Here is a 53629-nt window from a genome sequence, read left to right as displayed (position 1 = left end):
CGCCACCATGACGAAGCAGCGCAGCAGGTCGAGGTCGAGGTCGGGAAGGCGCATGGCCGGGCAGAGGTGAACCGGCCTGGCCCGCGGATCAACCGCGCTGCGGCGGCGCGGCCAAGAAAAACCCCGGCGCCTTCGCGCCGGGGCCGTATGCTTCTTCGTGCCCTCAAGTGCCGGGCGGCCGCATCCGCAGCCTTGGCTCGCCGCACTTGCGGCGGCCGCCATTCGGCGGCTCGGCGGGCTTCGCACGCCGCCAGCGGATCACCTTCGATTCTGGCCGGGATCAGACCTCCTCGTCGTAGCCGCCATCCTCATAGGCGCCGGCGTCGTCGCCATAGGCCTGCGCGTCGTCGGCCATCGGCTGTGCGTCGTTCTGCGCGGCCGCGCCCGGGTCGGTCCAGGGGGAGGAGGTCGGCACGGCATCCTGCCCGAAGGCGCCCGCCCCCGCCGCTTCCGCCGCCTGCGCGGCGCCGCCGCCCGCGAAGGCGCCCATCAGCGCGTTGCCCAGCATCATGCCGCCGGCCACGCCGACCGCCGTCATCATCGCGGTGCCGAGGAAGCCGCGGCCGCCGCCCTGCTGCATCGCGGCCGGGTTGTAGCCCGGCGGATACTGGGGCTGCGGGCGGGGCGGCATCGGCGCGGGGCGGGACCCGCCGCCGCCGAACAGCCCGCCGAGCATGCCGCGGTTCTGCGTCGCCTGGCCCTGGCGGCGGGCATTCTCCACCTCCCATTCCAGCTGCTGGATGCGGTTCTGCATCTCGACCAGCGCGTGCTCCTGCACGAAGGCGGTCTGGGTGATGCGGTAGCGCGCTTCCGGGTAGCGGGCGAACAGGTCGGCGATCAGCCGGTCGGCCTCCGGGTCCACCGGCGGCAGGGGCTGCGCGGCCGGCTGCTGCTGCTGGCCGCCGAGCGCGCCCCAGGGCGAGGCCGGACGGGCCGGCGCCTGCTGCGCCGCGCCGCTCACCCGCTCCACATAGCCGGTGATGATGCGGCGTTCCTCGTCGGTCATGGGCGTGTGTCCCTCTCTCTCCTGGCGTCCGGGCCGGGCCCGGCCGGGCCGATGCGATCGCCGGCGGGGATCCCGTGAATCCTTACCGGCTTGTCATGCAGATTGGCCGGTTCCGCCAGGGTTTCAAGCGGGGGAGGGCGACCGTTCCGATCCGGTCACCCTTCGTCACCCCGCGATGCGGGCGGGCAGGCCGAGCCGCCGCCATTCGATCACCGGGCAGCGGTCCATCACCACCCGCAGCCCCGCCGCCCGCGCACGCTCCGCCGCGGCCCCGTCCACCACGCCGAGCTGCAGCCAGACCGACCGCGCGCCGAGCCGGATCGCCTCGTCCACCACCGCCCCGGCCTCCGTGCTGCGGCGGAAGACATCCACCATGTCGAGCGGGGCCGCGGCATCGAGCCCGGCGGCGACGGCGCGGCCATGGATCTCCCGCCCCGCCAGCACCGGGTTCACCGGGGTCGCGTCGTAGCCGCGGGCGAGGAGGAAGCCGAACACGCCATGGCTCGGCCGGCCGGGCCGGTCGGAGGCGCCGACCACGGCGATGCGGCGGGTGGAGAGCAGCAGGTCGCGGATCTCGGCATCGGTCATGGGCTGGTCCCTCAGCTTCGTGCGCAGCGTTGCGATGGCGGGCGGGCCCGGAACCGCGCGGGCGGGCGCCCCGTTGCCGGCGGGCACAAGCCGGAGACCCCGCCATGACCGACACGCCGCAGCCCCCGCAATCCCAGTCCCACCAGCCGGGACGTGAATCCGAGATGACGCCGCGCCCGGCTTCCGCCATGGAGAACTGGCGCGGAAGCGGCAAGTTCACCGGCAAGGTCGCGCTGGTGACGGGGGGCGATTCCGGCATCGGCCGCGCCGTTGCCATCGGCTTCGCGAAGGAAGGCGCGGATGTCGCGATCCTCTACCTCGACGAGGCGGAGGACGCGCGGGACACGCAGCGCCTGATCGAGGCCGAGGGCCGGCGCTGCATCGCCATCGCGGGCGACATCGGCGACCCTCAATTCTGCCAGGACGCGGCGAAGCAGGCGGTCGAACGCCTCGGCCGGCTCGACATCCTGGTGAACAACGCGGCCGAGCAGCATGTGTGCGAGGACTTCTCCGAGATTTCCGTGGCGCAGGTGGAGCGGACCTTCCGCACCAACATCCTCGGCATGATGTGGATGACCAAGGCCGCCCTGCCGCACCTGAAGGAGGGCAGCGCCATCGTCAACACCACCAGCATCACCGCCTACCAGGGCAACCCGACGCTGATCGACTATTCCAGCACCAAGGGCGCCATCGTCGCCTTCACGCGGGCGCTGGCGAAGTCGCTGCAGGAGAAGGGCATCCGCGTGAACGCGGTGGCGCCCGGCCCGATCTGGACGCCGCTGATCCCGGCGAGCTTCAGCGAGGAACGCACCGCCGAGCACGGCAAGAGCGCGCCGATGGGCCGCGCGGGCCAGCCCGACGAGGTGGCGCCGAGCTACCTGTTCCTCGCGAGCAACCTCGACAGCAGCTACATCAGCGGCCAGGTGCTGCACCCGAATGGCGGGACGGTGGTGAACGGATAGGCTGCCCCCCGGACCCCTCCCCCGCCAGGGCGGGGGAGGGAAGCAGGGCCTACACCTCGCCCCAGACCTCGCGCGCGACCTCGACGCAGCGGGACAGCTTCGCCCACTGCTCCTCCACCGTCAGGGTGTTGCCTTCCTCGGTGGAGGCGAAGCCGCATTGCGGGCTGATCGCGAGCTGGTCGAGCGGCGCGTGCCTCGCCGCCTCCTCGATCCGGCGCTTCAGCAGGTCCTTGCTCTCCAGCTCGCCCCGCTTCGAGGTGACGAGGCCGAGCACCACCGTCTTGCCCTTCGGCAGGAAGCGCAGCGGCGCGAAGCTGCCCGACCGTTCGTCGTCGTATTCCATGAAGTAGGCGTCGACGTTGATGCGGTTGAACAGCACTTCCGCCACCGGGTCGTAGCCGCCGGACGCGATGTGCATCGAGCGGAAGTTGCCGCGGCAGAGATGCATGGACACCACCATGTCGGCCGGCCGCGCATCGATGGCGCGGTTGATCATGGTGGCGTATTTCTCCAGCAGCCCCTCCACCTCCTCGCCGCGGGCCTTCAGGCCGGCGATCTGCTCGGGGTCGCAGAGATAGGCGATGTTCACCTCGTCGAGCTGGAGGTAGCGGCAGCCCGCCTGCGCGAAATCCGCCACCGCATCGGCATAGGCCTGGCCGAGATCGGCGAAGAAGCCGTCCATGTCCGGATAGGTGTGCGTGTCCACCGCGCGGCGCCCGCCGCGGAAATGCAGCACGGAAGGCGAGGGGATGGTGATCTTCGGCGTGGCCCCACCGGCATTGGCGTGCACGAAGCGGTAGTCCGGCACGAAGGGGTGCGGGACGTAGCGGATGCGGTCCTTCACCTTCAGCCCGTACGCCTTGGTCTGGCCGCCCTTGAACTGGATGCCCTGGTCGCTCTCGTACATCTCGACGCCGCCGAGCTTCGCGAGGAAGTCGAAATGCCAGAAGGCGCGGCGGAACTCGCCATCCGTCACGGCCTTCAGGCCGATCTCCTTCTGCTTCGCGATGGCGTCGCGGATGCAGCGGTCCTCGACGGCGCGCAGCGCCTCGGCGGTCATCGTGCCGGCGGCCTGCGCGGCGCGGGCCTCGCGCAGTTCCATCGGGCGCAGCAGGCTGCCGACATGGTCGGCGCGGAAGGGTGGCTTGCCGTCGGGCATGGGTGCGTGTCCCTAGTGAGTGGCGAGGCCGAGATGCGTCTCGAGCAGCGCCGGGTTGTGAAGCAGGTCGCGCGAGGATGCGGCCGCGGCGACGCGGCCGCGTTCCAGGATCACCGCGCGGTCGGTGACGGGCAGGATCTGCCGCGCATGCTGCTCGATCAGGATCGCCGCCGTGCCGTCGTCGCGCACGATGCGGCGGATGGCGGCGAGCAGCGCCTGGACGATGACGGGTGCGAGGCCTTCCAGCGGCTCGTCCAGCAGCAGCAGGCGGGGGTTCAGCATCAGCGCGCGGCCGATCGCCAGCATCTGCTGCTCGCCGCCCGAAAGCTGGCTGCCGAGGTTGCGGCGGCGCTCGGCAAGGCGCGGGAACAGCGCGAAGACGCTGCGCAGGTCGTGGCGGCCGGGGCGCGCCACGGCGGTCAGGTTCTCCTCGACGGTGAGGGAGCGGAAGACGTTCCGCTCCTGCGGGACCCAGCCCAGGCCGAGCGCCGCGCGGCGTTCCGGCGGCAGCCGGTCGAGCGGCACGCCGCCGAGCCGGATCGTGCCGCCGCGCTGCCGCGCCACCCCCATCAGCGCCGAGACCAGCGTCGTCTTGCCCGCGCCGTTCCGGCCGAGCAGCGCCACCGCCTCGCCCTCCGCCACCGCCAGCGACACGCCGTCCAGCACGATGCCCCCGCCCCAGCCCGCGGACAGCGCCTCGACCGAGAGCAGGTCAGCCATCCGCGGCCTCCCCCAGATAGGCCTCGCGCACGCGGGGGTCGCGGGCGACGGCGTCGGGCGCGCCCTCGGCCAGGACCGTGCCGAAGGCGAGCACGGTGATGCGCTCGGCGAAGCGGAAGACCAGGTCCATGTCGTGCTCGATCAGCAGCACCGCGACGTCGGACGGCAGGGCGGCGACGGCGTCCATCACCTCCCGGCTCTCGGCGGGCGGGACGCCGGCGGCGGGCTCGTCCAGCAGCAGCACGCGCGGGCGGCAGGCCAGGGCAAGGGCGATCTCCAGCAGGCGCTGCCTTCCATAGGGCAGGTCGGAGGCGGGGCGCGCGCTGTCGGCCTCCGGGAAATGCAGCCCGGCCAGCAGGCGCGCGGCCTCGTCCCGCAGCCGCGCCATGCCGCGCAGCGGCCGCCACCAGGTCGCGCCCGCGCCCTCGCGCTCGGCGATGGCGAGCGTGACGGAATCGAGCGGCGTGAGGTCGGGGAAAAGCTGGTTCACCTGGTACGTGCGCGCCAGGCCACGTCTTGCGCGGAGGTGCTGCGGCAGGCCGGTGACATCCTCCCCCAGCAGCGAAACCCGGCCCGAGGACGGCGCGAGCGCCCCGGCCAGCAGGTTGACGAAGGTGGTCTTGCCCGCGCCGTTCGGCCCGATCAGCGCATGGCGCGCGCCGGGCGCGAGGGTGAAGTCCACGCGGTCCACCGCCGTGAAGCCGCCGAAGCGGCGCGTCAGCCCGCGGGTCTGGAGCGCGCTCACCGCCGCCGCCCCGCGATGCGCCGCAGCAGCCCGACCAGGCCGCCGCGCCCGGCCAGCGCCAGCGCCACCAGCGCGATGCCCAGCCAGAACTGCCAGAACAGCGGGCTCGCCTCCGACAGGGCGTGGTGCGCCACCGTGAAGGCCGCGGCGCCGAGCAGCGCGCCGTAGAGGCTGCCGAGCCCGCCCAGCACCAGCATCAGCAGCCCTTCCGCCGAACGCTGGAAGGACAGCGCGTCGAGCGAGACGAATTGCGTGGTCTGCGCCAGCAGCGCGCCCGCCACCCCGGCATAGGCGGCCGAGATGGCGTAGGCCGCCGCCAGCCGCGCCTTCACCGGCACGCCGAGCGCGGCGGCGCGCCGCGCATTGCCGCGGATGCCGCGCAGCGACAGGCCGAAGGGGGAGGCGACCAGCAGCCGCGCCAGCAGGAACAGCAGGAACAGCACCGCCAGGCTGTAGAGATAGGCGGTGCGGCCGTAGAGGTCGAAGCGGAACAGGCCGAGCAGCGGCCAGACCTCCACCCCTTGCAGCCCATCCGCGCCGCCAGTCAGGAAGGCCGCCTTGTTCGCCGCCTCGTAGAGCATCAGCGACAGGCCGAGCGTCACCATCAGCCCCGCCAGCTCCCCCGCGCGCAGCACCAGCGGGGCCGTCAGCAGCCCGCCCAGCCCGGCGAGGAGCGCGGCGAGCAGCAGGCCGCTGACCGGCTCCCCCCAGCCCTGCTGCGCCAGGATGCCGGCCGCATAGGCGCCGAGGCCGAAGAAGGCCGCATGGCCCAGCGTGACCACCCCCGCATAGCCCACGATGAGGTCGAGCGAGAGCGCGAAGAGCGCCGCGATGGCGATGCCCGACAGCAGCGGCAACTGGTCGGGGAAGGCGAAATACGCGCCGGCGGCCGCGGCCCAGGGCAGCGCATGGAGCAGCACGCGCATCACGCCGCCTTCTTCAGCAGGCCCTGCGGGCGCAGCAGCAGCAGCACGACCATCGCCGTGTAGATCACGAAGGCGCCGACCTCCGGCACGTAGTACTTGCCCAGCACGTCGACGACGCCGAGCAGGATGGCCGCGACGAATGGCCCGATCACCGTGTTGGTGCCGCCTACCGCCACGACGATCAGGAAGTAGACCATGTATTTCAGCGGGAAGGTCGGATCGAGGCCCAGCACCTCCACCCCCAGCGCGCCGCCGAGCCCGGCCAGCCCGGAGCCGAGCGCGAAGGTCAGGGAGAAGATGCGCGGCACCGGCAGGCCCATGCCGCGCGCCACCACGCCGTCATCCACCGCCGCGCGCAGCCGCGCGCCGAAGCGCGTGCGGACCAGCCCGAAATGCAGCGCCGCCACGATCGCCCCGCAGACGGCGATGAGGAAGATGCGGTAGCGGCCGAGGCCGATCCCCGCGAATTCCACGCGCCCCGACAGCCAGGGCGGCAGCTGGATCAACTGCTGCCGGGCGCCCATGAACCAGTCCACCGCCGCGCCGAGGATGAAGACGAGGCCGATGGAGAACAGCACCTGTTCCAGGTGGTCGCTGCGGTAGATGCGGACATAGAGCGTGCGTTCCAGCAGCAGCCCCAGCGCCGCCGCGGCCGCCGTCGCGCCCAGCAGCGCCAGCGGGAAGGGCACGCCCAGCCGGTTCAGCAGCACCACGCAGACATAGCCGCCCACCATGCCGAAGGCGCCATGGGCCAGGTTGACCACGTTCATCAGCCCGAGCGTGACCGACAGCCCGACGGCGAGGACGAACAGGAGCATCCCGCTCGCCACGCCATCGAGGAAGACGCTGGCGAAGGCGGCCACGCGCCCTCAGCCCTCGTCGCGCACCTGCGCGACCTTGTCGAACTCGATGTTCCAGATCTGCCCGTCGCGGCGTTCCGCGCGGCGGATGTAGATGTCCTGCACCACGTCGCGGCTGTTGGCGTCGATGGTCATCGGACCGCGCGGGCTGGTCCAGGACAGGCCCTTCGCGGCCGCCACCAGCCTCTCGCCGTCGTCGCTGCCGCCGGTGCGCGCCAGCATCTCCGCGACCAGGTGCATCCCGTCGCGTCCGCCGACGGACATGAAGTTCGGCCGCAGGTTCGGCGCGACGCCGCGGAAGGCCTCGACATAGGCGCGGTTCTCGGCGCTGTCATGGGCGGCGGAGTAGTGGTGCGAGGTGACGGCGCCGATCACCGCGTCGCCCATGTCGTTCAGGATGTCGTCGTCCAGCACGTCGCCGGTGCCGATCAGCCGCACGCCGGCGGCGGGCAGGCCGCGTTCGGCGAACTGCTTGGTCAGCGCCGCGCCCTCGCCCGAGGGGACGAAGATGAACAGCGCCTCCGGCGCCGCGTCGCGCACGCGCTGGAGGAAGGGGGCGTAGTCCGGGTTGCGCAGCGGCGTGCGCAGTTCGAGCGTGACGCGCCCGCCCGCGCGGGTGAAGCGGTCCTTGAAGACGCGCTCCGCGTCCAGGCCCGGGGCGAAGTCCGTCACCAGCGTTGCGACGTTGCGGATGCCGTTGCGCGCCGCCCATTCGGCCATCGGCGCGGTCGCCTGCGGCAGGGTGAAGGAGGTCCGCAGGATGAAGGGGGACCGCTGCACGATCACGCTGGTGGCGGCCGCCATCACCACCATCGGCAGCTTCGCCTCGGTGGCGATCGGGGCGGCGGCCAGCGCCAGCGGCGTCAGCCCGAAGCCGGCCAGCGCGCGGACGCGTTCGCGCACCGCCAGTTCCTGCGCGTGGCGGCGCGTCACGTCAGGCGCGGTGCCGGTGTCGTCCCGCAGCAGGATCTCGACGCGGCGGCCGCCGAAGCTGTCGCCGTGCTGGCGCAGATAGGTGCGGATGCCGGCTTCCACCTGCCGCCCGGTGCTGGCGAAGGGGCCGGTCATCGGCAGGATCAGGCCGATGCGGAAGACAGCGCCCTGGGCGCGGACCGCGGGGGCCGCCAGCAGCGTGGCACCGGTGCCGAGCGCGAGGCCGCGGCGCGTGATCCTGGTCATGCTGTTCCTCCATCCGCCCTGGCGGTTCCGCCGGGCACCTTCACCGTGTCCATGGCAGCCCGGCGCCGCGGCGCCAAGTCACGACCGCTCACATGGGCTGGATGCCGCGGGCGCGCACCACCTCGCGCCAGCGGGGGATCTCGGTCTCGACCAGGCGGGCGAATTCCGCGGGGGTGGAGGCGACGGGCTCCACCCCCATCTCGCCCATGCGCGATGCCGTCTCGGGCTGGAAGACCACCGCGTGCACGTCCTGCTGCACCTGCTCCACGATCGCGCGCGGCGTGCCGGCCGGCGCCACCAGGCCGATGACGGAATAGGCGGCGACCCCCGGATAGTCCTGGTTCATGCGGGGAATCGCCTCGAAGCCCGGGATCGGGTCGGCGGAGGAGGTGGCGACGACGCGCAGCCGCCCGGCTTCCACCTGCGGGCGGGAGGAGTGCCAGGGGTCGAGCTGCAGCGCCACGCGCCCGCTGGTCACGTCTGCCACCGCCGGCGCGCCGCCCTGGTAGGGCACATGCACCAGGTTGGCGCCGGATTCGGCGGCCAGCATCTCCATGATCATGTGCATCACCGTGCCGACGCCGGGCGTCGCGACGCTGAGCCCGCCGGGCGTGCGCTTCGACAGCTCCACCACCTCCCGCAGGGTGCGGGCGGGCAGGTCGTTGTTGGCCAGCAGCGCCACATGGGCGCGCGCCACCTGGGTGATGTGGGCGAAGTCGCGCAGCGTGTCGTAGGGCAGGTCGCGCCGCAGCGACGGGTTGACGGTGTGCGCGCTGATGACGAAGCCGAGCGTCGTGCCATCCGGCGCCGCGCGCGCCACCGCCTGGGTGCCGACGATGGTGCCCGCGCCGCCCCGGTTCTCGATCACCACGGATTGCCGCCAGCGCGCCTGCAGCCTCTCGGCCACGAAGCGCGCGACGATGTCGGTGGCGCCACCGGGCGGGAAGGGCACGATCACCCGCACCGGCCGGTCGGGGAAGGCGGCCTGCGCCCGCGCGATGCCGGGGGCCGCGAGCGCCCCGATGCCAGCCGCCAAGATGCCGCGACGCTTCATCCAACCCTCCCGGAAGGTGCTTTGCCGGCCTTCTTATCCGGCGCGATTCGTGCAAGTAAACCGTCGAACCGCGCGGCCAGCCTTGCCGCCGCGCGAAAGATGGGCGCGGCGCGGCCTTTGGACACCCTGCTCAACATCCGGGCCTTCCTGGCCACCGCCCGCGCCGGGTCCTTCAGCGCCGCGGCGCGGGACCTCGGCGTCGCGCCCTCGGTCGTCATCAAGCGCATCAACCGGCTCGAGGACCAGATGCGGGCGCGGCTGTTCCACCGCTCCACCCGCCGCCTGGCCCTGACGGAAGCGGGGGAACGCGCCCGCCCGCGCTACCACGCCATCCTCGCCGAGATCGAGGAGGCGCTGTCCGGCGGCGCCGGCGCGGCGGGCGGCATCGAGGGGCACCTGCGGGTCAAGGCGCCGACCACCTTCGGCATCCTCCACCTCGGCGCCATCCTGTCCGACTTCCAGATCGCGCATCCCCGCGTGACGGTGGAGATCGTGCTGGTGGACCGCAGCGTGAACCCGGTGGAGGAGGGGTTCGACCTCGCGCTCGGCGCGCTGCCCGTCTCCTACGCGCATGTGGTGGACGAACCGCTCTGCCCCTTCCCGCGGCTGCTCTGCGCCGCGCCCGGCTACCTCGCCCGGCGGGGGGAGCCGCGGCATCCCTCCGACCTGCCGGACCATGACTGCCTGACCTACCTCGCCACCGGCACCACCTGGTCCTTCGCCAGCCCGCGCGGGCCGGTCAGCGTGGATGTGCGGCCGCGCTTCAGCGCCAATGACAGCCAGGTGCTGCTGGGCGCGGTGCGCCGCGGCATCGGCATCGCCGTGCTGTCGCGCGACGTGGTGGCGCCGGCGCTGGCGGAAGGCGCGGCCGTGCCGCTGCTGCCGGATTTCCCGGTGGCACCGCTGTGGCTGAAGGCGCTGGTACCGGAAGGGCGGATCGGCCGCGCGCCGGTGCGGGCGCTGCTCGCCTGGCTGAAGCAGCGGCTGGAGGGCTTCGGCGCCTGATGTGGTTGGCGTCAGGCGCCGGTCCCGCGCCGGGCGGGGCGGGTCGCGCCTCATACCGGCCGGCGTTGAAGGTGATCCGATGGCGGCGGGCGAAGCTCGCCGAGCCGCCGGATGGCGGCCGCCGCATCTGCGGCGAAGCCAAGGGCGGCGGATGCGGCCCGCCCGGCGTCTGAGGGGCGTGAATGTGTCAGCATTCACGCCGGTCAGTATCAGACGCGGCGCTTCGTCACCTCCACCAGCCCCGCATCCGCATCCACCACCAGGTGGTCGCCCGTCTCGATCACCGAAAGCGGGTCCTGGTCCAGCTCCGTCATTGCCGGCACCCGCAGCACCACGGCGCCGAGCGCGACCTTGGTGGTCATGCGGTTGAACAGCAGCGCCCGCGGCGCCTTGCCGGCCAGCCGGGCCAGGTGGAAGTAGTGCGACCAGGCGGAACTGCCCTTGGCGCCGGGGAAGACCAGGATCTTCCCCGCGAAGCTCTGCCCAGCCAGCTCGTGCCGGCGTTCGATGATCCGGCCCTCCCGCGGGTCCATCCCGCCCCAGCCGGAGATGGTGTCCCGCGTCACCAGCGCCTCGCCCTCCGCGCGGCCGGGCGTGACCTTGCGGCCGCGCAGGATCAGCATGGCGCGCGCCCGTTCCAGTGGCCGGTCACGGCGGCGTCCACGCACTCCTCCACGCTGCCGAACCAGCACTGCACGCCGGCGATGGCGGGCAGGTAGTGCGCCTGCTTGGCGCTGTCGGTCGCGACCACCTTCGCCCCCTTCGGCAGGATGCGGGAGATGGCGGGGCAGGTGTCGGACATCAGCTGCCCGCCGGCCGCGCGGATGGCATCCCCGTGGCCGCTCGCCTCCGCCACCTCGGCCAGCGCGCGCGGCGCGAAGACCCAGAGCGCGGAGGAGGCGGAGATGCGCCGCCCCTCCAGCGCGCGCACGACGCGCAGAACCTGCTCCACCGAGTTGTGGGGGCAGCCGAGCATGACGAAATCCACCGCCCGGTCGCGCGCCGAGCCGTTCAGCGCCGCATGGGCCCAGGCGCGTTCGGCCGCGCCGTAGCGCAGCGTCGCGACGGGGGGCCTGCCGCGCAGGGCCGCGTCGCGGTCCGGCGCCTCGGGCGTGGTGCCGGGGATGTGGTACATCTCGACCCCGCCGGAGGAAGCCGCGGCGGCGCCGAAATGCTTGAGGTGGATCAGCGAGGGGCGGCCCGCGACGCGCCCCTCCACCACCGGGATTGCATCCTGCACCGCTTCACCGACCCAGTAGCCCAGCAGGCCCCAGTCCAGCATCTCGGGCGGGACATCGACCTCGACCTGCACCAGATGCGTGCCCGCGCGGTTCTCCGGCAGGTGCAGGCCCCAATAGGGGATGCGGCGGGTCAGCGCGGCGGCGCCGGTGCTCTCCCGCCCCTCCGTGTTGGTGCGCGCGCCGCAGACGGCGTTGGCGTAGACGACGGCGGAGGATTCCATCCAGGCCAGGTGCTCCCCCAGCACCGGCACGACGCCGACCTGGTAGGGCGTGCAGGTCGCGTGCATGGCGACGCCGCGCGCGCCGAAATGCCGCTCCCCCGCCTCGTTCAGGGCCGCGATCCCGGGCGCGATGCCCATGACGTCGGGGCGCCTGCGGTCGAGCCCGCCGATCAGCTGGCAGGCCAGCGTCTCCATCGGCGGCACCTCCACCACCTCGTCGCTGTCGAGGTTGAATTCGGAGAAGACGGCGTCCATGCCGCGCGCGGCGTAGTCCCGCACGATGGGGTTGGCGACGCTCCAGGTGCCGGCGACGCTGCCGGTCTCCACCAGGCGCTCGGCGCCCAGCGCCTCGCCGTAGCGGACCAGCAGTTCCATCGCCTTGCGATGCGCGGGGCCCTTCGCGCCGTCCAGCATCGCCTTCTCGGCATCGGTGAGGTGCATCAGGCGTATCTCGGGCCTTCGCCCTCGACGTTGTCGCGCACCCGCGCGACCAGCGCGGCGGTGTCGATCTGCTGCACGCTGCCCGCCCCGGCGAGGTCCAGCGCATGGGCGGCCGCGATGCCCATCGCCATGCCCGGCCCCATCACGCGGACCGAGGAGAGCGCGGCGGCGTCGCCGTCGATGCAGCGGCCGGCGGCGACCACGTTCTCGGCCTCGGCGGGCACCAGTGCGCCGAAGGGGACGTAGTGCATGTGCTCGGGCGGGAAGGGCTGCCAGATGTAGCCTTCCGCATGGCTGTGCAGCTCGATCGGCCAGGCGGTGCGGGCGATGGCGTCGTCGAAGCGCGTGCCGTCGCGCACCTGCTGCACGGTCAGCTGCTGCCGGCCGACGATCCAGCGCGTCTGGCGGATGCCGGGCTGGCCATAGGTGCGGATGCGCGCGCGCCCGAAGGCGTCGGGATATTCGCCCTTGAGGAAGGCGACCGCCTTATCCGCATGGTGCCGCCCTTCGAGCGAGGTGGCGGAGAAGGCCAGCGGCTCCAGCGGCGTCTCGATATGCGTCATGTTGACCAGGGCGATGCCGCGCCCGACGAAGGGGAAGGCGAAGCCGTCGCGGCGCAGCATGCCGTATCTCGGCGCCATCGCGTGCTGGTGGGCGGCCAGTTCCTCCCGCGTCGGCAGCGCGGCCTCGTTGACGTGTTCCAGCACCACCATCTGCGTGCCGTAGATCGGGCCGTCGCCGAATTCGCGGCAGGCGAAGCCCGCCTGCCAGCACAGCGCGGCATCGCCCGAGGCATCGACGAAGCCCTGCGCGCGCACGCGCACGTCGCCGCAGCGATGGGCGAAGCGGATCTCCCGGATGCGGCCCTGGCCTTCCACATCCACCTCCCGCATCACCGCGCCGAGCAGCACGGTGATGCCGGCGTTGCGCACCGCCTCTTCGATCCAGCGGGCCAGCGCGATCTCGTCGTACAGAACCACCTTGTGCGGCGGGCCGCGGCGCCAGTGCAGCGCGCCCTGCGCGTCGAGGTCGCGGAGGATGTCGTCGGCGATGCCGCGGGTCAGCTGGTAGCCGTCGAAGCCGTTGGAGAACAGGCCGGCGAACAGCCCGATGACGGAATTCACCGCCTGCCCGCCCAGCGTCGGCAGGCTGTCCGCCAGCACCACGCGCCGGCCGAGCCGCGCCGCGGTCAGCGCCGCCGCCACGCCTGCGATGCCGGCGCCCACCACGCAGAGATCGGCCTCCACCAGCGTCGGCGCGGCCGCCGGGGGCCGCCGCACGGTCCGGGTCGCCGTCGAGGGCTCCGCCTGCACCGCCATGACCTCTCCTCCCCCATTTCGTCGCGCTGGGGTATTCCCTCCGCTGGCGAGGAAGCAAGCCCCCAGGTGGCGGCGCAGCTTTCGCGAAACGCGAAAGATGGCCGCGCCGCCTGATGGGTGCCTTCCCCTCCCGGCAGGCGTTACAAGGGACCATGGAGGAACGACGCGTGACGCATGACCTGGCCGGCGCCGTGGATTGCGACCTGCACCCGGACCTGCCGCCGGTGGCCGCCCTGCTGCCCCATCTCGACGGCCACTGGGCCGATGCGATGGTCGAGCGCGGGATCGAGAGCCTGGAGACGGCGAGCTACCCGCCGAATGTCCCGCTGACCGCCCGGCCCGACCGGCGCCCCCTGCTGGGGACCGGGGTGGAGGGGCTGCGGGGCGCGACGCTGGACGCCTGGGGTCTCTCGGCCGGCATCCTGAACCCGCTGTTCGGCGCGCATCTCGTCTTCAACGCCGACATGGCGGTGGCGCTGTGCCGGGCCTTGAACGACTGGGTGGCGTCGAACTGGCTGGACCGCGATGCGCGGCTGCGGGCCTCCATCGTTATCCCCCTGCAATCCGTGCCCGACGCGGTGGCGGAGATCGAGCGCCTTGCCGCCGATCCGCGCTTCGTGCAGGTGCTCGTGCCGGCGATGGGGGAGGTGCCCTATGGCCGCCGCTCGCTCTGGCCGGTGTGGGAGGCCTGCGCCCGGCACGGGTTGCCCCTCGGCATCCATGCCGGCAGCGCCTACCGCCATCCGCCGACCTCGCTCGGCTGGCCGTCCTACTTCGCCGAGGACTACGCGGCGCAGTCGCTCGGCTTCCAGGCGCAGCTCGGCAGCCTCATCACCGAAGGGGTGTTCCAGCACCTGCCGGAGCTGAAGGTCGTGCTGATCGAGAGCGGCGTGACCTGGCTGCCGTCCTACCTGTGGCGGCTGGCCAAGTTCTGGCGCGGGGTGCGGAGCGAGGTGCCCTGGCTGCGGGAGAGCCCGGCCGAGGTGGCGCGCCGCCATGTCCGCCTGACCATCGCGCCCTTCGACGCGCCGGAGGATGCGGCGGTGGTGGCGCGGCTGATGGACCAGCTGGGCGGCGAGGAGATGCTGCTCTTCGCCTCCGACTGGCCGCACTGGCAGTGGGACGGCGCGGCGCCGCCGCTGCCGGCGGGCATCCCCGCCGACGTGGCGCGGCGGCTGATGCAGGACAACCCACGCGCCACCTATCCACGCCTGTCCCAGATGGTGCCGGCATGAACGAGCAGCTTCCCACCACCCGCGCCGAGACGGTGAGGGCCAGCCGCACGCCGCTGGTGGATTGCGACATCCACCCGCGGCTGCGCCAGCCTTCCGACCTGAAGCCCTACATGTCCGCGCGCTGGTGGGACCACCACGTCACCTACGGGCGGCGCGTGCGGCACGGCTTCGCCAAGGGCCATCCCTATCCGAAGGCGCATCCGGTGGACGGGATGCGGCGCGACAGCTTCCCCCCCGACGGATCGATGCCGGGCAGCAGCCTCGACTTCATGCGGTCGCAGTATCTCGACCCCTGCGGGGTCACGCATGGGGTGATGAACGTGCTGTCCCCGACCGGCGCGGGGGAGAGCAACCTCGACTATTCGGCTGCGCTGGCGAGCGCGGCGAATGACTGGCAGCTGGACGCCTTCGCCCACCGCGACCCGCGGCTGCACGCCTCCATCTGCGTCCCCTACGAGGATGCGGAGGCGAGCGTGCGGGAGATCCGCAGGCGCGCCGCGGACCCGCATTTCTGCCAGGTGCTGCTGCTGTCCCGCACCGCGGAAGCCCTGGGCCGGCGCCGCTACTGGCCGATCTACGCCGCGGCCGAGGAGGCGGGGCTGCCGGTCGGCATCCATGTCTTCGGCTATTCGGGCCACGCCGCGACCAGCACGGGCTGGCCGAGCTTCTACATCGAGGAGATGGCGGAGCACGGCTCCTCCTGCTCCGCGCTGCTGACCTCCTTCCTGTTCGAGGGCGTGTTCGAGCGCTTCCCGCGGCTGAAGCTGGTGCTGGTGGAGGCGGGCTTCGCCTGGCTGCCCTCGCTCGCCTGGCGGCTCGACCGCGCCTGGGCGCGCAACCGGGCCGAGGTGCCGCACATGACCCGCCCGCCCTCCGAGGTGCTGAAGGCGCATGTCTGGGTGACGACGCAGCCGATGGAGGAGCCGGACCCGCCGAAGCCGGCGCATCTGCTGGACACGATGGGCTGGATCGGCTGGGACCGCATCATGTTCGCCTCCGACTACCCGCACTGGGACTTCGACGACCCGGACCGCGCCCTGCCGCACATGCTGGACCCGGCGGCGAAGGCGGCGATCCGGCACGGCAACGCGGAAGCCGTCTACCGCTTCGCGCGGGGGCGGTGATGGCGAAGCACGTCGTGGCCCGCGCGGCCGAGATCCCGCCCGGCCAGCGCAGGCTGGTCCGCATCGGCGAACGCGCGATCGTGGTGTTCAATGTCGGCGGCGAGTTCTTCGCGCTGAACGACCGCTGCCCGCATGGCGGCGGCAGCCTGGCCTGCGGCGTGCTGACCGGCCTGGTCGAGAGCGACGCGCCCGGCCGCTACAGCTATTCCCGCAGGGGCGAGATCCTGCGCTGCCCCTGGCATGCCTGGGAGTTCGACATCCGCACCGGACGGTCCGTCTGCGACCCGCGCCGGATGAAGGTGCGGCAGTGGCCGGCGCAGGTGGAGACCGGCGCGGCGCTGGCGCAGGAGGGATATGTGGCGGAGACCTTCCCCGTCTCGGTCGAGGACGAGTACGTCGTGGTCGAAGCTTGAAGCCCGCCCCGCGGCGGGGATAGATGGCGGCAAGGTGCAATCGATTGCGCCGCCATGAGGGAACGGGGTCCAGCCATGACCGACACGCCGCCGGGCCGACGCGCCCTGCTCTCCGCCACCGCGCTCGCCACCCTCGCCGTGGCGCTGCCCGCGGGGCGCAGCGCCATCGCGCAGCAGGCGGCCGCCGCGCCCGCGCGCCCCATCCTGGTCCGCGGCGCGCGCATCCTGTCGATGGACGCCGCGACCGGCGACCTGCCGCGGGGCGACATCCTGGTGGAAGGGGGCGTGATCCGCGCCGTCGCGCCCTCCATCGACGCCGCGGATGCGCTGGTGGTGGACGGCGCCGGCCGCATCGCCATGCCTGGCCTGGTGAACGGCCACATCCACCTGGCGCAGACGATGCAGCGCGGCCTGTCGACCGAGCATTCCTTCGTCACCTATTTCCAGCAGATCGTGCTGCGCCATTCCAACCGGATGACGCCGGATGACGTGAAGCTGGCCGACCATGCCGGCGGGCTGGAGCAGATCGCCGCCGGCACCACCACCGTGATGGACTGGTCGCGGGAGACGGTGTCGCCCGACCACGCCGATGCGGCGGTGGAGGGCATCGCCGCGGCCGGCATCCGCGCCATCCTCGCCTACACCACGCCGCCGGTGCCGCAGGGCGGGGATGCGGCCGCGCTCAACGCGCGGATGATGGCGCATGCGCGCGCGCTGATGGGCGGACGGCTGCCCTCCCTCATCGGCCTCTGGACCTGCCTGCAGGGGCCGGACTTCCTGCCGCTGGAACCTGCGGTCGCCGACATGCGCCGCCTGGCGGAGCTTGGCGTGCCGGTCGCCATCCACACCGGCGCCGCGCACTACGCCAACCGCAAGCCGCGGCTGCTGGCCCAGCTCGACGCCGCCGGGCTGCTGAACGAACGGCTGCAGGTCGTCCACGCCAACCTGCACGAGGAGGACGAGTACCGCCTGGCCGGCGGCAAGGGCGTGATGATGTGCGCGACGCCGGAGGTGGAGATGCGGATGGGCCACGGCCAGCCCGCGATGTTCAGGGCGGCGGCGGCGGGGATGCGCGTCTCGGTCGGGACCGACATCCCCTCGATGGTCGGCGGCGGGGTGCTGCCGCAGCTTCGCATCGCGCAGGCGGCGGAACTGCACCGCATCAACCTCGCGGCCGTGGCGGAGACGCGGCAGGTGCCGACCACCCCCGCCGTCACCGCGCGGCGGATGCTGGAATTCGGCACCATCGGCGGCGCGGCGGGGCTCGGCCTGGACCGCGTCACCGGCAGCCTCGCGCCCGGCAAGCGCGCCGACCTCATCCTCGTCCGCACCGACACCGCGCTGGCCGCCCCGGTCAGCGACCCCGCGGGCGCTGTGCTGCTGCAGGCCGGCGCGGGCGAGATCGACACCGTCATCGTCGATGGCCGCATCCGCAAGCATGAGGGCCGGCTGGCCGACCCCGACGCGGCGGCGGTCTTCACGCGGCTGCAGGCGCGGGCGGAGGAGATGGCGGAGGCCGCGCGGCGCGGGTGACATGCCCGCGCCCCGGCTTGCCCGGGGCGCGGCGCTGCGGCACGGTCGCGCCGGCGTGAAGGGGGTTCTTGCGATGCGCGTTCGGAACGGGCTGGCGTGCCTGCTGGTGGCCGGTGGCCTCGCCGGTCCTGCCCTGGCGCAGCAGCGTGGCCAGCCCGCGCCCCCGGCGCCCCCGCCCGCGGCCCTGCCTTCCGAGGCGGAGCGCAGCACCGCGAGCTTCGGCGACTGGACCGTCCGCTGCGAACGCCTGCCCGGCCCGCCGCCGCGCCGGCAATGCGAGATGACGCAGACCGTGCAGACGCAGGGCCAGCAGGGGACGCAGCCGCAGCCCGTGGCGCAATGGGCGGTCGGCCGCACCGCGCCGGGCGAGCCCTTCCGCTTCGTCGTGCAGCTGCCGGTGAACCTCGCCTTCGCCACGCCCGCGCGCGTGGTGGCGGATGGCGACCCGGCGGTGGGGCTGAACTTCGCGCGCTGCCTGCCCATCGGCTGCTTCGCCGAGGCGACGCTGGGCGAGGAGGCGCTGCGCCGGCTGCGGGCCCGCAACCCCGACCAGCCCGGCCGGGTGGAGTTCCGCGACGCGGCGGACCGGGAGATGCAGTTCCCGCTTTCCTTCCGCGGCTTCGCCCAGGCGCTCGCGGCGCTGAACGCGCCCTGACGCCGCCGCGCCGGCGTAACCTTCGGCGCGGCGCCGCGTTCACCCCGGCATGACCCGCGCCGCCGATCCCGACCCGCCGCCCCAGCTTCCGGGCCTGCCGCCGCTGACGCCGGAGCAGGTGCCGACCGAGGCGCCCGCGGCGCCGCCGCCGGGCGAGTTGCCCGGCCTGCCGCCGCTGCCGCCCGAAGCGCCGCCGCCCGCGCCGCCCGGGCCCAACCCGGAACTGCCCGGCCTGCCGCCGACGCCCCCCGAGGGTCCGCCCGCCGCCCCGCCCGGGCCGGGGCCCGAGCTTCCCGGCCTGCCGCCCACGGCGCCGCAGCCCGCCGGGCCGGGCCCGGAACTGCCGCCGGCGGTGACGCCGACGGAAATGCCCTCCATCTCGCCGCCGGGGCCGGAGATGCCGGCCCCGATGGCGTGACGGATCACGCCGTCCGCGGCAGCCGGCCTTCCAGCGGGTAGGCCGGGTCGTTGTAGCCCGGCGTGCTGGGATGGCCGGGCGGCACCAGGCTGTCCACCAGCGCCTCGTCCTCCGCGGTGAAGCGGTAGTCGAGCGCGGCGACATAGCCCATCCACTGCGCCTCGGTCCGCGGGCCGGCGATGGGGGCGGTGACCAGGCGGTTGTTCATCACCCAGGCGACCGCGAACTGCACCGGCGTGATGCCGCGCGATTCGGCATGCGCCTTCAGGGTCTGCGCGATCCGCAGGCTTTCCGGCCGCCATTCCGTCTCCATCATCCGCTTGTCGGCGCGGCCGGCCCGCGTCTCGGGGTCCGGCTTCGCGTCGGGGGCGTATTTCGCGGTCAGCACGCCGCGGGCCAACGGCGAATAGGGCACGACGCCCAGGCCGTAATGGGCGCAGGCGGGCAGGTGCTCCACCTCCGGCATGCGGTTCAGCGCGTTGTAGTAGGGCTGGCTGACCACCGGGCGGTCGATGCCGAGCGAATCGCAGATCCGGCAGATCTCCGCCACCCGCCAGGCGCGGTAGTTGGAGACGCCGAAATAGCGCAGCTTGCCGGCGCGGATCAGGTCGCCAAGCGCGTGCACCGTCTCCGCCAGCGGGGTGTCGTGGTCCTCCTTGTGGAGGTAGAGGATGTCGATGGCGTCGAGGCCGAGCCGCCGCAGGCTGCCCTCCACCGCATCCACGCAGTGCCGCCGCGACAGGCCGCGGTCGTTCGGGCCGCGGCCCATCGGGTTGGCCAGCTTCGTCGCCACCACCCACCAGCCGCGGTTGGGCTTCACCAGCCGGCCCACCACCTCCTCCGACGCGCCGCCATTGTAGGCATCCGCCGTGTCGATGAAGTTGATGCCGATGGAGCGCGCATGGTCGGTGATGCGCGCCGCCGCCGTCTCCTCCGTCGCGCCGCCGAACATCATCGTGCCGAGGCAGAGCGGCGAGACCTTCAGGCCGCTGGCGCCGAGCTTGCGGTATTCCATCGGGCATTTCCCCTGGCTGTTCGTCCCGCGCAGTCTGCACGGCACGGAGCGCGCGGCAATTCGCTTGCGTGACGGCGCGGAATCTTTCTTGCTTGCAACCAGGCATGAGGCCACCACCGGGAGACCACCGCATGATCCGCCGCCGCCACCTCCTCGCCGCCGGCACCGCGCTTGCCGCGGCACCGCTCGCCGCGCCCGCGCTCGCCCAGGCGCCCTGGCCGGCGCGGCAGATCCGCCTGGTGGTGCCCTACCCGCCGGGGGGGGCGAGCGACATCGCCGGGCGGCTGCAGGCGCAGGTGCTGCAGGAGGGGCTCGGCGTGCCGGTGGTGGTGGACAACCGCGCCGGCGCGGGCGGCACCATCGGCACCGCGCATGTCGCGCAATCCGCGCCCGATGGCTACACGGTGATGATGGCCAGCCCGTCGAGCCATCTCGGCGCGCCGCTGTTGTTCAAGACGCCGGGCTACGAGGGCGTGGACGACTTCACCGCCATCGCCACCTTCGCCACCGGCACCGCCATGGTCTGCGTGAACCCGCGCCTGCCCATCCACAGCATCCAGGACCTGGTCACCCATGCGCGGGCCAATCCGGGGCGGCTGAACTACGGATCGGCCGGGGCGGGCGGCGCGAACCACATGCTCGGCGTGCTGTTCATGCAGCGCACGGGGGTGGAGCTGACGCATGTGCCCTATCGCGGGGCGGCGCCGGCGCTGGCGGACCTGATCGCGGGCAACATCCAGGTCGTGTTCGACAGCTTCTCCGGCGTCATCCCGGCGGTGCGGGCGGGGCAGGTGCGGGCGCTGGCGGTGACCAACCCGACGCGCTGGCCGCTCGCGCCCGAATTCCCGACGGTGCAGGAAGGGGGCGTGGCGGATTACGACCTGCCGAGCTTCTCCGCCGTGATGGGCCCCCGCGGCATCCCGGAGCCGATCGTCGCGCGGATGAACGCCGTCATCAACGAGGGGCTGAAGAACCCGCAGCTGGTCGAACGCCTCGCCGCCAACGGCAATGCGCCCTATCCGTCGACGCCGGCCGAATTCGCGGCGCTGATGCGCGCGCAGCGGACGGTGTGGCAGGAACTGGTGCGCGCGACCGGCCTGCAACCCGAATAGGGCGAAAGGGCCGGCCGGACAGGCCGGCCCCGTCAGCCGGCCGGCAGCGGCGCCAGTTCGGCCGGCGTGATGGTCCAGGCCGCGCCACCCGCCGGCGGCTCCATCCGCAGCGGCAGGGCGTTCGGCGTCCGCACATTCGCCTCCAGCCCGCAGGCCTGGCGGAGCGCGCGGAACAGCGCGCCATGCGCCACCACCAGCACCGGCGCCGGGCGGGCCAGCGCCCGGTTCACGCCGCGCACCGCGCGGTCGCGCAGCCCGGCGAAGGTCTCGGCGCCCTTCGGCGTGTAGGTGCCGGCGATCCAGTCGTCGTACCAGTCGCCCATCGGCAGGCCTTCCTGCTCGCCAAAATTCACCTCCTGCAGGTCGGCATCGGTCTCGACCGGCAGGCCGATCGCCTCCGCCGCGATCTCCGCCGTGCGGAGCGCGCGCATGAGGGGGGAGGCGACGATGCTGGCGATGCCGAGCGGCGCGAGGGTGGCCGCCGCGCGCCGCGCCTGCACCAGCCCCACCGCGTTCAGCGGGATGTCGGTGCGGCCCTGCGACAGGCCCTGCGCGTTCCAGTCCGTCTCGCCGTGGCGGAGGAACCAGAAGGGGGTGGGGTGGAGCGTCATGCCGCCGCGCCCCGACGTCAGGCCGCCAGCCCTTCCTGCGCCAGCGTCCGCTGCACCGCCGGCCGCGCCAGCATCGCCCGCAGATGCGCGTCGAGCTTCGGCGGCAGCGTCATGCCGCTGCGGCGCGCGGCCCAGTATTCCACGAAGAACAGCGCCGTGTCGGCCACCGAATAGCCCGAGGGCAGCACCCATTCGCCGCCCTGCCAGCCGTCCTGCAGCACGTCGAAATACTTCGCGGCAAGCTGCTTGCCCATCTCCACCGTCTTCGGCACGTCCTCCTCGCGCAGGGCGAAGTTGGCGGGGCGGAACTGCCGCGTGAAGCCCTGCGGGTGGATGGTGCCGCAGACATAGTCCAGCATCTCCATGCAGCGCGTCTCGCCCTCCAGGTCGGCGGGGATCAGCTTCGCGTCGGGGTTGGACTTGGCCAGCCAGGCGGCGATCACCGGGTATTCCGTCAGCGCGCGGCCGTCGCCGCGGTCCAGCGCCGGCACCTTCGACTTCGGGTTCACCGCCTTGAATTCGGGCTGGTGCTGCGCGCCGTCCTTCAGCGCGACGAGCGACAGCTCATACGGCTTGCCGATCTCCTCGAGGATGATGTGGATGCCGACCGAGCAGGCGCCGGGCGAGTAGTAGAGCTTCATGGATCGTCCCTCCGGGGTTGGCGCGTTTGTAGGGGCCGGCGCGGGGCCTCGCCAGCCCCCCTTGCCAGGGCGCGCCGCGCGCTGCATGGCGGTGGCCGAGGAGGACCGCCATGACATCCCGCAGACGCCTGCTTGCCGCGACCGGCGCCGCGCTCGCCCTGCCGCGGATCTCGGCCGCGCAGGAAGGCTTCCCCTCGCGCAGCGTCACCATCGTGGTGCCCTTCCCGCCCGGCGGCGGGACGGATGTGCTGGCGCGCATTCTCGGCCAGCATTTCCAGGAAGCCTGGCGTCAGCCGGTGGTCACGGAGAACCGCGGCGGCGGCGCGGGCCGCATCGGGATGCAGATCGTCCAGCGCGCGCAGCCGGACGGCCACACGCTGATGGTGACCTCCACCGGCGGCATGATGGGGCTGGCCGGCGCCGAGCACCGCTTCGTGGTGCGCGAGCACCTGACGCCGATCACCCTCGTCGCCGCGCCTGCCTATGTGGTCGCGATGCATCCCGGCGTCGGCGCGCGCAACGTGGGGGAACTGATCGCGCTCGCGAAGTCCCGCCCGCCCGGCCATTTCACCTTCGGCAGTTCCGGCACCGGCGCGGCAAGCCATCTGGCGGCGGAACTGTTCGCCTCAATGGCGGGGATCGAGATGCTGCACGTCCCCTATCGCGGCACCGGCCCGGCGCTGACCGACCTGGTGGCGGGCCGCATCCACCTGATGTTCGCCCCGCCCCAGACGGTGGCGAGCGCGGTGGCGGCCGGGCAGGTCGTGAACCTGGCGGTCACGTCGGAGCGCCGGACCGCCCTGCTGCCGGGCCTGCCCACCGCGGCGGAAAGCGGCCTGCCGGGCTATTCCGCCGTGGGCTGGTTCGGGCTGTTCGCGCCGCGCGGCGTCCCGCCCGCCATCGCGGAGCGCATCGCCGCGGACGCCGCCCGCGCCCTGACCCTGCGCGAGACGCGGGAGAGGATGGCCGGCCTCGGCGCCGAGCCGGAGCCGATGACGCCCGACGCCTTCAGCGCCTATGTGGACGCCGACATCGCCAAGTGGCAGAGCGTCGTGCGTGAGCGCAACATCACCCTGGAGTAGCCGCGCGCGATGATCCGGTTGGCCACCTTCCTCTCGAAGGGCGATGTGCGCCCGCGGCTCGGCGCGGCGGAGGGGGAGACGCTGCGCGACCTCACGGCCGCGCATGGCGCGGATCTCGACATGCGCCGCGCGCTGGCGCTGCCGGCGGAGGAGCTGCGCGCGGCGATCGCCGCGGCGCCGCGGCGGCTGGCGCTGGCCGATGTCCACCTGCTGCCGCCCATCCCCGACCCCGGGAAGATCTTCTGCGTCGGCAAGAACAGCAAGGTCCACCGCGCGGAACTGGTGCGCGAGGGCATGCTGAAGGAGGACCCGCAGGAGCCGACCGGATTCGTGAAGCTGCGCGAGGTGATGGTGGGCGACGGCGCGCGCGTGGCGCGGCCCGAGGGCATCACCACCTTCGACTACGAGCCGGAGCTTGCCTTCATCGTCACGAAGCGCGCCTTCCAGGTGCCGCGCGAACGGGCGCGGGACCATGTCGGCGGCATCACCGTGCTGAACGACCTGACGGCGCGGGAGATCCAGAAGCAGGAAGTCGCGTCGGGCACCAAGTTCTGGGTGTCGAAGAACATGCCCGGCTTCTGCCCGGTGGGCCCCTTCGCGGTGCCGATGGCCGAGATCGCGGACCCCTACGACCTGTGGCTGACCTGCGAAGTGAACGGGCAGCAGCGCCTGCGCGTCAGCACCGACGAATACATCCACCGCATCGAGGGCATCATCGCCTTCTTCACCCGCTTCATGCCCTTCGAGCCCGGCGACGTGATCGCCACCGGTGCCCCGCGCGGCACCGCGATCGGCCACCCGAACGCGGCGGAGCTGTACCTGAAGCCCGGCGATGTCTGCGTGGCCGGGCTGGAGGGGGTGATGCGCATCACCACCCATGTCGTCGCGCCGGGGGAGGCGTAGGGGCCCACCTGGCCCCACGCCGGCCGCGGGAAGGGGCGCCGGGCTACAGCCGCCACCGCCGGTGCTGCCACAGCCACTGGCCCGGATGCTCCCGCACCCAGCCCTCGACGATGTCGTTGACCTGCTGCGTCGCCGCCTGGATGTCCACCTGGCCCTTCGCGTCGCGGGCCAGTTCCACCGCCTCGGTCAGTTCCAGGCGGAAGCGGTTGCCGGGCAGGCGGATGGCGCGGGCGCCGTGGATCGGGCAGTCGAAGCGCCGCGCCAGCCGCGCCAGCAGCGGGTTCGCGCTGGCCGTGCGGCCGAGGAAGCGGATCCTCGGCCCGCGGCCGAAACGCTGGTCCACCAGCATGCCGAGATGCAGGCCCCGGTCCAGCGCCTCCATCATGCGGATGGGGGCGGAGACGCCGGCCGGGATCAGTTCCCCCATCACGCCGCTGCGCATCCGCAGCACGTCGCGCGCGATCGCCCGGTTGTTCGGCGTGCGGTAGAGCGCGGCGGAGGGCAGGCCGTGCCGCAGCGCGGCCACCGCCGGCAATTCCCAGTTCGCCAGGTGGGCGGCGAAGAAGATCGCGGGCCGGCCATCCTCCATCAGCCGCGTGAAACGTTCCGCGCTGCCGGGCGCGAGTTCGATCCGGCCGCGTTCGGGATGCGCCGGGTCGTGGTCCCAGAGCGCGCCGAGATGGACGTATTCGCAGGCCGTGCGGCCCAGGTTCTCCCAGCTCTCCCGCAGGATGCGCGCGCGGTCCGCGGCGGGCAGCCCCGGCAGGGCGGCGTCGATGTTCTCCCGCGCGATGCGGTGCGCCGAGGTGAGGGGGCCCAGCATCCGCGCCGCCGCCGCGCCGAGGTTGGACGCCCGGTCGGGCCCGAGCGCGCGGACGAGCGTGAAGGCGCCGCGCACCAGCGCGGCCAGGGATTCGTCGGAGAGGCGGCGGAGGGTGTCGCGCATGGGGTTGCGCGGGTTCTTGCCCGCACCCCGCCCCCTCCCGCAAGCGGGGGAGGGGCGGGGGGCGGCGCGGGCCGCTACAGGGTGACGACGATCTTGCCGAAGACGCGGCGGGATTCCAGCCGTTCCAGCCCCTCCGCGAAGCGTTCCAGCGGCACCACCGTGTCCAGCACGGGGCGGATGCCCTGCGCCATCTTCGCCACGGCGTCGCGGACATTCCCGATCCGGCAGCCGAAGCTGCCGAAGATGTGCAGCTGGCGCTGGAAGATCATCATCAGGTTGGTCTCGGCCGAGACGCCGGAGGTGCTGCCGCAGGTCACCAGCCGCCCGCCCATCCGCAGGCTGAGCAGCGAGGCCGCCCAGGTCGCCGCGCCCACATGTTCGAACACCACGTCCACGCCGCGCTTGCCCGTGACGCGCCGCGCGACGGAGGAGAAGTTCTTTTCGCTGTAGTTCACCGCATGGTCGGCGCCGAGTTCCAGCGCCTTGCGGCACTTCTCGTCATCGCCCGCCGTCGCGATGACGGTGCAGCCCAGCGCCTTCGCCACCCGGATCGCGACGGAGCCGATGCCGGACCCCGCGGCCTGGATCAGCACCGTCTCGCCCGGCTGCAGCTTCGCGTTGTCGAACAGCATGTGCTCGACCGTGCCGAAGGTGACGGTGGAACAGGCCGCATCCTCGAACGGCACGGCGTCGGGCACCTTCACCAGCGTCCGCGCGGGCACGTTCGCCACCTCCCGCGCGAAGCCGTCGATGTGGAAGCCGGCGACGCCCTGGACATTCTCGCACAGGTTGTCGCGGCCCCCGCGGCAGGCGGGGCAGGTGCCGCAGGTGCGCGCGCCATAGGGGGTGGCGCGTTCCCCCACCGCCCAGCCGGTGACGCCGGGGCCGATGGCCGCGACCTCGCCCGACGCCTCGGCGCCCACCACCAGCGGCAGGGTGCGCTGCGCGAAGGCCATGCCCCGCCAGCCCCAGACATCGATGTGGTTCAGCGACACGGCGCGGATGCGCAGCTGCACCTCCCCCTCGCCCGGCGGGGGCGGGGGCGGCAGCTCCTCGAGCCGCAGGTCGCGGTCGCCATGCAGGCGCAAAGCCTTCATCGGCCCGGCTCCCCGCTCAGCACCAGGCAGACATTCTGCCCGCCGAAGCCGAAGCTGTTCGACAGCACATGCGACACCTTCGCGTCGCGCGCGGCGTTCGGCACCACGTCGAGGCTGATGGCCGGGTCGGGCTCGGCATGGTTGATGGTGGGCGGCAGCCTCTGGTCGCGGATGGCCAGCAGGCTGAACGCCGCCTCGATCGCGCCGGCGGCGGACAGGGTGTGGCCGATCATCGACTTGTTCGACGAGATCGGCGGCGCGTCGTTGCCGAAGACGGCGCGCATGCCCAGCGTCTCCATCTTGTCGTTCTCCGGCGTGCCGGTGCCGTGCGCGTTCACGTAGGAGATGTCGGCCGGCCGCAGCCCCGCATCGGTCAGCGCGCGGCGCATCGCGGTGATGATGGCGCCGCCATCCGGGTTCGACCGCGTGCGGTGGAAGCTGTCCGACTTCTCGCCCGCGCCGCGCACCACGCCCAGCACCTTCGCGCCGCGTGCGCGGGCATGGGCCAGGCTTTCCAGCACCAGGCAGGCGGCACCCTCGCTCATCACGAAGCCGTCGCGCGTCCTCTCGAAGGGGCGGGACGCGCGGGTCGGGTCGTCGTTGCGGGTGGACAGCGCCGAGAGGAGGGAGAAGCGGATCAGCGATTCCGCCTGCACCGTGCCGTCCGCCCCGATGGCCACCACCGCCTCCGCCTCGCCGCGCTGGATCGCCTCCACGCCGAGCTGGATGGCCGACGCGCCGGTGGCGCAGGCGGTGCTGATGGCGATGGGCGCGCCGCGGGTGCCGAGATGGGCGGCCAGCCCTTCGCCCACGCCGGCGAAGGCGGCTTCGGGGTAGAGGTCCGGCACCGCGCCGGCGGCTTCCGCCAGCGCGGGATAGCGCGGCTCCGTCGCCGCACGGGCCAGGGCGAAGCGGTGCGGCCATTCCACCTCGACCGGCGGCATGCCGAGCATCAGGGGGCCGGGGAAGCCGCCCGCGCCGCCCAGCCCCGCCTGCGCCAGCGCCTCCTCCGCGGCCATGCGCGCCATGGTGGCGACCCGGCGGGAGGAGACGAAGGGCGCGCCCGCGGCCTCGCCCGGCAGGTCCACCGTGCCGGCGATGGTGGTGCGCAGATGCTCCGTCGGGAAGCGGGTGATGCGGCGGATGCCGGACCGGCCGGCCAGCAGCGCCGCCCAGTTGTCCGCGACCCCGAAGCCCAGCGGCGTGACGAGGCCGAGGCCCGTGACCGCGACCACCGGGCGGCCGGCATGGTCCTTCATGGCTGTTCCCCCGCCGGGATGGCCGACAGATGCGCCAGCGCCTCGCCCCGCCAGGCGGCGAAGCCGGTCACCAGGATGTCGCGCGGCGCGCCTTCGAAGGGGGCTTCCAGCGGCTCCAGCGGGGCGGGGAAGGCGCCGTCGGAGAGCGACAGCGCGGCGAGCGCGATGCTGGCGGGGAAGGTCGCCTCCACCCCCCAGCCGATGCGGCTGCCGGCCGCGCGCACCGCCAGCGGGCGCGTCAGCGCGCCGAGGAACTCGCGTTCCGTCACCGTCGGGCCGGCGACGCCGGTGGCGCCCGAGATCACGGCCAGCCGCCCGTCCCCCAGCGCCGGCGCGATGCGCGCGAAGGCATGGGCGGGGCCGTCGCGGCCGCTGTCCTCCGCCGTGCGGCGCGCCTGGCCGGACACCACGTTGTGCAGCCGCGCCAGCCCCTTCGCGCCGCGTTCCCGCGCGCTGTCCGCCGTCTCCAGCACCAGGAAGGCGCCGAGCGTGCCGGGGATGGCGCCGGGCGCATCCGTGCGCGAGAAGACGGGTGCCCAGCCGCCCCGCCGCAGCAGCCCGCCGGCATGGTACAGCAGCAGCAGGTCCCACCGGGTCGCGACGAAGGCGCCGCCCGCCAGCGCGATCCGCCCGCGCCCTTCCGCCAGGCGCTGCGCCGCGATGCGCACCGCATCCGCGCCCGCCTGCTCCTCCCCCATCAGCGTGCGCGACGCGCCGGTGACGCCGTGGACGATGGAGATGTTGCCCGCCAGCAGGTTGGACAGCTGCGCCAGGAACAGCGTCGGGCGCAGCCCGCCGGCCAGCATCTCGTTCAGCCGCACCGCGGCCTCATCCGGCGGCAGCGCGCCGAGGGCCGCCAGCACGCTCTCGTCGAGCGCGAGGTCGCGCTCCCCGCCGCCGGCGGCGACGATGAGGTCCATCTCCGCCACCAGGCCGCGCGCGCCCGCATCGTCGATGGCGAGCCCCGCGGCATAGGTGCCGAGGCGCTGCCAGGGCTCCATCTGCCGCTGGTCGCCCTTCTTCGGGATCTGCCGGTCGAGTTCCAGCGCCGGGCCGGGGTGCAGCGCGAAGGGCGCGTGGCTCGCGGCGTCGAGCGCGGGCGGCGTGCCGGCGGCAAGCACCGCGCGGTGCGCCTCCCGCCCCTCGCCCGCGCAGGAGACGAGGCCGATGCCCGTCACCCAGATCTCGTTGCTCGGCATGGCTCAGCTGTGGCCCGGAAGCCCGATCCGGCGGGCGGTGGCGACCATCGCCTCGCGCAGCGCCTCGGCGGGGAAGGGAAGGATGCGGTAGGTGATCTCGGCATCCGCGATGCGCTTGCCCGCGCTTTCGATCCGCGCTTCCGCCACCGCGTAGCCGGACCCGTCATGGGTGCGGCGGGCATGGACCAGCAGGGGCGCGCCGGGGCCGACGAAGCCGCGGAACTTCGCCTCGTTCACCTTGGACAGGAAGGGCATGCGGGCCAGCCCCTCGATCGACAGCAGCAGCCAGCCGCCGGCCTGGGCCATCGTCTCCACCAGCAGCACGCCGGGCACGATGGGGTGGCCGGGGAAATGCCCCTCGAAGACCGGGCTGGCCTCGGGCACGCGGCTTTCCACCGTGATGCTCTCGCCCTCGAGCGTCACGACGCGATCGACCATCTGGAAGTATTCGAGCCGCATGGCGGCGGGTCCGGCGGCCGTCAGGCCTTCTTCGCCGCGACCAGCTCCTCGATCCGCTGGGCGAGGTTGCCCATGACGAAATACTGCTCCGCCGGCGCGGTGCCGGCATTCACTTCCTGCGTCCAGGCCTCCACCGGGACCTTGATGCCGAAGGCCTTGTCGATGGCGAAGACGATGTCGAGGAAGTCGAGGCTGTCGATGCCGAGGTCGTTGATCACATGCGCCTCGGGCCGGATGGAATCGCGCGCGACCTCGCTGTTCTCGGCGATGATGTCGGCGATGCGGTCGAAGACCGGGGAGGTCATGGGGCGGGCTCCGGGCGGAGGGGGCGTTTCCGGGCGGTTTGGCCCGATCCGGCCGGCTTGTCCAGCGCCGGGCCCGGCCGGCGGCTGCGGCGGGGCGCTGCGCCCTTGCCTTGCAGCCCAGCTTCCGCTAGGGCTCCGCCCCGCGTCGGCACCCCTGGAGGCCGGCGTTTTCATTTTGAAGGAGCCTGGCAATGGTCCAGACGGTTCGGATCGAAGCCGTGGCGCGCGCGAATGCAGGTAAGGGGGCGGCGCGTGCGACCCGGCGGCAGGGGCTGGTCCCCGGCGTGGTGTACGGCGCGAAGCAGGAGGCCACGCTGGTGGCGCTCGACCCGCGCGACGTCATGAAGGAACTGGTGAAGGGCGGCTGGCAGTCGCACCTCTACGAGGTGGCGGTGAAGGACGGCCCGACGGAGCGCACGATCATGCGCGACGTGCAGTTCGACCCGGTGACGGACCGCCCGATCCATGTCGACTTCCAGCGAGTCGCGCCGGGCGCGCGCATTCGCGTCCGCGTCCCCGTGACCTTCCTGCACGAGGACACCTCCCCCGGGATCAAGGCCGGCGGCGTGCTGAACGTCGTCCGCCGCGAGGTCGAGGTGATGGCCGAGACCGACCGCGTGCCCGAGAAGTTCGAGATCGACCTGGCCGAGGCCAAGATCGGCGACGGCCTGCGCTGGTCCGCGATCAAGGACAATTTCGGCGCCCGCCCGGTGATCGCCGGCCGCGACTTCATGGTGGCCTCGATCGCCGCGCCGACCACGGATGCGGATGCGGCCCCCGCCGCCGCCGCCCCGGCGCCCGAGCCCGCCAAGGGCAAGGGCAAGGCCGCCCCGGCCAAGGGTGGCGCGGCGCCCGCCGCCGCCAAGCCGGCCGCGCCCGCCAAGAAGAAGTAGCCTTCTTCCCTCCCTATCCCCTCCCCGCCCCGCGGGGAGGGGGCGTCACCGACCGCGCCTTGCCCCGGCGCAGGGAGCCCCGCCCATGCTGCTCTGGGTCGGCCTCGGCAATCCGGGGCAGGAACATGCGCGGCAGCGCCACAACATCGGCTTCATGGCGGTGGACGCCGTCGCGCGGCGGCACGGCTTCACCCCCTGGCGCAAGCGCTTCAAGGGCGAGGTCGCGGAAGGCATGGTCGGCGGCGTGAAGGTGCTGGCCCTGAAGCCGATGACCTACATGAACGGGTCGGGCGACGCGGTGCAGCAGGCGGCCGGCTTCCACAAGATACGGCCCGCGGACATCTGGGCCTTCCATGACGAGCTCGACCTCGCCCCCGGCAAGGTCCGCGTGAAGCGGGGCGGCGGCACCGCCGGCCACAACGGCCTGCGCGACATGCAGCGCGCGCTCGCGACCCCCGATTTCGGCCGGGTGCGGCTCGGCATCGGCCATCCCGGCCACAAGGACCGCGTCACCGGCCATGTGCTCGGCAACTTCGCCAAGGTGGAAACCTGGGTGGAGCCGCTGCTCGACGCGGTGGCGGATGCCGCCCCGCTGTTGGCGGCCGGCAAGGCCGAGGAGTTCATGACCCGCGTCGCGCTTCTCACGCAGGAGGCCTGAGCCGATGGAGACCCCCGAGAGCGAGCTGGCCGCGGAGTTCGGCGGCAACCTGGCCACCCCTGGCCCCGAGGATTTCGCCAACGGCGCCGCCGCGCTCGCCGCCGGGCTGGTGCGAGAGGCGCAGGCGCTGTCGGCCAGCGCCGCCGCGCTGCGTGCCACCGCCATGGGCACCCCGCCCGGCGTCGCGGGCGGCGAGGCGCTGGGCGACGTGCGCCGCGCCCGCACCGTGCTGGCCGCCGCCGGGGAAGCCGCGTTGCGCGCCGCGCTGGCCATCGACGCCTCGATCCTGCTGGCCGACGACCGGCCGGCCGCGGCGCATGCGCGCAAGATCGCCGAGGCCGCGCGGCGCGTCGGCCTGCCCGCCACGACGCTGGCGCCGCTGCTGCGCGCCGCGGCACTCGACTTCCGCACCGACGACGCGGCGGCGCGCATCGCCGCCTCCACGCTCGCAGCCGATCTCTGCGCGCTGCTGAACCAGGACAACTGAGATGGGCTTCAATTGCGGCATCGTCGGCCTGCCCAACGTGGGCAAGTCGACGCTGTTCAACGCGCTGACGCAGACGGCTGCGGCGCAGGCGGCGAACTACCCCTTCTGCACGATCGAGCCGAATGTCGGCCGCGTCGCCGTGCCCGACCCCCGGCTCGGCATCCTGGCCCGGATCGGCAAGAGCCAGAAGATCGTCCCCACCAGCCTGGAATTCGTGGACATCGCCGGCCTGGTGCGCGGCGCTTCCAAGGGCGAGGGGCTGGGCAACCAGTTCCTGGCCAACATCCGCGAGGTGGACGCCATCTGCCACGTCCTGCGCTGCTTCGAGGACGGCGACGTCACCCATGTGGAGGGCAGCGTCGACCCGGTGCGGGACGCCGAGACGGTCGAGACGGAGCTGATGCTCGCCGATCTCGACAGCCTCGAGAAGCGTGCGCAGGGCCTGGTGAAGCGCGCCCGCGGCGGCGACAAGGAGGCGGTCGCGCAGATGGCGCTGATCGAGCCGCTGAAGGCCGCGCTCGAAGCCGGGCGCCCCGCCCGCACCGCCGTCCCGAAGGGCGAGGAGGAGGCGGCCAGGCGGCTCCAGCTGATGACCACGAAGCCGGTCCTCTATGTCTGCAACGTCGAGGAGGGATCGGCCGCCACCGGCAACGCGCACAGCGCGCGGGTGTTCGAGATGGCGCGGGCGCAGGGGGCGAAGGCGGTGATCGTCTCCGCCGCCATCGAGGCCGAGATCAGCCAGATGCCGGAAGCCGACCGGGCGGAGTTCCTCGGCTCCCTCGGGCTCGAGGACAGCGGGCTCGACCGCATCATCCGTGCGGGACACGACCTGCTGGGCCTGATCACCTACTTCACCGTGGGCCCTAAGGAGACGCGGGCCTGGACCATCGCACGCGGCACCAAGGCGCCTGGCGCCGCGGGCGTGATCCATGGCGACTTCGAACGCGGCTTCATCGCGGCCGAGACCATCGCCTATGACGACTACGTCGCCCTCGGCGGCGAAGGCGGCGCGAAGGAAGCGGGGAAGATGCGGGTCGAGGGGAAGGAATACGTGGTCAAGGACGGCGACGTCCTGCTGTTCCGCTTCAACGTGTAGGGGGCGGCTTCCGCTCCGCCCTATTCCGCCGTCGCGCCCACCGCCTGGATCACCCCCCGCCACCGTTCGCTCTCCTCCGCCATGAAGCGGGCGAAGTCCGCCCGGCCCATGCGGCGGGGGAGGGAGCCGCCGGCGATGATGCGGCCCCGCAGCTCCGGCTCCTCGATCACCGCCAGCAACTCCGCCTCCAGCCGCGCCAGGATCGGCTCCGGCACGCCCGCGGGGGTGCAGAGGCCGAACCAGCCGGTGGAGGTGATCTCCACCCCCTGTTCGCGCATCGTCGGCAGGTCGGGGAAGGCGGGGACGCGTTCGGTGCCGCTGACGGCGACCGGGCGCATCCGTCCGGCCTGCGCCATCTGCGCCACCGCGGAGATGGACTGGAACAGCAGGTCGATCCGGCCCTCGATCAGGTCCGTGTTCATCTGCCCGCTGTTCGTATAGGGCAGGTGCTGCATCGGCACCCCGGTGATGACCTGGAACTGGCTGCCCGCCAGGTGCTGCGACGACCCCGCGCCGACCGACCCGAAATTCATCGGCCGCCCCTGCGCCCGCGCCCAGGCGATGAACTCCGGCAGGGTGCGCGCCGGCACGGCGGGCGGGATGACGACGATGTTCGGGACCAGCGCGATCATCCCCACCGCCGCGAAGTCGCGGTCGGGGTCGAAGGGCAAGGACCGGTACAGCCACTTGTTCGCGGCATTCGCCGCGATGGAGGCGAGCCCCACCGTGTAGCCGTCCGGCGCCGCGCGGGCCACCGCGGCCATGCCGATATTGGTCCCGGCGCCGGGGCGGTTGTCCACCACCACCGGCTGGCCGAGCCTGGCCTGCATCCGGTCCGCCACCAGGCGGGACAGCACGTCGCCCGCCCCGCCCGCCGGGCCGGGGTTGATCCAGCGCACCGGCCGGTTCGGCCAGTCCCCGGTCTGGGCGGTGGCGGGGCGCGCCAGGCCCGCGGCGGCCAGGCCGAGAAGCGCCGCGCGGCGCGGCACGGGGGCGAAGGGCATGGCGGGTCTTCTCCTGGACCTTCCGACACTGGGTCGCCCCCCGCGGAGGCGCAAGCCTTCATGGAATGGATTTCCGCCGTCGCGATCTGGCGCCTGCCGCTGCCTGTGGCACGCTGCGCGCCCTGCATGCGGTGTCGAGGGAGACCGGGGATGGGCGACGTTCTGGGCTGGCGCTGCAAGTTCGGGGTGATGGGACCCTCCACCAACACGGTGGTGCAGCCGGATTTCGACGCCATGCGCCCGGCGGGCGTCACCAACCACTACAGCCGCATCTTCACGCCGAATGCCGACGCCATCTCGAACGAGACCTTCCTGGCCGGGGCGCGGGTGATCGGCGGCAACACGCTGGATGCGGTGCGCAGCGTGATGACCTGCCGGCCCGACCATCTCGTGATGGGCATGTCGGCCGTGACCTTCTTCGACGGCGCGAAGGGCGCCGACCGCTTCGTGAAGGAGGTGGAGGAGCTGTCCGGCCTGCGCATCAGCGTCGGCAGCCATGCCTGCACGGCCGCCTTGAACGCCCATGGCGGGGTGCGGCGGATCGCGGTGCTGTCGCCCTACTGGCCGGCGATGAACGAACAGGTGGCGCTGTATTTCGGCGACATGGGCTTCAGCGTGGTGCGCGACATCGCGCTGCGCTGCCGGTCCTGGACCGGCATCGCGGAGGTGACGCCGAAGCAGTGCGTGGCCGCGATCAAGGAACTGGACGGCGACGACGTGGACGCCATCGTCCAGGTCGGCACCAACCTGTCGATGGTGAAGGTCGCCGCGATGGCGGAGATGTGGCTCGGCAAGCCCGTCATCGCCATCAACGTCGCGACCTACTGGCACGCGCTGCGCGCGCGGGGGATCACCGACAAGGTCGAGGGCTGCGGGACGCTGCTGGAGAGGTTCTGACCCGCCGCCTCACCTCGCCTTCGCCGCCCGCCCCAGCCCCGCCATCGCCACCGCGGCGAGGAGGAGGCTCGCGATCCACCAGGGCTGCCAGACGCCGAAGCTGAGCTGCCCCGTCACCGCCCCCGCCACCGCCGCGCCCAGCGCCGCGGCCGGCACCGGCGTGGCGCCGGCGGCCAGCAGCACGGCGGCGGCCAGCGCCGCGGCCAGCACCGCGCCCACCGCGCCGAGTTCGAGCCAGACCTGAAGCGCCGCGTTGTGGGTGTGCAGCGGCAGGCGCTTCGCGCTCGGCGCCGCGAACCAGTGGCGCGCCTCGGGCGAGGTCAGGCCGAAGCGGGCCAGCGTCGCGGCGTCGAAGGTCTCGTCCCCGCCCGGGATCGACCGGCTGGCCTCCATTCCCCAGCCGATCGCCGGGCGTTCGGCGATCCGGTCCTCGACGAAGTCCCAGATCAGCACGCGATGCGCGGCCGATCTGGGGATGCCCTCCAGCGCCGGTGCGCGGGCCAGCAGGGCGGCGAAGGCCAGCGGCGCGAGGAGGAAGGCGGCCGCCAGCGCCGCCGCCGCGCCCATCGCCACGGCGCGCCGCGCCGCCAGCGCCGCCGTGGCGGCGCCGAGCCCGAGCACCGCCGCGATCTTCGCGGAATCGCCCGGCAGCCACAGCGCCACCGCCAGCCCCGCCGCCGCCACCGCCAGCCGCAGCGCCATCGGCACGCGATGCGCGGCCAGCGCCAGCGGCAGCAGCAGCGCCAGCAGCGACACCGCCGGCTTCAGCCCGAAGCCGATCACCGGGTTGGGTGGCGGCAGGCCCCGCACGGCGCGGCGCAGCAGGTTGTCCGTCGCGTGGTCGAAGCCCAGCAGCAGAATCCCGGCCGCCAGCCCCGCGACCAGCGCCGGACCCATGCGGCGCAGATGCGCCGGGTCATCCGCCGCCACCGCCCGCCCCGCCATGGCGCCGAGCAGCAGCAGCGCGGCCAGCGCGCCCGTTGTCTCCGCCGCGCGTGCCGGCTCGATCGACCAGGCGGCCGAGGCCAGCGCCCAGCCCAGCAGCGCCGCGGCCAGCGCCAGCATCGGCGTCGGGCGCGGCCAGGGAAGCGCGCGGTGGATGCGCCAATGCGCGACGACGGACAGCAGGAAGGCCACCGTGACCGCCGGCGCCATGGTGCGGAACTGCAGCACCGCGATGGCCGGCGCGGTTGCCAGCAGCACGGTGACGGGCAGGCTCGGCGCGCGGTGCCAGGGGGTGCTAGCGGCGGCCGCCATGCTTCTCCGGCTCCAGCTTCGCCTTCAGGTAGGACAGCAGCGGGAAGGCGCCGGTGCAGAGCGCCAGCAGCACGCCCCAGCCGCCTTCCCGGTAGCCCCGCCGCGCGACGTAGCTCTTGAACGCGCGGGAGGCGAAGCGGCGCAGGTTGCCCGCCAGCGTGCCGATCTCGCCCGCCGCGATCAGGTCCGCCGCCCTGGCCGAGGAATACTTGTCGAGTCGTCGGAGCATGTCGGAGATGTCGCGGTCCACCAGGTGGACCAGCGCCCCCTCCTCGATGCGCGGTCCCTCGCGGCCGGTCCAGTCGAGGCCCGGATGCACGCGCTGCGCCCGCCACCGCTTGGCGCCGCGGCGGGACAGGCGGGGGACGGAGGTGGTGCCGAAGCTGCCCGCCCAGCCGTGGCGGACCAGCCTGTCCCCCACATAGTTGTCCACCCGGACCTGGTGCCAGGCGAAGGGGCTGTCCGCGACTGTGCGGCGGATCGCGGCGGCGAGGGCGGGCTCCACGCGTTCGTCGGCGTCGACTTCCAGGACCCAGTCGCCGGTGCAGGCGGCGAGGCCGGCGTTGCGGCGTTCGCCCTCCAGCTCCCAGCCGCCCTCGATCACGCGCGCGCCGTGGCGGCGGGCGATGTCGGCGGAAGCGTCGGTGGTGCGGTCCAGCACGACCACGACCTCGTCGGCGAAGGCGAGGGAGGCGAGGCAGTCGGGCAGGCGGTCCTGCTCGTTGCGGGCGACGACGAGGGCGGAGAGGCGGGGGGAGGGCTGGGTCATGCGGTCGCAGGGGAGCGCCGCCCCCCTGCACCCCCCGCCAGGAGGCTTAGCCTCCTGGACCTCGATCCGTTGATCGCCGAAGGCGGAGGGGGCTTCAGGCCCCCTCCGCCTTCGGCGATGAAGACGCATGGGTCCCAAGGGGCCACTGCCCCTTGGCGGGTGGGGTGCGGGGAGGGCGGCGCCCTCCCCGTGGCCGCAAGCCCCGCCCTCACGCCGTCCTGTCGCCCCCGCCGCCCGCCAGCGCCGCCTGCGCCGCCGCCAGCCGCGCGATCGGCACCCGGTAGGGCGAGCAGGACACGTAATCCAGCCCGACCCGGCCGCAGAAATGGATCGAGGCCGGGTCCCCGCCATGCTCCCCGCAGATGCCGAGCTTGAGGTCGTTCCTGACCCGCCGCCCCTTCTCGGCCGCGATCTCCACCAGCGCGCCCACGCCCTCGATGTCGATCGACACGAAGGGGTCCTTCGGCAGAATGCCCTTCTCCGTGTAGAAGGGCAGGAACTTGCCGGCATCGTCGCGCGACAGGCCGAAGGCGGTCTGCGTCAGGTCGTTGGTGCCGAAGCTGAAGAAGTCCGCGCTTTCGGCGATGGCGTCGGCGATCAGCGCGGCGCGCGGCAGCTCGATCATCGTGCCGACCTGGTAGGTGACGTGGTAGCCGCTCTCGGCGAAGACCTCCTGCGCCACGCGGTCCACCATCGCGCGCATGATCTCGAGCTCGCGCTTCGCCATCACCAGCGGGATCATGATCTCCGGCACCGGCGCCTTGCGCGTCTCCTTCCCGATGGCCACCGCCGCCTCGAAGATGGCGCGGGCCTGCATCTCGTAGATCTCGGGATAGGTGATGCCGAGCCTGACGCCGCGATGGCCGAGCATCGGATTCGCCTCCGACAGGTCGGAGACGCGGCGCGTCATCGTCGCGACATCGGCGCCGAGGCTCGCCGCCACCTCCTCGATCTCGCTGTCCTTGTGGGGCAGGAATTCGTGCAGCGGCGGGTCGAGCAGGCGGATCGTCACCGGCAGCCCCGCCATGATGCGGAACAGGTCGATGAAGTCCTGCCGCTGGAAGGGCAGCAGCCGCGCCAGCGCGTCGCGCCGCCCGCCTTCCGTCTCCGACATGATCATCTGGCGCACCGCGCCGATGCGCTCGGGGTCGAAGAACATGTGCTCGGTGCGGCAGAGCCCGATGCCCTCGGCGCCGAACTTCCGCGCCGTCTCGGCGTCGAGCGGTGTCTCGGCATTGGCGCGGACCTTCATCTTCCGCACGCCGTCGGCCCATTCCATCAGGGTCGCGAAGTCGCCCGACAGCTGCGGCTCGATCATCGCCACCGTGCCGGCGAAGACCTCGCCCGTCGCGCCGTCGAGCGTGATGGTCTCGCCCGCCCGCACCAGCCGCCCGCCGGCGGACAGCGCCTGGGCCGCGTAGTCCACGGTGATGGAGCCCGCGCCCGCCACGCAGGGCCGGCCCATGCCGCGCGCGACCACCGCCGCGTGGCTGGTCATGCCGCCGCGGGTGGTCAGGATGCCGCGGGCGGCGTGCATCCCGTGGATGTCCTCGGGGCTGGTCTCGATGCGGACCAGGATCACCGCCTCGCCCTTCGCGGCGCGGGCCTCGGCCTCGTCGGCGGAGAACACCACCACGCCGCAGGCCGCGCCGGGGCTGGCCGGCAGGCCCTTGGCCAGCGCCTTGCGCGGCGCCTTCGGGTCCAGCGTCGGGTGCAGCAGCTGGTCGAGCGCCTTGGGGTCGACGCGCTTCACCGCCTCCGACTGGTCAATCAGGCCTTCGCGCGCCATGTCCACCGCGATCTTCAGGCTGGCGGCCGCGGTGCGCTTCCCGTTGCGCGTCTGCAGCATGTAGAGCCTGTTCTGCTGCACCGTGAACTCGATGTCCTGCATGTCGCGGTAGTGCCGCTCCAGCGTCTCGCGCACCCTCACCAGTTCCTGGTACGCGGCGGGCATCGCCGCTTCCATGCTGCGCTCGCCCGGCTTGGCGCGGGCTTCCGACATGGGCTGCGGCGTGCGGATGCCGGCGACGACATCCTCGCCCTGCGCGTTGATCAGGTATTCGCCGTAGAAGATGTTCTCGCCGGTCGAAGGGTCGCGCGTGAAGCAGACGCCGGTCGCGCAGTCGTCGCCCATGTTGCCGAAGACCATCGCCTGCACGTTGACCGCCGTGCCCCAGTCCGCCGGGATGTCGTGCAGCCGGCGATAGGTGTTGGCGCGGGCGTTCATCCAGCTGCCGAACACCGCCCCGATCGCGGCCCAGAGCTGGGCGTGCGGGTCCTGCGGGAAGGGCCGGCCGGTCACCTCCTCCACCATGTCCTTGTAGCCCGCGACCACGCGGTGCCAGTCCTGCGAGGTGAGCTGCGTGTCCTCCTCCACCCCGCGGTCGAGCTTCACATGCTCGATGATCTCCTCGAAGCGGTGGTGGTCGACGCCGAGCACGACGGAGCCGAACATCTGGATGAAGCGGCGGTAGCTGTCCCAGGCGAAGCGCGCATCGCCCGACGCGGCGGCGAGCCCGTCCACCGTCGCGTCGTTGAGGCCGAGGTTGAGGACGGTGTCCATCATCCCCGGCATCGAGACCCGCGCGCCGGACCGGACGGAGACGAGCAGCGGCCTGTGGGTGTCGCCGAACTTCGTGCCGACCGCCGCCTCGATCCGCGCCAGCGCCTCGGCCACCTGCGCGCGGAGCTCGGCGGGGTAGGACTTGCCGTGGGCGTAGTACCAGGTGCAGACCTCGGTCGTCACCGTGAAGCCGGGGGGCACGGGAAGGCCGATGCTGGCCATCTCGGCCAGGTTGGCGCCCTTGCCGCCGAGGAGGTTCCGCATGTCCGCGCGGCCCTCGTTGTGGCCGGCACCGAAGCTGTAGACCCATTTGGTCATCGGACGGCGAGCTCCTGCAAAAGGCGAGGCGTTCCGCTGCGGCCTGCCGCAGACCCGCCCCTCACGGCAAGCGCCGTGCCGGGACGGATGTTGCATCGCAGCGAATCAACCCTCGATACGAGAGAAGTCTGCGACCGCATCCATGGCGGTGCGCAGGCGCGCAAGCAAGCGTAGACGGTTGCGCCGGAGTTCCGGTGCGGGATCGTTCACGGTCACGCGGTCGAAGAAGGCGTCCACCGGGGCGCGCAGCGCGGCGAGCGCCGACATGGCGGCCCCGTGGTCCTCCCGCGCGAGCGCGGCCGCCGCGGCAGGTTCCGCCGTACCGAGCGCGGCGGCCAGCGCCACTTCCTCGGTCGCCGCCAGCAGCGCGGGATCGACGGCGCCGGCATGGGGGCCGTCCTTCTTCTCCTCGATGCGGAGGATGTTCTGGGCGCGCTTGTAGGCCGCGAGCAGGTTGGTGCCGGTCTCGGATTCGACCAGCGCCTTCAGCGCATCGGCCCGCGCCAGCAGGCGCAGCAGGTCGTCCCCGCCCCCCGCGCCGAAGGCGGCCGAGACCACGTCATGCCGCGCGCCCTCGGCGCGGAGCTGGACGCGCAGACGCTCGGCGAGGAAGTCCACCAGCCCCGCCGCGAAGGCCGCGACCATCGGCGGATGCGCGCCGCCCCGCGGCGCCTGCCAGCCGGTCTTCATCACGTCCTGCGCCACGGCCATGCCGAATTCCGGCTCCGGCGTGACGCCGACGGCCTGCGGGAAGCCGAAGAAGGCCTCGGCAAAGGCATCGGAAAGGCGCAGCCGCAGCCGGTTCTCCCGGACGATGCGGATGACGCCCAGCGCCGCGCGGCGCAGCGCGAAGGGGTCGCCGCTGCCGGTCGGGCGTTCGTCCACCGCGAAGAACCCCGCCAGCGTGTCGATCTTGTCCGCCAGCGCCACCGCGATGCCCACCGGCTCCGCCGGCACCGCATCGCCGGGGCCGAGCGGCTTGTACTGCGTGCCGATGGCGTCGGCGACGCGCGGATCCTCCCCGCCATGGCGCGCGTAGTAGCGGCCCATCACGCCTTGCAGCTCGGGGAACTCCCCCACCATGCCGGAGGCGAGGTCGGCCTTGGCCAGCCGCGCCGCGCGCGCCGCCAGGTCCGGATCGGCGCCGACCTGCGGCGCGATCCAGCGCGCCAGCCGTTCCAGCCGCGCGACCCGCTGGCCCTGCGTGCCGAGCTTCGCGTGGAACACCACGCCGTCCAGCTTCGGCAGGAAGTCCTCCAGCGCCTGGCGGCGGTCGGCGTCCCAGAAGAAGCGCGCATCCGACAGGCGGGCGCGCAGCACGCGCTCGTTCCCCGCCACCAGCGTCGCGCCGCCGTCGGTCGCGGCGATGTTGGCGACCACGCCGAAATACGGTGCCGCCGAGCCATCGGGCGTCACCAGCGCGAAATAGCGCTGGTTCACGCGCATCGTGGTCCGCATCACCTCGGGCGGCAGGTCCATGAAGGCGTCGTCGATGCGGCCGAGCAGCGGGACCGGCCATTCCACCAGCCCCGCCACCTCCTCCAGCAGCCCGCGGTCGGGCACGATGGAAACCCCCTTCGCGGCGGCCAGCTCGGCCAGCCCGTCCTCGATCGCCTTCGCCCGCTCCGCCGCGTCGAGGATGACTCGGCGCTGCCGCAGCCCGGCCTCGTGCTCCGCGGCGCTCCGCACCGCGAAGGCGCCGGGCGCCATGATGCGGTGGCCCTCGGTCTCGTTGCCGCTGAGGAGGCCCGGCAGATCCTCGATGGCGAAGGGCACCACCTCCCCGTCGAGGATGGCCAGGATGCGGTGCAGCGGGCGGACCCAGGTGAAGGGCCCGTTCCAGCGCATCGACTTCGGCCAGCCGAAGCCGCGGACCAGGCCGGGCAGGGTGCGCGCCAGCAGGTCCCGCGCCGCGATCGTCTCGCCCGGCTTGCGCAGCACCCAGAAGCCGCCCTGCTCCTCCAGCCGGTCCCGCGTCGCGCCATGCTTGCGGAGGAAGCCTTCCAGCGCCGCCGGCGGCGCGGAGCTGCGCGGCCCGCGTTCCTCCTTCCCCTCCGTCGTCACGCCCGCGCGCAACGTCGCGACCAGGCCGATGCGCCGCGGCCCGTGGAAGCCGCGCGGCGCGCCTTCCAGCACGGGCGCCGCGGCGGCGGCGAAGGCGCGGCAGAGGTCGTCCGCGCCGCGCGCCTGCATGCGCGCCGGGATCTCTTCCGAGAAGAGTTCGAGCAGGAATTCGGGCATGCCCTAGAGAGCTTTCTTCACGTCGGTCTGGGCTGGGGGGTGGCGCCGGGGCAAGCTCACCGCTCCCCCGCCACCCAGGCCTCGCAGCAGCGCTTCGCCAGCGCGCGCACCCGGCCGATATAGGCCTGGCGTTCCGCCACGCTGATGGCGCCGCGGGCGTCGAGCAGGTTGAAGCGGTGGCTCGCCTTGATGCACTGGTCGTAGGCGGGCAGGGCCAGCGGCGGGTCGTGGTCCAGCAGCGACGCGCATTCGGCTTCCGCATCCGCGAAGTGGCGGAACAGCATCGCGGTGTCGGCGGCGGTGAAGTTGTGGTGGCTGTATTCCACCTCGGCGCGGCGGAAGACCTCGCCGTATTTCACGCCGCGGCCGTTGAAGTCGAGTTCGTAGACGTCGTCCACGTCCTGGATGAACATGGCCAGCCGTTCCAGGCCGTAGGTCATCTCGAAGCTCGGCACCTCGCAGGGGATGCCGCCGACCTGCTGGAAATAGGTGAACTGGCCGACCTCCATCCCGTCGCACCAGACCTCCCACCCCAGGCCCCAGGCGCCGAGCGTCGGGCTCTCCCAGTCATCCTCCACGAAGCGGAAGTCGTGGCGCATGGGATCGAGGCCGAGGTCGCGGTAGGAGGCGATCAGCAGGTCCTGCGCGTCGCGCGGCGACGGCTTCATGATGACCTGGTACTGGTAGTAGTGCTGCAGCCGGTTCGGATTCTCGCCGTACCGACCATCCGCCGGCCGGCGGGAAGGCTGGACATAGGCCGCCGCCCAGGGCTTGGGGCCGAGCGCGCGCAGCGTCGTCGCCGGGTGGAAGGTGCCGGCGCCCACCTCCATGTCGTAGGGCTGCAGGATGAGGCAGCCCTGCGCGCTCCAGAAGCGGTGGAGGCGCAGGATGATCTCCTGGAAGGAGGGCGGCGTCTGGGACATTGCGGGCGCGGGTCTTGCCGGGTGAGGTGTCGCGCCCCAATACCCCCCGTGCGGGGAGGCCGGCAAGCAACCCCGCCCCGACCGGAGACCCCCATGACCCCGACCGAGCGCCTGATCCGCGACTACTACGCCGCCTTCGATGCCGGCGACCGCGCGGCGATGTGCGCCCTGCTGGCCGAGGACGTGGCCCATGACGTGAACCAGGGCCCGCGCCGCCGGGGGCTGCCGGCGTTCCGCGCCTTCCTCGCGCAGATGGACGCCGCCTATGCCGAGCGGATCGAGGACCTGGCGGTGATGGTGGACGGCGCGGGCGGCCGCGCGGCGGCGGAATTCACCGTCTCCGGCCGCTACCTCCGCACCGATCCCGGCCTGCCGGAGGCGCGCGGCCAGGCCTACCGCCTGCCCGCCGGCGCCTTCTTCGAGGTGCGGGACGGCCGCATCGCGCGCATCACCACCTACTACAACCTGCAGGACTGGATCGCGCAGGTCTCGGCATGATACGCCCGGCTGGATTGGCCGATCCATGCGGCCGGTGCAGCCGGCCGAGCGCCCGGATGGGCGCCGCCGCAACTGCGGCGAAGCCAAGGGCCGCGGATGCGGCCCGCCCGGCATTTGAGGGCACGAAAATGCATGCGCCCGGTCATCGAAGATGATTGGGCGCATGAGGGAGGGACGGATGGACCGGGCGACGTTCGAGGCCGGGCTGGAGGCCGATGGCTTCGCCGAGGCGCTGACGCGCCGGATGGAGGCGGGCGCGACCGCGCCCGACCACGCCCACCCCTTCGACGCCAGGCTGTTCGTGCTGGAGGGGGAATTCATCCTCGACCAGGGCGGCACCACCCGCCGCTACGGCCCGGGCGAGGCCTTCGAGGTGCCGGCCGGGGTGCCGCATGCCGAAAGCTTCGGCCCGGCCGGCGCGACCTACCTCGTCGGGCGCCGGGCGAAGCCGTAGCGCCTACAGCCCCAGCCTGCCCCAGGCGGCGCGCTCCTCCAGCGCCGCCACCGCGCCTTCGGCCACCGCCTGCGCCGCGATCCCCGGCAACAGCCGCAGCGGCCAGGGCGGGCGGCGCTGGCCGACGGTGACGAGCTTCGCTTCCTCCCCGAAGCGGGCCTTCACCTCGGACGAGACCTCCCCGACCCGGTCGGCGAGGCCGAGCTCCACGGCGCGCTGGCCGGTCCAGAAGCGGCCGCTGAACAGGTCCGCCTCCTCCGCCTTCAGCCTGCCGCCGCGGCGGGCACGGACCCAGTCCTTGAAGACATCGTGCAGTTCGTCGAGCAGGCCGCGCAGCCGCGCCACATCCTCCGCCCGTTCCGGTCGGAAGGGGTCGAGGAAGCTCTTCTCCGTCCCCGCCGTGTGCAGCCGCCGCTCCACGCCGAGCTTCGCCGCCGCCTCCTCCAGCCCGAAGCCGGCGCTGATCACGCCGATCGAGCCGACGACGGAGGCGCGGTCCACCACGATCTCGTCCGCCGCGCAGGCCAGCCAGTAGCCCCCCGATGCCGCGGCGTCCTCGACGCAGGCGATCACCGGCACCCCCTTCGCCTCGGCCAGCCGCCGGATGCGCTGCGCCACCAGGCTGGACTGCACCGGCGACCCGCCGGGGGAGTTGATGGCCAGCACCACGCCGGCCAGGCGCTTGATGGAAAAGGCGCGCTCGATCAGCGGGGCCATGCCGGCGGCGCTGATGCCGGAGGGGGAGAAGCCGCCGCCGCGCGCGGCGATGACGCCCGACAGGCGCAGCAGCGCCACCCGGGGGGAGCGGTCGAGGAAGGGGAGTTTCATCGCCCCCATAGATGCGCCCGCCCCGCCGCGCGGCAAGCACGGGGCTTGCGCGCGCGCCGTATCCGGCCATTCTCGCCCCGCACCGGAGAAGATTGCCGCATGGACCAGGCGCGTCGCGTCCTCATAGCCGGCGCCGGCCCCGCGGGGCTGGTGGCCGCCGCCGCCCTCGCCGCCGAGGGCATCCCCGTGACGGTGGTGGAGCAGGCGCGCGACCTGCCCGACGACCTCCGCGCCTCCACCTTCCACCCGCCGACGCTCGACATGCTCGCCCGCTTCCCCGGCGTGGTGGAGGCGCTGGTCGCGCAGGGGCTGATCTGCCCGACCTGGCAGTTCCGCGACCGCAGGGACGGCGTGATCGCCACCTTCGAGATGGCGCGCCTCGCGGACGACACCGCCCACCCGTATCGCCTGCAATGCGAGCAGTGGCGGCTGACGCGGATGCTGCGCGACATCCTGGCAGCCAACCCCGACGTCGCCTTCCTCTACGACGCGCGCGCCAGCGGCGTGGAGCAGGACGCGGACGGCGTGACACTGACGGTGGAACGCCCGGATGGCGCGGCGGAGCGGCTGCGCGGCGCCTGGCTGGTCGGCGCCGACGGGGCGCGCAGCGCGGTGCGGCGGGCGCTCGGCATCGGCTTCGAGGGGATGACGATCCCCGAGACCTACCTGACGCTGTCCACCACCTTCCGCTTCGAGGAGGCGATCCCGGACCTCGCGAACATCGCCTACATTTCGGACCCCGAGGAGTGGTACGTGCTGCTGCAGACCGCGGGGCTGTGGCGCGTGCTGCTGCCCACCGCGCCGGAGGAGGCGGCGGAGGAGGCGCGGATGCTCGACCCCGCGCGGATCGAGCAGCGGATGCAGGCGGTCTGGCCGAACCCGGCGGGCTACGAGATCCGCCACCGCACCGCCTACCGGGTGCATGAGAGGGTGGCGGACAGCTACGGCCGCGGCCGCGTCTTCCTGGCAGGCGATGCCGCGCACATCAACAACCCGCTGGGCGGCATGGGGATGAATGGCGGCGTGCACGATGCCTTCAACCTGGCCGGCAAGCTGGCGCAGGTGTGGCGCGGCGCCGACCCCGCCCTGCTGGGGCGCTACGAGCGGCAGCGGCGCAAGGTGGCGCTGGATGTCGTGCAGGCGCAGGCGCTGCGGAACCGCCAGGTCCTGAACCAGCGCGACCCCGCCGTGCGCCGCGCCTTCCATGACGAGCTGCGCGCGACGGTGGCCGACCCGGCGCGGCACCGCGCCTACCTGCTGCGGAGCTCGATGATCCAGTCGCTCCGGGACCTGGAGGAAGTGGCGTAGGGCCGCGGCGCCGCAGGCCGCCCTTGCCACCCCGCGCGACAGCGCGTAGGCGCGGAAGGCAAGGCGGCGGAGCCGCCGCCCGCCGCGTGAGGGCAGGAATCATGTCAGGTCATCCGGAAGCCGACATCTACCACCGGCAGGGCATGGGCCAGCACGCCGGGATGGGCGCGCGGCCGGCGCTGGTCATCGTGGATTTCGTGGTGGGCTTCGCCGACCCGGCGCATTTCGGCGGCGGCAACATCGCCCCCGCCATCGCGGAGACGGCGAAGCTGCTGGCCTTCGCCCGCGCCCGCCGCTGGCCGGTGGCGCATACCCGCGTGGTCTATGCCGAGGACGGCGCGGATGCCGGCGTCTTCACGCTGAAGGCCCCGTCGCTGCTGAAGCTGACCGAGACCTCGCCCCTGTCGCAGATCGTGCCGGAACTGGCCCCCGCGCGGGGCGAGCACATCGTCCGCAAGCAGGGGGCGTCCGGCTTCTTCGGCACGGGCCTCGCCGCCTGGCTGACCCAGCAGCGGGCGGACACGGTGGTGGTGGCGGGCTGCACCACCTCGGGCTGCGTGCGCGCGACCGTCGTGGATTCCATGCAGCACAATTTCCGCACGGTGGTCGCCACCGACTGCGTGGGCGACCGCGCGCTGGGCCCGCATGAGGCGAACCTGTTCGACATGGGCCAGAAATACGCCGACCTGATGACCCGCGCCGCGATCGAGGCCGCGGTCAGCGGGTGACCACCCCCGGGGCCGGGGCATCACGCCAGCCCGGCGCCAGCACCCAGATGCCGTCGAAGCGCGCCAGCAGGTCGCGCGCGGGGTCCATCCCCTGCCGCGCGGCGGCCAGCGTCGCCTCGTCGCCGAGGGCGTAGAGCGTTCCGGGCTCGTGCCGCCCGGTGGTCAGGCGGTCCAGGACCTCGGCATTCAGCGCCGCGATCCGCGCGGGGTCGAGCCGGGCGAGATAGACCGCATCGGTCGGCAGGCCATGGGTGGCAGCGAAGACCGCGACCTCCTCCCAGTGCCGCGCCTGCATCCCCGTGGGCGCCAGGCGCAACCGGCTGTAGCGCGCGGCGGCCTCGGCCCAGAAGGGGTCCTGAAGGCGCAGCGGCGCCACCGCGGCGCCCGGGGCGTAGGGGCGTTCCTGGAAGGCGAAGCCGCCCCGCAGGTCCGCGGCCTGCACCACCGCCAGCACCGCCAGCACCACCCCCGCGCGGGCCGGCCCGAAGCCGCGGATCATCGCGAAGACCGCCGCGGCCAACGCCGTGTAGGTCAGCGGCCAGAGGAAACGCTCGCTCGCGCGCAGCGCATCGGCGACGGCCTGCGCGCCCGCCGGCAGGGCGAACAGCTCCACCACATGCCCGCCGACCGAGACGCGGTGCGTCACCGCCAGCGCCCACATCCCCAGCACCGCCGCCAGCAGCGGCCAGCGCGCCCGCAGCCAGGGGACGGGCCGGCGCGCATGGGCGACGAGGCCCAGCGCCAGCACGAGCATGACCCCGAGGCCGAGATAGGAATCGCCGACCTCGAGGTGGTCCGGCCCCGGCAGGTCCGGCAGGACCATGCCCCAGCCGCCCGGGTCGAAGGGCGCCAGCAGGTCCAGCTGCATGTGTCCGTAGCCGCCCCAGGTGCCCCCGAAGCCGCCGCGCAGCGCGAAGAAGCCGCCGAGCCAGAGTCCGAGCACCCCCGCCCCCGGCGCCAGCGGCAGTTCCGCCGCCAGCCAGGGCGTGCGCCGCCCGGGCGCGACGGCCCGCGCCAGCCAGTCGGCCGCCCAGAAGCCGGCGACCATCGGCAGCAGGTAGGAATGGATCAGCGAGGCCGCGAGGATCAGCCCCGCCCATTGCAGCAGGCGCCACTGCGCCGCCGCCCGGGTCAGGCACAGGTGCAGCGCCGCCAGCAGCAGGAAATGCGCCCCCAGCGCGAAATGCCAGCCGAGCCGCGCGAGCATGATCGGCGACAGCACGAACAGCGCGGCACCCGCGACGCGCGGCAGCGGATGCGCGGTGGCCAGCCCGATCAGCCGCCAGGCCAGCACGCCCTGCAGCATCGCGCAGGCGAAGTTCCACATGCCCCAGTACTGCGCCACCTCCACCACCGGCCGCAGCGCCTTGAAGGCGAAGGCCAGCAGCGGGATGGAGTCGGAGTAGAAGACCGAGGACGACAGCTCGAGCCCGTAGTCGGGGTTCAGCCCCGGTGGCCAGGCCCAGGGGCTGCGCGCGAAATAGGTCCAGCCGAGCCAGTACTGGACCGGATCGGGGCCGAGCGTGCCGGTCAGCATCCAGCCCGTGTGCGACGGCGGCAGGATGTGGGTTCCGAACATGACGGCCATCGCGGCGAAGCCGATCGCCGCCGCGGCGGCCACCCCCGCCAGGTTCCAGGCCCTTCGCATCGTCCCCTGCGCCCCCTGGCCATCCGCCGGCTGCCCCAGGGCGGGCGCGCCGGGGGCACGGCGTGCCGTCACCCCGCCCGTCACGGCCGGGCGCGGTCCCGCCGGCAGGAAGGCCCGGCAGGGTGGCGGAATTGCGGTCGCCCCGGAATTGCGCCACCCGTCATCGCCGATGGCTCGCGGGCGTCAGACCACCTGGTTCCTCAGCGCCGCCTCGCCGCGGCGAAGGCGCGCCAGGTTCTCCTCCATCAGGTCCAGCACGTTGTCCTCGTAGCTGCGCGTCTCGCCGCCGGTATGCGGCGTGACGAGGACGTTGGGCATCGTCCAGAGCGGGCTCGATTCCGGCAGCGGCTCCTCCGCCGTGACGTCGAGCGCGGCCTGCCCGACCTGGCCCGATCGCAGCGCCGCGACCAGCGCCGCCTCGTCGCAGACCCGCCCGCGCGCCACGTTCACCAGCGCCGCGCCAGGCTTCATGGCGGCGAAGGCGCGCGCATCCATAAGGCCGCGCGTCTCCTCGGTCAGCGCGCAGCACAGCGCGACGTAATCCGCGCGGGGAAGCTGCGCGTGCAGCGCATCCATCCCGTGGATCTCGTCCGCACCCTCCGCGCCGTTGGCGGGGTCGCGCCGCAGGCCGACGACATTCATCCCGAAGGCCTTGGCCAGCCGCGCGAGCCGCCCGCCGATGCGGCCGATGCCGACGACCAGCAGCGTCTTCCCGCCCAACTCGTCCTCGCGCCGCCCGAGGTCGCCGATCATGCCGCGCCAGTGGCGCTTCGCCTGGTTGTCGCGCGCCTCCGGGATCTTGCGGGCCAGCGCCAGGATCAGCGCGATGGCGTGTTCGCTGACCGCGTTCGCGTTGGCCCCCTGCGCGGAGGCGAGGCGGATGCCCGCGCCCGCCAGCACCGCGCGGTCATACTGGTCGACGCCGGCGCTGATGGACTGGATGAAGCGCAGCCGCGGCGCCTTCGCCGCCAGGTGGTTGCGCCAGAAGCCGGAGACGAGCAGCACGTCGGCCTCCCCGATGCGGGCCTCCAGCTCCTCCATGCTCCGCACCTCGATGGCGGGCAGGCTGCCGCCGCGGGCCGCGTAGCGTTCGGCGAAGCGGTAGGCGACATGGGCGAAGAGAAGGGTGGGGCGGTCCGGCAGCATCTGGCTCTCCTGGTCGGGGGGCGACCAAAGCGCCGCGCGCGCCGCCGCGCAAGCTACCCCCGCGCGTGGAGCAGCCGCGCGAGGCGGTCGAATTCCGCGATGGAGAGCGTCTCGGCGCGGCGGTCGCCGGCGATCCCCGCCGCCTCCAGCAGCGCCTCGGCGCCGCCGAGGCCCTTCAGCGACCCGCGCAGCATCTTCCGGCGCTGCCCGAAGGCGGCGGCGGTCAGGCGTTCCATGGCGGCGAACAGCCCGGGGCCGGGGTCCTCGGGGTGCGGCACCAACCCCACCACGGCCGAGAAGACCTTGGGCGGGGGGGAGAAGGCGCCGGGCGGCAGGCGCATCAGGAACTGCGCGCGGCAGCGCCACTGCGCCAGCACGCCGAGCCGCCCGTAATGCTCGGTGTCGGGGGCGGCGCAGATGCGCTCCGCCACCTCCTGCTGGAACATCAGCGTCATGCCCTCCAGCGCGGCGGCGCCGCGCAGCCAGCGCACCAGCAGGGGCGTGCCGACATTGTAGGGCAGATTGGCGACGATGCGGCGCGGCGCGGGCAGCGCCTCGGCCGGGTCGATCGTCATCGCATCCGCCTCCCGCAGCTCCAGCCGCCCGGGATGCAGCGCGACGAGTTCGGCCAGGGCCGCGATGGCGCGGCGGTCCAGCTCCACCGCCAGCACGCGGGCTGCCGGCGTCGCGAGCAGCGCGCGGGTCAGCCCGCCCGGCCCCGGCCCGACCTCCAGCACATGCCGCCCCGCGAGGTCGCCGGCGAGCGCCGCGATGCGGGCGCAGAGCGCCTCGTCGAGCAGGAAATGCTGGCCGAGCGACTTGCGGGCATCGAGCCCGTGGCGCGCGACCGTCTCCCGCAGGGAGGGGAGCGCAGCCGCGCCCCCTTCCGCTGGGGCGGGGTCCGGTGGGGGCGTGGCCAGCGCGGGCTAGCTCCGCATCTCGATCTGCGCGCGGCGGCGCAGTTCGCGCTGCGCCTGGCGGGACAGCAACTCGGCGCGGTCGCGCACCAGCTGCTGGCGCGCGGCGTCGGGCGTGATCTCGGCCTCGTTCCGGCGCTCGCGCGAGCAGACCATGATGACCGCCACGCCGTCGGGCGCGACGATGGGCTGGGTGGCGCGGCCGGGCGGGACGGAGGCGAGCATGGCGCGCAGCTGCGGTGGCTGCACGCCTTCCAGGCGCAGCGGCCCGGGGTCCACGGGGCGGTCGCTGCCGGCGCTGCGGGACGCGGCCTCCATCGCCTCGCAGCTGCGGGCGCTGCCGGCCAGGCCGCGGGCGCGTTCCACGGCGGCGATCTGCTGCTGGGTCGGCGCCTCGGGGTTCAGCGGCGCGGTGAAGGGGAAGAAGACCTGGCGGATGGTCAGTATCGTCGCCTCGTCGCGCCCGACCTCGCGCCGCTGGCGCAGCGCCACGATCTGGAAGCCGCCGGGGACGCGGATGGCGCTGCTGACGGCGCCGGGCGGCATCTGGGTGACGATGCGCGCCACCTCGGGGTCGAGCGCCTCCGGCCCCACCCAGCCGAGGTCGCCGCCCTGGAGCGCGGTCTGCGCCTGGCTGAACTGCGTCGCAGCGACCGGGAAGGGCACGCCCTGGCGGAGCTGGCCCACCACGTCGTCCACGAAGCGGCGGACCTCCGCCTCCTCGCCCGGCTCGTCCACCGGGATGAAGATCTCGGACACCAGGTATTCCGGCTGGCCGGTGCGGGCGCGTTGGGTGGCGATGAAGTCGGCGATCTCGGCCTCGGTCGGGTTGGCCTGGGGGCCGAGCAGGGCGCGGATCAGGCGTGACCAGCCGATCTGCACGCGCAGCTGGTCGTACAGCACCCGCGGCTCCACCCCCGCGCGGCGAAGCTGCGCCACCAGCCCGCCCGCGGGCAGGTTGTTGCGCCGCTCCAGCTCGGTGACGATGCCGGCGATGTCCTCATCCGTCACGGCGACGCGGCGGCGCTGGATCTCCTGCATGCGCAGGCGCTCATCCACCAGCAGGCGGGTGACCTGGGGGGTGAGGCGGTCCAGCACCTGCGGCGACTGCGGCAGCCCGGCATTGAGGGCGAAGAGCCTGCGGCGCCCCTCGATGTCGGCGCGGGTGACGATGTCGCCGTTCACCACCGCGACGATGCGGTTGGCCTCCTGCGCCGCCGCGGGGGGCGGGGCCAGGGCGGAACCGGCGGCGAGGCTGGCGCTGAGCAGCAGCGCGCGGGCGAGGATGCGCATGGCGCTTTCCTAGGCGGGACCGGGCCCGCGGGGAAGGGGGAAGCCGGGGCGCGCCGGCACGGGGCGGCGCCGGCGGTGGTGGGGCACGGGAAATCCCCTACAGCGCGCGGATGCCGAAATCGCCCACCGTCTTCAGCGTGACCCGGAACAGCAGCAGCGTGCCGGAGGCGTATTCCTGCCGCGTCGCCGGGTCCTCCGCCCAGCGGCGGACGAAGCGCGTCTCGAAGATGAGGCACTCGTCCTCGTAGGCGGCGACGGCCTGCGCCGCCACCGGGCGGTCCAGCGCCAGGTCGTAGCGGCCGAACAGGCCGACCCGCCAGTTCTGCGTCAGGTTGAAGGAGGTCCCGGCCGACACCTCGTCGCGCTTGGTGTAGCCGGAACCCGGCAGCGGGTCGCCGCGCAGGTAGCCGGCATTCAGCGCGAAGCGGCCGGCGAAGACGGTGCCCGTCAGGTCCCACAGCCGCGGCTCCTGCGTGTCGCCGTCCAGCCGGGCGCGGCCGGCCAGCTCGAACCAGGGCACGGGCGCCAGCCGCAGCCGGCCCACCCAGTCCGATTCCCGCCGGTCCAGGCCCGAGCCGGTGGGGAAGGTGCGGTCGTCATCGGCGCGGAAGGACCGCCCGACCAGCCCCTCGATCTGGCCGCCATTGGGGAACAGCCAGGCGCCGCGCAGCGCGGCATCGACCCGCGTGCCCCCTTCCAGCCGGTCGCGGCCGGGGAAGCGGTTCAGCGCGAAGAGGTTGGCGTCCGTGAACTCGAAGTCGAGGCTGTCCTCGTTCGGGATGCGCGTCTGCGCCCCGGTGGAGGGGCCGGTCACCACCTGCAGCCGCGGCTCGACCAGCTGGGTGCCCCAGTCGCCGGCGGGGCGGATCAGCGGCCAGCGCCAGTCGAGCGCGGCGCGGATGTTGCCCTGCCCGAAGCTGCCATCGGCGCCGGAGGGGCCGAAATTCGGCGCCATGTCGAGATCCGTCACCCAGCCGCCCACCAGGTCCGCCTGGCTGCGGAAGGTCCAGACCTCGCCGAAGCGGCCGATCAGCGGCAGCTCGTAGCCGGCGCGGGTGCCGAGGCGGCGGGTGTCGGTGCCGGAGCTCCGCAGGATGTTGAAGGCCTGCGCGTCCACCGTGAAGCGGCCGCCGAAGCGGTCGGGCGGGGCCGCGTATTCGGCGTAGCCCAGCGGCAGGACGAAGGGGATCAGGCCGGAGCTGTCCTCGGCGTAGAGGCCCTGGTACAGGCGGCTGTCGAAGCGGACATAGCCCTCCGTCCCCCAGAACCCCTCGGCATAGGCCTCGCTCGTCAGCACGCGGGGCGACCCGTAGCGGTAGGCGCGCAGGTAATCGCGCGAGGAGGCGCGGTTCAGCGTGAAGCCGGTGCGCCAGATGTCGTCGATCGCGAACTGGCCGCGGGCCAGGATGTGGCCGCCGATGCCGGTGTCCGGCGTGTCCTGGCCGAGATGGCCGACCGACCCTTCGAGCGCGACCTGGCCGCTGTTGAAGCGCCGCCGGTAGGCGAGGCCGAGATTCCCGCCCTGGTTGGAGGAGAGGGTCGGCGTGATCGTCGCGTCCGAATGGTCGTCGATCGCCCAGTAGTACGGGATCTCCGCGAAGCCGCCGAGCAGCCGCGTGATCCCGAAGGAGGGCGACAGGAAGCCCGAGGCCCGCGGCGCATCCGGCGAGGCATGGCTGAGATAGGGCGTATAGAGCAGCGGGATGCCGCCGAACTGCACCGAGGCGTCGCGGTAGCGCACGCGTTGCTCGTCGGAATGCAGGCTGGCGATGCGCGCGCGAAGCTGCCAGAGCGGCGGGCGGGTCGGGTCCTCGGGGCAGAGGTCGCAGGCGGAATAGACGACGCGGGCCAGGTCGGTGACCGTGCCGCCCGTGCGCCGCGCGCCCGCCGCGGCGAGCCGCGCGTTGGAGGTGAGCAGCCCGCGCAGCCCCTCGAGCGCGGCGTCGCGCATCCCGCCCGACAGCTCCGCTCGGTCGGCGAACAGCGCCTGGCCGTCGGGCTCGATCAGCACGACATTGCCCTCGGCGGTCGCGATGCCGGTGGTGCGGTTGTAGGTGAAGCGGTCGGCGCGCAGCACGCGGTCGCCCTGCCAGGCCTCGACCCGGCCGCGGGCGCTGACGGTGTCGCTGTTCTGGTCGAACTCCACCTCCTCCGCGGTGAAGGTCACCGGCTCGTTGGAGGCGGTGCGGCCCGCGCCGAGGCCCGACAGGCCGGTCTGCGCCGCCGGCCCGTGCGGCGCCGGCAGCCCGACCAGCACCAGGATCGCGGCG

The 53629-nt window shown here is 73.4% G+C and carries 54 protein-coding genes (1 of these 54 cut by a window edge); 20 read left to right on the top strand and 34 right to left on the bottom strand.

The window, feature by feature from the left end; genetic code table 11:
- The 3 genes from ACK8OX_RS15285 to ACK8OX_RS15275 form a co-directional block, all read right to left on the bottom strand.
- Window positions 1-54: the start of a LysR family transcriptional regulator gene (locus ACK8OX_RS15285; RefSeq protein ID WP_430665038.1), read on the bottom strand. It extends 792 nt beyond the left edge of the window; 54 of the gene's 846 nt are visible here — the first part of the coding sequence; the start codon lies at window positions 52-54; its stop codon lies beyond the left edge, outside the window.
- A gap of 226 nt (window positions 55-280) precedes the next feature.
- The gene (locus tag ACK8OX_RS15280; protein ID WP_430665037.1) at window positions 281-1006 is read right to left on the bottom strand and encodes a DUF2076 domain-containing protein; all 726 of its coding nucleotides are present in this window, start codon (window positions 1004-1006) and stop codon (window positions 281-283) included.
- A gap of 165 nt (window positions 1007-1171) precedes the next feature.
- Window positions 1172-1594 (bottom strand): CoA-binding protein, encoded by a 423-nt coding sequence (locus ACK8OX_RS15275; protein WP_430665036.1) that lies wholly within the window; start codon window positions 1592-1594, stop codon window positions 1172-1174.
- A 104-nt stretch (window positions 1595-1698) separates the two neighbouring features.
- Here ACK8OX_RS15275 and ACK8OX_RS15270 point away from each other — a divergent pair, with 104 nt between their 5' ends.
- Entirely contained in the window at window positions 1699-2556 is an 858-nt protein-coding gene (locus tag ACK8OX_RS15270; RefSeq protein WP_430665035.1) for an SDR family oxidoreductase, read from the top strand.
- A 49-nt stretch (window positions 2557-2605) separates the two neighbouring features.
- Here the strand turns inward: ACK8OX_RS15270 and ACK8OX_RS15265 are convergent, their stop codons facing one another.
- The 7 genes from ACK8OX_RS15265 to ACK8OX_RS15235 all read right to left on the bottom strand — a co-directional run bounded on the left by ACK8OX_RS15265 (window position 2606) and on the right by ACK8OX_RS15235 (window position 9199).
- On the bottom strand, window positions 2606-3715 hold the full coding sequence (locus ACK8OX_RS15265; protein ID WP_430665034.1) for a 5-methyltetrahydropteroyltriglutamate--homocysteine S-methyltransferase: 1110 nt from the start codon (window positions 3713-3715) through the stop codon (window positions 2606-2608).
- Between the two features lie 12 nt (window positions 3716-3727).
- On the bottom strand, window positions 3728-4435 hold the full coding sequence (locus tag ACK8OX_RS15260) for an ABC transporter ATP-binding protein (protein WP_430665033.1): 708 nt from the start codon (window positions 4433-4435) through the stop codon (window positions 3728-3730).
- Complete coding sequence (locus tag ACK8OX_RS15255) at window positions 4428-5180, bottom strand: ABC transporter ATP-binding protein (protein ID WP_430665032.1); 753 nt, start codon at window positions 5178-5180, stop codon at window positions 4428-4430. The genes ACK8OX_RS15260 and ACK8OX_RS15255 overlap by 8 nt, the downstream gene beginning before the upstream one ends.
- Window positions 5177-6106 (bottom strand): branched-chain amino acid ABC transporter permease, encoded by a 930-nt coding sequence (locus ACK8OX_RS15250; RefSeq protein WP_430665031.1) that lies wholly within the window; start codon window positions 6104-6106, stop codon window positions 5177-5179. Before ACK8OX_RS15250 ends, ACK8OX_RS15255 begins: the two co-directional genes overlap by 4 nt.
- Complete coding sequence (locus ACK8OX_RS15245) at window positions 6106-6969, bottom strand: branched-chain amino acid ABC transporter permease (RefSeq protein ID WP_430665030.1); 864 nt, start codon at window positions 6967-6969, stop codon at window positions 6106-6108. Before ACK8OX_RS15245 ends, ACK8OX_RS15250 begins: the two co-directional genes overlap by 1 nt.
- Before the next feature lie 6 nt (window positions 6970-6975).
- Entirely contained in the window at window positions 6976-8145 is a 1170-nt protein-coding gene (locus ACK8OX_RS15240; RefSeq protein WP_430665029.1) for an ABC transporter substrate-binding protein, read from the bottom strand.
- A gap of 88 nt (window positions 8146-8233) precedes the next feature.
- On the bottom strand, window positions 8234-9199 hold the full coding sequence (locus ACK8OX_RS15235) for a Bug family tripartite tricarboxylate transporter substrate binding protein (RefSeq protein ID WP_430665028.1): 966 nt from the start codon (window positions 9197-9199) through the stop codon (window positions 8234-8236).
- Window positions 9200-9316: 117 nt separating this feature from the next.
- Between ACK8OX_RS15235 and ACK8OX_RS15230 the strand changes: the two genes are divergently transcribed.
- Window positions 9317-10204, top strand: coding sequence for a LysR family transcriptional regulator (locus ACK8OX_RS15230; RefSeq protein ID WP_430665027.1), 888 nt, complete (start codon window positions 9317-9319; stop codon window positions 10202-10204).
- Window positions 10205-10413: 209 nt separating this feature from the next.
- Here the strand turns inward: ACK8OX_RS15230 and ACK8OX_RS15225 are convergent, their stop codons facing one another.
- The 3 genes from ACK8OX_RS15225 to ACK8OX_RS15215 are packed head-to-tail and all read right to left on the bottom strand — an operon-like array spanning window position 10414 to window position 13426.
- Window positions 10414-10827: an aconitase X swivel domain-containing protein gene (locus ACK8OX_RS15225; protein WP_430665026.1), complete on the bottom strand. Its 414-nt coding sequence runs from the start codon at window positions 10825-10827 to the stop codon at window positions 10414-10416.
- Complete coding sequence (locus tag ACK8OX_RS15220; protein ID WP_430665025.1) at window positions 10821-12107, bottom strand: aconitase X; 1287 nt, start codon at window positions 12105-12107, stop codon at window positions 10821-10823. The genes ACK8OX_RS15225 and ACK8OX_RS15220 overlap by 7 nt, the downstream gene beginning before the upstream one ends.
- Complete coding sequence (locus tag ACK8OX_RS15215; RefSeq protein ID WP_430665024.1) at window positions 12107-13426, bottom strand: FAD-dependent oxidoreductase; 1320 nt, start codon at window positions 13424-13426, stop codon at window positions 12107-12109. Before ACK8OX_RS15215 ends, ACK8OX_RS15220 begins: the two co-directional genes overlap by 1 nt.
- 152 nt (window positions 13427-13578) lie before the next feature.
- On the opposite strand from ACK8OX_RS15215, the gene ACK8OX_RS15210 reads away from it, so the two are divergent.
- The 6 genes from ACK8OX_RS15210 to ACK8OX_RS15185 all read left to right on the top strand — a co-directional run bounded on the left by ACK8OX_RS15210 (window position 13579) and on the right by ACK8OX_RS15185 (window position 18804).
- On the top strand, window positions 13579-14661 hold the full coding sequence (locus tag ACK8OX_RS15210) for an amidohydrolase family protein (protein WP_430665023.1): 1083 nt from the start codon (window positions 13579-13581) through the stop codon (window positions 14659-14661).
- The gene (locus tag ACK8OX_RS15205; RefSeq protein ID WP_430665022.1) at window positions 14658-15785 is read left to right on the top strand and encodes an amidohydrolase family protein; all 1128 of its coding nucleotides are present in this window, start codon (window positions 14658-14660) and stop codon (window positions 15783-15785) included. Before ACK8OX_RS15210 ends, ACK8OX_RS15205 begins: the two co-directional genes overlap by 4 nt.
- On the top strand, window positions 15785-16198 hold the full coding sequence (locus ACK8OX_RS15200; protein WP_430665021.1) for a Rieske (2Fe-2S) protein: 414 nt from the start codon (window positions 15785-15787) through the stop codon (window positions 16196-16198). The genes ACK8OX_RS15205 and ACK8OX_RS15200 overlap by 1 nt, the downstream gene beginning before the upstream one ends.
- Window positions 16199-16273: 75 nt before the next feature.
- The gene (locus ACK8OX_RS15195; protein WP_430665020.1) at window positions 16274-17731 is read left to right on the top strand and encodes an amidohydrolase family protein; all 1458 of its coding nucleotides are present in this window, start codon (window positions 16274-16276) and stop codon (window positions 17729-17731) included.
- Window positions 17732-17804: 73 nt separating this feature from the next.
- Window positions 17805-18386, top strand: a complete 582-nt coding sequence (locus tag ACK8OX_RS15190; protein WP_430665019.1) for an invasion associated locus B family protein — start codon at window positions 17805-17807, stop codon at window positions 18384-18386.
- Window positions 18387-18435: 49 nt separating this feature from the next.
- Window positions 18436-18804 (top strand): hypothetical protein, encoded by a 369-nt coding sequence (locus tag ACK8OX_RS15185; RefSeq protein WP_430665018.1) that lies wholly within the window; start codon window positions 18436-18438, stop codon window positions 18802-18804.
- A gap of 4 nt (window positions 18805-18808) precedes the next feature.
- On the opposite strand, the gene ACK8OX_RS15180 is transcribed toward ACK8OX_RS15185, so the two are convergent.
- Window positions 18809-19819, bottom strand: a complete 1011-nt coding sequence (locus ACK8OX_RS15180) for an aldo/keto reductase (RefSeq protein WP_430665017.1) — start codon at window positions 19817-19819, stop codon at window positions 18809-18811.
- A gap of 131 nt (window positions 19820-19950) precedes the next feature.
- On the opposite strand from ACK8OX_RS15180, the gene ACK8OX_RS15175 reads away from it, so the two are divergent.
- Window positions 19951-20931 carry a Bug family tripartite tricarboxylate transporter substrate binding protein gene (locus tag ACK8OX_RS15175; protein WP_430665016.1) on the top strand — a complete coding sequence of 327 codons (981 nt, stop codon included), beginning with the start codon at window positions 19951-19953 and terminating at the stop codon, window positions 20929-20931.
- A 32-nt stretch (window positions 20932-20963) separates the two neighbouring features.
- On the opposite strand, the gene ACK8OX_RS15170 is transcribed toward ACK8OX_RS15175, so the two are convergent.
- Window positions 20964-21542, bottom strand: coding sequence for a histidine phosphatase family protein (locus tag ACK8OX_RS15170; protein ID WP_430665015.1), 579 nt, complete (start codon window positions 21540-21542; stop codon window positions 20964-20966).
- A gap of 17 nt (window positions 21543-21559) precedes the next feature.
- Window positions 21560-22183 (bottom strand): glutathione S-transferase family protein, encoded by a 624-nt coding sequence (locus tag ACK8OX_RS15165; protein WP_430665014.1) that lies wholly within the window; start codon window positions 22181-22183, stop codon window positions 21560-21562.
- A gap of 110 nt (window positions 22184-22293) precedes the next feature.
- On the opposite strand from ACK8OX_RS15165, the gene ACK8OX_RS15160 reads away from it, so the two are divergent.
- On the top strand, window positions 22294-23265 hold the full coding sequence (locus ACK8OX_RS15160; protein ID WP_430665013.1) for a Bug family tripartite tricarboxylate transporter substrate binding protein: 972 nt from the start codon (window positions 22294-22296) through the stop codon (window positions 23263-23265).
- Between the two features lie 9 nt (window positions 23266-23274).
- Window positions 23275-24168: a fumarylacetoacetate hydrolase family protein gene (locus tag ACK8OX_RS15155; protein WP_430665012.1), complete on the top strand. Its 894-nt coding sequence runs from the start codon at window positions 23275-23277 to the stop codon at window positions 24166-24168.
- 43 nt (window positions 24169-24211) lie between these two features.
- On the opposite strand, the gene ACK8OX_RS15150 is transcribed toward ACK8OX_RS15155, so the two are convergent.
- The 6 genes from ACK8OX_RS15150 to ACK8OX_RS15125 all read right to left on the bottom strand — a co-directional run bounded on the left by ACK8OX_RS15150 (window position 24212) and on the right by ACK8OX_RS15125 (window position 29433).
- Window positions 24212-25114, bottom strand: a complete 903-nt coding sequence (locus ACK8OX_RS15150) for a lipid A biosynthesis lauroyl acyltransferase (protein ID WP_430665011.1) — start codon at window positions 25112-25114, stop codon at window positions 24212-24214.
- 74 nt (window positions 25115-25188) lie between these two features.
- Window positions 25189-26211 carry a zinc-binding dehydrogenase gene (locus ACK8OX_RS15145; protein ID WP_430665010.1) on the bottom strand — a complete coding sequence of 341 codons (1023 nt, stop codon included), beginning with the start codon at window positions 26209-26211 and terminating at the stop codon, window positions 25189-25191.
- The gene (locus ACK8OX_RS15140; RefSeq protein WP_430665009.1) at window positions 26208-27470 is read right to left on the bottom strand and encodes a beta-ketoacyl synthase N-terminal-like domain-containing protein; all 1263 of its coding nucleotides are present in this window, start codon (window positions 27468-27470) and stop codon (window positions 26208-26210) included. Before ACK8OX_RS15140 ends, ACK8OX_RS15145 begins: the two co-directional genes overlap by 4 nt.
- Complete coding sequence (locus tag ACK8OX_RS15135; protein WP_430665008.1) at window positions 27467-28669, bottom strand: beta-ketoacyl-ACP synthase; 1203 nt, start codon at window positions 28667-28669, stop codon at window positions 27467-27469. The genes ACK8OX_RS15140 and ACK8OX_RS15135 overlap by 4 nt, the downstream gene beginning before the upstream one ends.
- Window positions 28670-28672: 3 nt before the next feature.
- On the bottom strand, window positions 28673-29128 hold the full coding sequence (locus ACK8OX_RS15130; RefSeq protein ID WP_430665007.1) for a 3-hydroxyacyl-ACP dehydratase FabZ family protein: 456 nt from the start codon (window positions 29126-29128) through the stop codon (window positions 28673-28675).
- 20 nt (window positions 29129-29148) lie between these two features.
- The gene (locus ACK8OX_RS15125; protein ID WP_430665006.1) at window positions 29149-29433 is read right to left on the bottom strand and encodes an acyl carrier protein; all 285 of its coding nucleotides are present in this window, start codon (window positions 29431-29433) and stop codon (window positions 29149-29151) included.
- A 191-nt stretch (window positions 29434-29624) separates the two neighbouring features.
- On the opposite strand from ACK8OX_RS15125, the gene ACK8OX_RS15120 reads away from it, so the two are divergent.
- From ACK8OX_RS15120 to ychF, 4 genes are all read left to right on the top strand, one after another.
- Window positions 29625-30326: a 50S ribosomal protein L25/general stress protein Ctc gene (locus ACK8OX_RS15120; protein WP_430665005.1), complete on the top strand. Its 702-nt coding sequence runs from the start codon at window positions 29625-29627 to the stop codon at window positions 30324-30326.
- A gap of 85 nt (window positions 30327-30411) precedes the next feature.
- Entirely contained in the window at window positions 30412-30984 is a 573-nt protein-coding gene (gene pth / locus ACK8OX_RS15115; protein WP_430665004.1) for an aminoacyl-tRNA hydrolase, read from the top strand.
- 4 nt (window positions 30985-30988) lie between these two features.
- Window positions 30989-31471, top strand: coding sequence for a hypothetical protein (locus tag ACK8OX_RS15110; RefSeq protein WP_430665003.1), 483 nt, complete (start codon window positions 30989-30991; stop codon window positions 31469-31471).
- Window position 31472: 1 nt separating this feature from the next.
- Window positions 31473-32567 (top strand): redox-regulated ATPase YchF, encoded by a 1095-nt coding sequence (gene ychF / locus ACK8OX_RS15105; protein WP_430665002.1) that lies wholly within the window; start codon window positions 31473-31475, stop codon window positions 32565-32567.
- A 20-nt stretch (window positions 32568-32587) separates the two neighbouring features.
- Here the strand turns inward: ychF and ACK8OX_RS15100 are convergent, their stop codons facing one another.
- Entirely contained in the window at window positions 32588-33571 is a 984-nt protein-coding gene (locus tag ACK8OX_RS15100; RefSeq protein WP_430665001.1) for a Bug family tripartite tricarboxylate transporter substrate binding protein, read from the bottom strand.
- A gap of 150 nt (window positions 33572-33721) precedes the next feature.
- Here ACK8OX_RS15100 and ACK8OX_RS15095 point away from each other — a divergent pair, with 150 nt between their 5' ends.
- Window positions 33722-34468 (top strand): maleate cis-trans isomerase family protein, encoded by a 747-nt coding sequence (locus ACK8OX_RS15095; RefSeq protein ID WP_430665000.1) that lies wholly within the window; start codon window positions 33722-33724, stop codon window positions 34466-34468.
- Window positions 34469-34477: 9 nt separating this feature from the next.
- Here the strand turns inward: ACK8OX_RS15095 and ACK8OX_RS15090 are convergent, their stop codons facing one another.
- From ACK8OX_RS15090 to ACK8OX_RS15070, 5 genes are all read right to left on the bottom strand, one after another.
- Entirely contained in the window at window positions 34478-35725 is a 1248-nt protein-coding gene (locus tag ACK8OX_RS15090) for an O-antigen ligase family protein (protein ID WP_430664999.1), read from the bottom strand.
- A complete protein-coding gene (locus tag ACK8OX_RS15085) occupies window positions 35709-36494 on the bottom strand; it encodes a glycosyltransferase family 2 protein (protein WP_430664998.1) in 786 nt (261 codons plus the stop codon). The genes ACK8OX_RS15090 and ACK8OX_RS15085 overlap by 17 nt, the downstream gene beginning before the upstream one ends.
- 208 nt (window positions 36495-36702) lie before the next feature.
- A complete protein-coding gene (gene ppdK / locus ACK8OX_RS15080; RefSeq protein WP_430664997.1) occupies window positions 36703-39375 on the bottom strand; it encodes a pyruvate, phosphate dikinase in 2673 nt (890 codons plus the stop codon).
- A 105-nt stretch (window positions 39376-39480) separates the two neighbouring features.
- Window positions 39481-41616 (bottom strand): glycine--tRNA ligase subunit beta, encoded by a 2136-nt coding sequence (gene glyS, locus ACK8OX_RS15075; protein WP_430664995.1) that lies wholly within the window; start codon window positions 41614-41616, stop codon window positions 39481-39483.
- Between the two features lie 56 nt (window positions 41617-41672).
- Window positions 41673-42539, bottom strand: coding sequence for a glycine--tRNA ligase subunit alpha (locus tag ACK8OX_RS15070; protein ID WP_430664994.1), 867 nt, complete (start codon window positions 42537-42539; stop codon window positions 41673-41675).
- A gap of 93 nt (window positions 42540-42632) precedes the next feature.
- Between ACK8OX_RS15070 and ACK8OX_RS15065 the strand changes: the two genes are divergently transcribed.
- Both ACK8OX_RS15065 and ACK8OX_RS15060 read left to right on the top strand, forming a co-directional pair.
- Window positions 42633-43037 (top strand): ketosteroid isomerase-related protein, encoded by a 405-nt coding sequence (locus tag ACK8OX_RS15065; RefSeq protein WP_430664993.1) that lies wholly within the window; start codon window positions 42633-42635, stop codon window positions 43035-43037.
- Between the two features lie 178 nt (window positions 43038-43215).
- Window positions 43216-43491 carry a cupin domain-containing protein gene (locus ACK8OX_RS15060; protein WP_430664992.1) on the top strand — a complete coding sequence of 92 codons (276 nt, stop codon included), beginning with the start codon at window positions 43216-43218 and terminating at the stop codon, window positions 43489-43491.
- 3 nt (window positions 43492-43494) lie between these two features.
- Here the strand turns inward: ACK8OX_RS15060 and ACK8OX_RS15055 are convergent, their stop codons facing one another.
- Window positions 43495-44319: a S49 family peptidase gene (locus tag ACK8OX_RS15055; protein ID WP_430664991.1), complete on the bottom strand. Its 825-nt coding sequence runs from the start codon at window positions 44317-44319 to the stop codon at window positions 43495-43497.
- Between the two features lie 99 nt (window positions 44320-44418).
- Here ACK8OX_RS15055 and ACK8OX_RS15050 point away from each other — a divergent pair, with 99 nt between their 5' ends.
- Together ACK8OX_RS15050 and ACK8OX_RS15045 are read left to right on the top strand one after the other, a co-directional pair.
- Window positions 44419-45627 carry an FAD-dependent oxidoreductase gene (locus ACK8OX_RS15050; RefSeq protein ID WP_430664990.1) on the top strand — a complete coding sequence of 403 codons (1209 nt, stop codon included), beginning with the start codon at window positions 44419-44421 and terminating at the stop codon, window positions 45625-45627.
- Window positions 45628-45728: 101 nt separating this feature from the next.
- Window positions 45729-46355 carry an isochorismatase family protein gene (locus ACK8OX_RS15045; RefSeq protein WP_430664989.1) on the top strand — a complete coding sequence of 209 codons (627 nt, stop codon included), beginning with the start codon at window positions 45729-45731 and terminating at the stop codon, window positions 46353-46355.
- Here ACK8OX_RS15045 and ACK8OX_RS15040 read toward each other — a convergent pair.
- The 5 genes from ACK8OX_RS15040 to ACK8OX_RS15020 all read right to left on the bottom strand — a co-directional run.
- Complete coding sequence (locus ACK8OX_RS15040; RefSeq protein WP_430664988.1) at window positions 46345-48003, bottom strand: DUF6311 domain-containing protein; 1659 nt, start codon at window positions 48001-48003, stop codon at window positions 46345-46347. The genes ACK8OX_RS15045 and ACK8OX_RS15040 overlap by 11 nt on opposite strands.
- 183 nt (window positions 48004-48186) lie before the next feature.
- Window positions 48187-49149 carry a D-2-hydroxyacid dehydrogenase gene (locus ACK8OX_RS15035; protein ID WP_430664987.1) on the bottom strand — a complete coding sequence of 321 codons (963 nt, stop codon included), beginning with the start codon at window positions 49147-49149 and terminating at the stop codon, window positions 48187-48189.
- A gap of 53 nt (window positions 49150-49202) precedes the next feature.
- Window positions 49203-50009 (bottom strand): 16S rRNA (adenine(1518)-N(6)/adenine(1519)-N(6))-dimethyltransferase RsmA, encoded by an 807-nt coding sequence (gene rsmA / locus ACK8OX_RS15030; protein WP_430665094.1) that lies wholly within the window; start codon window positions 50007-50009, stop codon window positions 49203-49205.
- A 66-nt stretch (window positions 50010-50075) separates the two neighbouring features.
- Window positions 50076-51359, bottom strand: coding sequence for a peptidylprolyl isomerase (locus ACK8OX_RS15025; protein WP_430664986.1), 1284 nt, complete (start codon window positions 51357-51359; stop codon window positions 50076-50078).
- A 97-nt stretch (window positions 51360-51456) separates the two neighbouring features.
- The coding region (locus tag ACK8OX_RS15020) for an LPS-assembly protein LptD (protein ID WP_430664985.1) at window positions 51457-53629 on the bottom strand (2173 nt) is incomplete at its 5' end.

This window comes from Falsiroseomonas sp. CW058, from assembly GCF_050563535.1.
Lineage (GTDB): Bacteria > Pseudomonadota > Alphaproteobacteria > Acetobacterales > Acetobacteraceae > Falsiroseomonas.
This window is presented reverse-complemented; position numbering and strand designations above follow the sequence as displayed.

What these genes read in the sequence shown, in the direction of transcription:
- ACK8OX_RS15060 (WP_430664992.1), top strand. Translation starts at nt 43,216, where the DNA reads ATGGACCGGGCGACGTTCGAGGCCGGGCTGGAGGCCGATGGCTTCGCC.
- glyS (WP_430664995.1), bottom strand. Translation starts at nt 41,616, where the DNA reads ATGCCCGAATTCCTGCTCGAACTCTTCTCGGAAGAGATCCCGGCGCGC.
- ACK8OX_RS15110 (WP_430665003.1), top strand. Translation starts at nt 30,989, where the DNA reads ATGGAGACCCCCGAGAGCGAGCTGGCCGCGGAGTTCGGCGGCAACCTG.
- ychF (WP_430665002.1), top strand. Translation starts at nt 31,473, where the DNA reads ATGGGCTTCAATTGCGGCATCGTCGGCCTGCCCAACGTGGGCAAGTCG.
- ACK8OX_RS15225 (WP_430665026.1), bottom strand. Translation starts at nt 10,827, where the DNA reads ATGCTGATCCTGCGCGGCCGCAAGGTCACGCCCGGCCGCGCGGAGGGC.
- ACK8OX_RS15250 (WP_430665031.1), bottom strand. Translation starts at nt 6,106, where the DNA reads ATGCGCGTGCTGCTCCATGCGCTGCCCTGGGCCGCGGCCGCCGGCGCG.
- ACK8OX_RS15090 (WP_430664999.1), bottom strand. Translation starts at nt 35,725, where the DNA reads ATGGCGGCCGCCGCTAGCACCCCCTGGCACCGCGCGCCGAGCCTGCCC.
- ACK8OX_RS15235 (WP_430665028.1), bottom strand. Translation starts at nt 9,199, where the DNA reads ATGAAGCGTCGCGGCATCTTGGCGGCTGGCATCGGGGCGCTCGCGGCC.
- ACK8OX_RS15050 (WP_430664990.1), top strand. Translation starts at nt 44,419, where the DNA reads ATGGACCAGGCGCGTCGCGTCCTCATAGCCGGCGCCGGCCCCGCGGGG.
- ACK8OX_RS15040 (WP_430664988.1), bottom strand. Translation starts at nt 48,003, where the DNA reads ATGCGAAGGGCCTGGAACCTGGCGGGGGTGGCCGCCGCGGCGGCGATC.
- ACK8OX_RS15210 (WP_430665023.1), top strand. Translation starts at nt 13,579, where the DNA reads ATGGAGGAACGACGCGTGACGCATGACCTGGCCGGCGCCGTGGATTGC.
- ACK8OX_RS15260 (WP_430665033.1), bottom strand. Translation starts at nt 4,435, where the DNA reads ATGGCTGACCTGCTCTCGGTCGAGGCGCTGTCCGCGGGCTGGGGCGGG.
- ACK8OX_RS15085 (WP_430664998.1), bottom strand. Translation starts at nt 36,494, where the DNA reads ATGACCCAGCCCTCCCCCCGCCTCTCCGCCCTCGTCGTCGCCCGCAAC.
- ACK8OX_RS15190 (WP_430665019.1), top strand. Translation starts at nt 17,805, where the DNA reads ATGCGCGTTCGGAACGGGCTGGCGTGCCTGCTGGTGGCCGGTGGCCTC.
- ACK8OX_RS15170 (WP_430665015.1), bottom strand. Translation starts at nt 21,542, where the DNA reads ATGACGCTCCACCCCACCCCCTTCTGGTTCCTCCGCCACGGCGAGACG.
- ACK8OX_RS15200 (WP_430665021.1), top strand. Translation starts at nt 15,785, where the DNA reads ATGGCGAAGCACGTCGTGGCCCGCGCGGCCGAGATCCCGCCCGGCCAG.
- ACK8OX_RS15070 (WP_430664994.1), bottom strand. Translation starts at nt 42,539, where the DNA reads ATGTCCCAGACGCCGCCCTCCTTCCAGGAGATCATCCTGCGCCTCCAC.
- ACK8OX_RS15205 (WP_430665022.1), top strand. Translation starts at nt 14,658, where the DNA reads ATGAACGAGCAGCTTCCCACCACCCGCGCCGAGACGGTGAGGGCCAGC.
- ACK8OX_RS15045 (WP_430664989.1), top strand. Translation starts at nt 45,729, where the DNA reads ATGTCAGGTCATCCGGAAGCCGACATCTACCACCGGCAGGGCATGGGC.
- ACK8OX_RS15140 (WP_430665009.1), bottom strand. Translation starts at nt 27,470, where the DNA reads ATGAAGGACCATGCCGGCCGCCCGGTGGTCGCGGTCACGGGCCTCGGC.
- ACK8OX_RS15125 (WP_430665006.1), bottom strand. Translation starts at nt 29,433, where the DNA reads ATGACCTCCCCGGTCTTCGACCGCATCGCCGACATCATCGCCGAGAAC.
- ACK8OX_RS15215 (WP_430665024.1), bottom strand. Translation starts at nt 13,426, where the DNA reads ATGGCGGTGCAGGCGGAGCCCTCGACGGCGACCCGGACCGTGCGGCGG.
- ACK8OX_RS15160 (WP_430665013.1), top strand. Translation starts at nt 22,294, where the DNA reads ATGACATCCCGCAGACGCCTGCTTGCCGCGACCGGCGCCGCGCTCGCC.
- ACK8OX_RS15280 (WP_430665037.1), bottom strand. Translation starts at nt 1,006, where the DNA reads ATGACCGACGAGGAACGCCGCATCATCACCGGCTATGTGGAGCGGGTG.
- ACK8OX_RS15055 (WP_430664991.1), bottom strand. Translation starts at nt 44,319, where the DNA reads ATGAAACTCCCCTTCCTCGACCGCTCCCCCCGGGTGGCGCTGCTGCGC.
- ACK8OX_RS15120 (WP_430665005.1), top strand. Translation starts at nt 29,625, where the DNA reads ATGGTCCAGACGGTTCGGATCGAAGCCGTGGCGCGCGCGAATGCAGGT.
- ACK8OX_RS15095 (WP_430665000.1), top strand. Translation starts at nt 33,722, where the DNA reads ATGGGCGACGTTCTGGGCTGGCGCTGCAAGTTCGGGGTGATGGGACCC.
- ACK8OX_RS15195 (WP_430665020.1), top strand. Translation starts at nt 16,274, where the DNA reads ATGACCGACACGCCGCCGGGCCGACGCGCCCTGCTCTCCGCCACCGCG.
- ACK8OX_RS15065 (WP_430664993.1), top strand. Translation starts at nt 42,633, where the DNA reads ATGACCCCGACCGAGCGCCTGATCCGCGACTACTACGCCGCCTTCGAT.
- ACK8OX_RS15155 (WP_430665012.1), top strand. Translation starts at nt 23,275, where the DNA reads ATGATCCGGTTGGCCACCTTCCTCTCGAAGGGCGATGTGCGCCCGCGG.
- ACK8OX_RS15265 (WP_430665034.1), bottom strand. Translation starts at nt 3,715, where the DNA reads ATGCCCGACGGCAAGCCACCCTTCCGCGCCGACCATGTCGGCAGCCTG.
- ACK8OX_RS15150 (WP_430665011.1), bottom strand. Translation starts at nt 25,114, where the DNA reads ATGCGCGACACCCTCCGCCGCCTCTCCGACGAATCCCTGGCCGCGCTG.
- ACK8OX_RS15035 (WP_430664987.1), bottom strand. Translation starts at nt 49,149, where the DNA reads ATGCTGCCGGACCGCCCCACCCTTCTCTTCGCCCATGTCGCCTACCGC.
- ACK8OX_RS15185 (WP_430665018.1), top strand. Translation starts at nt 18,436, where the DNA reads ATGACCCGCGCCGCCGATCCCGACCCGCCGCCCCAGCTTCCGGGCCTG.
- ACK8OX_RS15025 (WP_430664986.1), bottom strand. Translation starts at nt 51,359, where the DNA reads ATGCGCATCCTCGCCCGCGCGCTGCTGCTCAGCGCCAGCCTCGCCGCC.
- ppdK (WP_430664997.1), bottom strand. Translation starts at nt 39,375, where the DNA reads ATGACCAAATGGGTCTACAGCTTCGGTGCCGGCCACAACGAGGGCCGC.
- ACK8OX_RS15180 (WP_430665017.1), bottom strand. Translation starts at nt 19,819, where the DNA reads ATGGAATACCGCAAGCTCGGCGCCAGCGGCCTGAAGGTCTCGCCGCTC.
- ACK8OX_RS15145 (WP_430665010.1), bottom strand. Translation starts at nt 26,211, where the DNA reads ATGAAGGCTTTGCGCCTGCATGGCGACCGCGACCTGCGGCTCGAGGAG.
- ACK8OX_RS15175 (WP_430665016.1), top strand. Translation starts at nt 19,951, where the DNA reads ATGATCCGCCGCCGCCACCTCCTCGCCGCCGGCACCGCGCTTGCCGCG.
- ACK8OX_RS15135 (WP_430665008.1), bottom strand. Translation starts at nt 28,669, where the DNA reads ATGCCGAGCAACGAGATCTGGGTGACGGGCATCGGCCTCGTCTCCTGC.
- ACK8OX_RS15165 (WP_430665014.1), bottom strand. Translation starts at nt 22,183, where the DNA reads ATGAAGCTCTACTACTCGCCCGGCGCCTGCTCGGTCGGCATCCACATC.
- ACK8OX_RS15240 (WP_430665029.1), bottom strand. Translation starts at nt 8,145, where the DNA reads ATGACCAGGATCACGCGCCGCGGCCTCGCGCTCGGCACCGGTGCCACG.
- ACK8OX_RS15275 (WP_430665036.1), bottom strand. Translation starts at nt 1,594, where the DNA reads ATGACCGATGCCGAGATCCGCGACCTGCTGCTCTCCACCCGCCGCATC.
- pth (WP_430665004.1), top strand. Translation starts at nt 30,412, where the DNA reads ATGCTGCTCTGGGTCGGCCTCGGCAATCCGGGGCAGGAACATGCGCGG.
- ACK8OX_RS15130 (WP_430665007.1), bottom strand. Translation starts at nt 29,128, where the DNA reads ATGCGGCTCGAATACTTCCAGATGGTCGATCGCGTCGTGACGCTCGAG.
- ACK8OX_RS15100 (WP_430665001.1), bottom strand. Translation starts at nt 33,571, where the DNA reads ATGCCCTTCGCCCCCGTGCCGCGCCGCGCGGCGCTTCTCGGCCTGGCC.
- ACK8OX_RS15220 (WP_430665025.1), bottom strand. Translation starts at nt 12,107, where the DNA reads ATGCACCTCACCGATGCCGAGAAGGCGATGCTGGACGGCGCGAAGGGC.
- ACK8OX_RS15270 (WP_430665035.1), top strand. Translation starts at nt 1,699, where the DNA reads ATGACCGACACGCCGCAGCCCCCGCAATCCCAGTCCCACCAGCCGGGA.